Origin of the sequence: Erythrobacter donghaensis (genome assembly GCF_001557325.1) — a bacterium.
In the GTDB taxonomy this organism is placed as follows: domain Bacteria; phylum Pseudomonadota; class Alphaproteobacteria; order Sphingomonadales; family Sphingomonadaceae; genus Erythrobacter; species Erythrobacter donghaensis_B.
Genome location: NZ_LSJS01000081.1, coordinates 1 through 43,360, shown reverse-complemented (window position 1 = coordinate 43,360; position 43,360 = coordinate 1). Strand labels below are relative to the sequence as shown.

At 68.3% G+C, this 43,360-nt stretch carries 45 protein-coding genes and 1 tRNA gene; 23 read left to right on the top strand and 23 right to left on the bottom strand.

Going from position 1 to position 43,360, the window contains the following annotated elements; all coding sequences use genetic code 11:
• Positions 1 to 127 precede the first annotated feature (127 nt).
• From AX692_RS04250 to AX692_RS04215, 8 genes are all read right to left on the bottom strand, one after another.
• Complete coding sequence (locus AX692_RS04250; protein ID WP_073975528.1) at positions 128 to 652, bottom strand: hypothetical protein; 525 nt, start codon at positions 650 to 652, stop codon at positions 128 to 130.
• An 85-nt stretch (positions 653 to 737) separates the two neighbouring features.
• Entirely contained in the window at positions 738 to 1,067 is a 330-nt protein-coding gene (locus tag AX692_RS04245; protein ID WP_073977014.1) for a hypothetical protein, read from the bottom strand.
• Between the two features lie 149 nt (positions 1,068 to 1,216).
• Positions 1,217 to 1,483 carry a ribbon-helix-helix domain-containing protein gene (locus AX692_RS04240; protein ID WP_073973233.1) on the bottom strand — a complete coding sequence of 89 codons (267 nt, stop codon included), beginning with the start codon at positions 1,481 to 1,483 and terminating at the stop codon, positions 1,217 to 1,219.
• Positions 1,480 to 2,181 carry a ParA family partition ATPase gene (gene parA / locus AX692_RS04235; RefSeq protein ID WP_073977015.1) on the bottom strand — a complete coding sequence of 234 codons (702 nt, stop codon included), beginning with the start codon at positions 2,179 to 2,181 and terminating at the stop codon, positions 1,480 to 1,482. Before parA ends, AX692_RS04240 begins: the two co-directional genes overlap by 4 nt.
• A gap of 91 nt (positions 2,182 to 2,272) precedes the next feature.
• Positions 2,273 to 3,070 carry a hypothetical protein gene (locus AX692_RS20445; RefSeq protein ID WP_230961033.1) on the bottom strand — a complete coding sequence of 266 codons (798 nt, stop codon included), beginning with the start codon at positions 3,068 to 3,070 and terminating at the stop codon, positions 2,273 to 2,275.
• A complete protein-coding gene (locus tag AX692_RS20440; protein WP_230961032.1) occupies positions 3,025 to 3,933 on the bottom strand; it encodes a relaxase domain-containing protein in 909 nt (302 codons plus the stop codon). The genes AX692_RS20445 and AX692_RS20440 overlap by 46 nt, the downstream gene beginning before the upstream one ends.
• On the bottom strand, positions 3,923 to 4,228 hold the full coding sequence (locus AX692_RS04220) for a hypothetical protein (RefSeq protein WP_073973540.1): 306 nt from the start codon (positions 4,226 to 4,228) through the stop codon (positions 3,923 to 3,925). Before AX692_RS04220 ends, AX692_RS20440 begins: the two co-directional genes overlap by 11 nt.
• A gap of 468 nt (positions 4,229 to 4,696) precedes the next feature.
• Entirely contained in the window at positions 4,697 to 5,449 is a 753-nt protein-coding gene (locus tag AX692_RS04215; protein ID WP_073973541.1) for a MauE/DoxX family redox-associated membrane protein, read from the bottom strand.
• A 76-nt stretch (positions 5,450 to 5,525) separates the two neighbouring features.
• On the opposite strand from AX692_RS04215, the gene AX692_RS04210 reads away from it, so the two are divergent.
• From AX692_RS04210 to AX692_RS04195, 4 genes are read left to right on the top strand one after another with little or no spacing between them, the layout of a single operon-like run.
• The gene (locus AX692_RS04210) at positions 5,526 to 5,948 is read left to right on the top strand and encodes a MerR family transcriptional regulator (RefSeq protein WP_073973542.1); all 423 of its coding nucleotides are present in this window, start codon (positions 5,526 to 5,528) and stop codon (positions 5,946 to 5,948) included.
• 12 nt (positions 5,949 to 5,960) lie between these two features.
• Positions 5,961 to 7,670 carry a copper resistance system multicopper oxidase gene (locus AX692_RS04205; RefSeq protein WP_073973554.1) on the top strand — a complete coding sequence of 570 codons (1,710 nt, stop codon included), beginning with the start codon at positions 5,961 to 5,963 and terminating at the stop codon, positions 7,668 to 7,670.
• Complete coding sequence (locus tag AX692_RS04200) at positions 7,667 to 8,638, top strand: copper resistance protein B (protein ID WP_073973543.1); 972 nt, start codon at positions 7,667 to 7,669, stop codon at positions 8,636 to 8,638. Before AX692_RS04205 ends, AX692_RS04200 begins: the two co-directional genes overlap by 4 nt.
• A 22-nt stretch (positions 8,639 to 8,660) precedes the next feature.
• Positions 8,661 to 9,050, top strand: a complete 390-nt coding sequence (locus tag AX692_RS04195) for a copper resistance protein CopC (protein ID WP_073973544.1) — start codon at positions 8,661 to 8,663, stop codon at positions 9,048 to 9,050.
• Here AX692_RS04195 and AX692_RS04190 read toward each other — a convergent pair.
• Both AX692_RS04190 and ald read right to left on the bottom strand, forming a co-directional pair.
• Positions 9,043 to 10,887, bottom strand: a complete 1,845-nt coding sequence (locus AX692_RS04190; protein WP_073973545.1) for a DUF885 domain-containing protein — start codon at positions 10,885 to 10,887, stop codon at positions 9,043 to 9,045. The two genes, AX692_RS04195 and AX692_RS04190, sit on opposite strands and share 8 nt — an antisense overlap.
• A gap of 96 nt (positions 10,888 to 10,983) precedes the next feature.
• Positions 10,984 to 12,078: an alanine dehydrogenase gene (gene ald / locus AX692_RS04185; RefSeq protein WP_073973546.1), complete on the bottom strand. Its 1,095-nt coding sequence runs from the start codon at positions 12,076 to 12,078 to the stop codon at positions 10,984 to 10,986.
• A gap of 136 nt (positions 12,079 to 12,214) precedes the next feature.
• On the opposite strand from ald, the gene AX692_RS04180 reads away from it, so the two are divergent.
• From AX692_RS04180 to AX692_RS04170, 3 genes are all read left to right on the top strand, one after another.
• Positions 12,215 to 12,655, top strand: coding sequence for an Lrp/AsnC family transcriptional regulator (locus tag AX692_RS04180; protein ID WP_073973547.1), 441 nt, complete (start codon positions 12,215 to 12,217; stop codon positions 12,653 to 12,655).
• A gap of 216 nt (positions 12,656 to 12,871) precedes the next feature.
• Positions 12,872 to 13,906: a diacylglycerol/lipid kinase family protein gene (locus tag AX692_RS04175; RefSeq protein WP_073973548.1), complete on the top strand. Its 1,035-nt coding sequence runs from the start codon at positions 12,872 to 12,874 to the stop codon at positions 13,904 to 13,906.
• Positions 13,903 to 14,808 (top strand): hypothetical protein, encoded by a 906-nt coding sequence (locus tag AX692_RS04170; protein ID WP_073973549.1) that lies wholly within the window; start codon positions 13,903 to 13,905, stop codon positions 14,806 to 14,808. The genes AX692_RS04175 and AX692_RS04170 overlap by 4 nt, the downstream gene beginning before the upstream one ends.
• Before the next feature lie 64 nt (positions 14,809 to 14,872).
• Here AX692_RS04170 and AX692_RS04165 read toward each other — a convergent pair whose 3' ends face one another.
• The gene (locus AX692_RS04165; protein ID WP_073973550.1) at positions 14,873 to 15,400 is read right to left on the bottom strand and encodes a DUF2141 domain-containing protein; all 528 of its coding nucleotides are present in this window, start codon (positions 15,398 to 15,400) and stop codon (positions 14,873 to 14,875) included.
• A gap of 245 nt (positions 15,401 to 15,645) precedes the next feature.
• Between AX692_RS04165 and rpe the strand changes: the two genes are divergently transcribed.
• The 8 genes from rpe (at position 15,646) to AX692_RS04125 (ending at position 24,254) form a co-directional block, all read left to right on the top strand.
• Complete coding sequence (gene rpe, locus AX692_RS04160) at positions 15,646 to 16,308, top strand: ribulose-phosphate 3-epimerase (protein WP_073973551.1); 663 nt, start codon at positions 15,646 to 15,648, stop codon at positions 16,306 to 16,308.
• A complete protein-coding gene (locus tag AX692_RS04155; RefSeq protein WP_073973552.1) occupies positions 16,309 to 18,177 on the top strand; it encodes a heparinase II/III family protein in 1,869 nt (622 codons plus the stop codon).
• Between the two features lie 8 nt (positions 18,178 to 18,185).
• A complete protein-coding gene (purH, locus tag AX692_RS04150; RefSeq protein ID WP_073973553.1) occupies positions 18,186 to 19,787 on the top strand; it encodes a bifunctional phosphoribosylaminoimidazolecarboxamide formyltransferase/IMP cyclohydrolase in 1,602 nt (533 codons plus the stop codon).
• A gap of 386 nt (positions 19,788 to 20,173) precedes the next feature.
• Positions 20,174 to 20,371, top strand: a complete 198-nt coding sequence (locus AX692_RS04145; protein WP_073973565.1) for a hypothetical protein — start codon at positions 20,174 to 20,176, stop codon at positions 20,369 to 20,371.
• A gap of 4 nt (positions 20,372 to 20,375) precedes the next feature.
• On the top strand, positions 20,376 to 21,056 hold the full coding sequence (gene msrA, locus AX692_RS04140; protein WP_073977569.1) for a peptide-methionine (S)-S-oxide reductase MsrA: 681 nt from the start codon (positions 20,376 to 20,378) through the stop codon (positions 21,054 to 21,056).
• A gap of 130 nt (positions 21,057 to 21,186) precedes the next feature.
• A complete protein-coding gene (locus AX692_RS04135; protein ID WP_073975002.1) occupies positions 21,187 to 21,651 on the top strand; it encodes a Fur family transcriptional regulator in 465 nt (154 codons plus the stop codon).
• A gap of 72 nt (positions 21,652 to 21,723) precedes the next feature.
• A complete protein-coding gene (gene dxs / locus AX692_RS04130; RefSeq protein ID WP_073975001.1) occupies positions 21,724 to 23,655 on the top strand; it encodes a 1-deoxy-D-xylulose-5-phosphate synthase in 1,932 nt (643 codons plus the stop codon).
• Entirely contained in the window at positions 23,652 to 24,254 is a 603-nt protein-coding gene (locus tag AX692_RS04125) for a hypothetical protein (RefSeq protein ID WP_073976978.1), read from the top strand. The genes dxs and AX692_RS04125 overlap by 4 nt, the downstream gene beginning before the upstream one ends.
• Here AX692_RS04125 and AX692_RS04120 read toward each other — a convergent pair.
• Complete coding sequence (locus tag AX692_RS04120; RefSeq protein ID WP_073975376.1) at positions 24,251 to 25,267, bottom strand: VacJ family lipoprotein; 1,017 nt, start codon at positions 25,265 to 25,267, stop codon at positions 24,251 to 24,253. The genes AX692_RS04125 and AX692_RS04120 overlap by 4 nt on opposite strands.
• A 123-nt stretch (positions 25,268 to 25,390) precedes the next feature.
• Here AX692_RS04120 and AX692_RS04115 point away from each other — a divergent pair, with 123 nt between their 5' ends.
• Positions 25,391 to 26,188, top strand: coding sequence for a crotonase/enoyl-CoA hydratase family protein (locus tag AX692_RS04115; protein WP_073975377.1), 798 nt, complete (start codon positions 25,391 to 25,393; stop codon positions 26,186 to 26,188).
• Positions 26,189 to 26,192: 4 nt separating this feature from the next.
• Positions 26,193 to 26,987 (top strand): alpha/beta hydrolase, encoded by a 795-nt coding sequence (locus AX692_RS04110; RefSeq protein WP_073975378.1) that lies wholly within the window; start codon positions 26,193 to 26,195, stop codon positions 26,985 to 26,987.
• Here AX692_RS04110 and AX692_RS04105 read toward each other — a convergent pair.
• Positions 26,984 to 27,658 (bottom strand): NnrU family protein, encoded by a 675-nt coding sequence (locus AX692_RS04105; RefSeq protein ID WP_073975379.1) that lies wholly within the window; start codon positions 27,656 to 27,658, stop codon positions 26,984 to 26,986. The two genes, AX692_RS04110 and AX692_RS04105, sit on opposite strands and share 4 nt — an antisense overlap.
• A 44-nt stretch (positions 27,659 to 27,702) precedes the next feature.
• Positions 27,703 to 28,173, bottom strand: a complete 471-nt coding sequence (locus AX692_RS04100) for a PaaI family thioesterase (protein WP_073975380.1) — start codon at positions 28,171 to 28,173, stop codon at positions 27,703 to 27,705.
• A 74-nt stretch (positions 28,174 to 28,247) separates the two neighbouring features.
• Between AX692_RS04100 and AX692_RS04095 the strand changes: the two genes are divergently transcribed.
• Entirely contained in the window at positions 28,248 to 28,604 is a 357-nt protein-coding gene (locus tag AX692_RS04095; protein WP_073975381.1) for a winged helix-turn-helix transcriptional regulator, read from the top strand.
• Here AX692_RS04095 and AX692_RS04090 read toward each other — a convergent pair.
• The 4 genes from AX692_RS04090 to AX692_RS04075 form a co-directional block, all read right to left on the bottom strand.
• Positions 28,601 to 29,110, bottom strand: a complete 510-nt coding sequence (locus AX692_RS04090; protein ID WP_230961031.1) for an FKBP-type peptidyl-prolyl cis-trans isomerase — start codon at positions 29,108 to 29,110, stop codon at positions 28,601 to 28,603. The two genes, AX692_RS04095 and AX692_RS04090, sit on opposite strands and share 4 nt — an antisense overlap.
• On the bottom strand, positions 29,110 to 30,420 hold the full coding sequence (locus tag AX692_RS04085; protein WP_073977568.1) for an amidohydrolase family protein: 1,311 nt from the start codon (positions 30,418 to 30,420) through the stop codon (positions 29,110 to 29,112). Before AX692_RS04085 ends, AX692_RS04090 begins: the two co-directional genes overlap by 1 nt.
• A complete protein-coding gene (locus tag AX692_RS04080) occupies positions 30,417 to 31,853 on the bottom strand; it encodes an amidohydrolase (RefSeq protein WP_073974566.1) in 1,437 nt (478 codons plus the stop codon). Before AX692_RS04080 ends, AX692_RS04085 begins: the two co-directional genes overlap by 4 nt.
• Before the next feature lie 91 nt (positions 31,854 to 31,944).
• Complete coding sequence (locus tag AX692_RS04075) at positions 31,945 to 33,699, bottom strand: peptide MFS transporter (protein WP_073974565.1); 1,755 nt, start codon at positions 33,697 to 33,699, stop codon at positions 31,945 to 31,947.
• 174 nt (positions 33,700 to 33,873) lie between these two features.
• Between AX692_RS04075 and AX692_RS04070 the strand changes: the two genes are divergently transcribed.
• Together AX692_RS04070 and AX692_RS04065 are read left to right on the top strand one after the other, a co-directional pair.
• Complete coding sequence (locus AX692_RS04070; RefSeq protein ID WP_073974564.1) at positions 33,874 to 34,212, top strand: GntR family transcriptional regulator; 339 nt, start codon at positions 33,874 to 33,876, stop codon at positions 34,210 to 34,212.
• Between the two features lie 207 nt (positions 34,213 to 34,419).
• Positions 34,420 to 34,698 (top strand): integration host factor subunit beta, encoded by a 279-nt coding sequence (locus AX692_RS04065; protein WP_073974563.1) that lies wholly within the window; start codon positions 34,420 to 34,422, stop codon positions 34,696 to 34,698.
• Positions 34,699 to 34,945: 247 nt separating this feature from the next.
• Here the strand turns inward: AX692_RS04065 and AX692_RS04060 are convergent, their stop codons facing one another.
• Positions 34,946 to 36,616, bottom strand: coding sequence for a cation:proton antiporter (locus AX692_RS04060; RefSeq protein WP_230959518.1), 1,671 nt, complete (start codon positions 36,614 to 36,616; stop codon positions 34,946 to 34,948).
• Between the two features lie 132 nt (positions 36,617 to 36,748).
• Here AX692_RS04060 and AX692_RS04055 point away from each other — a divergent pair.
• Positions 36,749 to 36,830: transfer RNA gene (locus AX692_RS04055), tRNA-Leu, on the top strand.
• A 195-nt stretch (positions 36,831 to 37,025) separates the two neighbouring features.
• A complete protein-coding gene (locus AX692_RS04050) occupies positions 37,026 to 37,706 on the top strand; it encodes a PilZ domain-containing protein (RefSeq protein WP_073974561.1) in 681 nt (226 codons plus the stop codon).
• Here the strand turns inward: AX692_RS04050 and msrB are convergent.
• The 4 genes from msrB to AX692_RS04030 form a co-directional block, all read right to left on the bottom strand.
• Positions 37,703 to 38,203 (bottom strand): peptide-methionine (R)-S-oxide reductase MsrB, encoded by a 501-nt coding sequence (msrB, locus tag AX692_RS04045; protein ID WP_073974560.1) that lies wholly within the window; start codon positions 38,201 to 38,203, stop codon positions 37,703 to 37,705. The genes AX692_RS04050 and msrB overlap by 4 nt on opposite strands.
• Positions 38,204 to 38,284: 81 nt before the next feature.
• Positions 38,285 to 39,637 (bottom strand): cytochrome P450, encoded by a 1,353-nt coding sequence (locus AX692_RS04040; RefSeq protein WP_073974559.1) that lies wholly within the window; start codon positions 39,635 to 39,637, stop codon positions 38,285 to 38,287.
• A gap of 241 nt (positions 39,638 to 39,878) precedes the next feature.
• Positions 39,879 to 41,135, bottom strand: coding sequence for an ABC transporter permease (locus AX692_RS04035; RefSeq protein WP_073974558.1), 1,257 nt, complete (start codon positions 41,133 to 41,135; stop codon positions 39,879 to 39,881).
• Positions 41,132 to 42,136, bottom strand: coding sequence for an ABC transporter ATP-binding protein (locus AX692_RS04030; RefSeq protein WP_419470482.1), 1,005 nt, complete (start codon positions 42,134 to 42,136; stop codon positions 41,132 to 41,134). The genes AX692_RS04035 and AX692_RS04030 overlap by 4 nt, the downstream gene beginning before the upstream one ends.
• Positions 42,137 to 42,188: 52 nt before the next feature.
• Between AX692_RS04030 and queG the strand changes: the two genes are divergently transcribed.
• Positions 42,189 to 43,238, top strand: a complete 1,050-nt coding sequence (queG, locus tag AX692_RS04025) for a tRNA epoxyqueuosine(34) reductase QueG (protein WP_073974556.1) — start codon at positions 42,189 to 42,191, stop codon at positions 43,236 to 43,238.
• Positions 43,239 to 43,360 lie beyond the last annotated feature (122 nt).

Genomic DNA, 43,360 nt, shown 5'->3' with positions numbered 1-43,360 from the left:
CCCCTCTCCCAACCCTCTCCCGCAAGGGGAGAGGGCTTAGACAGCTAACCACCCATCATCGGTCATAAGCGCAGGCGTGAGGCGATCCTGAAAGCCGCCATTAGCCGACCCCGCCTCCCGCCCGAAATCACAGCGTTTCCGCAAGCTTCGCGAGACACCTCTCCTGCTCGGCGCGTGCTGCTTGTTCCCGCAGCTGCCTGCGATAGGCGCGTTCCCCGTGGACCTGCCTCACCTCGCGGAACATCATGACAAGCTGGAAAACGGTCATTGGCGCGCGCCAATAGCGATTTGAGAGCCGCCCCTCGATCTCGGTAAGCAAATGAGGCCGTTCCCGGTCGGTTGCAGCGACCAAAGCTGCGGCGATATCGCGGCTGCTGGCAATGCTGTGCATGCGAGAAATGGCGGGCAAAATCACCACGCCGACGGCGGTCAGGCTGATGGCAACCAAGCCGGGAATGAACACTCCCCTGCGTTCGGGCGAGAACTCAAGGGCGAATGCGACGAGCGTTGCTGCCCCAAACGCAATGATGAGTGCCAATGGCACTGCGACAGCGACCGGGTGACGGCTCGCGAAGAACCGGACGCGCGAGATGAGGCCGGGGCGCGGCAAGGTATCGAGATGCGGAACGTCGCTGGAGTTGCAGTCAGTCATGGTGATCTCCTGATTCTGATAGTTGGGCCGCCGGTGCGTTCAACCGAGCGGTCAGCGCGATGGAAGCTCGCTGTACAGCGCTGCATCAATCGCTCCGCGTATGATCGAACCCGCCGGCGCCAGTGCCCGACCAGTGATCGAAGCTGCTGCCGGTCGATCCGAAATCATGGTGGTGATGGTCATGACGGTGATGATGGTCGTGGTGGCTGTGGCTGTGGCTGTGGTGAGTGTGGTGGTCGTCCCGGCGGTCCAGATTCACGCCGAAGGGGTTGCCGCCCACATCGACACCGCCGATGCCGGGGGTGATCATGGGAAGACCGGTGGCGGGGTTTATCCTTGGCCCCTCGTCGGTGGAGGAGCTTGGCGGGGTGCTCGAGCTGGTGAACAGGCCGGTCAGCCATTGGAACAGTCGCATGGGTATCTCCTGTCATTGAAGGGCTGTCGGTGCACGGGCCCTTGGGGTGGTGCCCACATGTTCACACGTTCACATGGGCATATTCTCACATTCTCACTTCAGCTCATACCCCTCAAAATCCTGCCTTTTCTCTTGTTCACAGGGGTCGACTAGCGGCCAATCGGGCTCTCGCCATATTTGCGCAGGACGTCGTCGAAGGCTTCGGCCATGAGGTCCTGGAGGCTGAGACCATGACGGCGGGCACAGGTGTGCAGAGCGAGCGACAGCTCGGGCGCGAAGTAGCCGGAGATTGCCTTGCGGCCGACGCGGCTCGGCGGGGTGGGAACCTGAGCGACGACAGGTGCGGATCCGGTTGGCGCAGGTGCCGCTCCGTCATCCTTGGGTTTCCGATCAGCAAGGTTGGCAAAGCGGTTCATGCGGATTTCCTCTTGTGCGCCTGAGACTGTGAGCGTGTGGACATGTGGAGCTGTTCACATGCCCACATGTGCAGCTGTTCAATCTCGCCCGCTGCCTTGCCGCCGGGATCGAGCTCGAACACGGTCTGCCCGGCTGCGACCGCATGACGATAGGCAGCGCGGTCCGGCAGGATGATGGGGCAGGTCTGGCCGCCAAAGCCTGCCACCAGTTCGCGGGCATCGGCATAGATGTGCGGTGCCTGGGGCGGCCCGGCGGTGAACACCACAAAGGCGGGGCGCGCGAGCAGCTCCACCAAACGGATGGTCGTGCGCATGGCGGCGAGGTCGAACGCGCTGGGGCGGCACGGGATCAACACCAGATCGGCGCACTCGGCCGCTTTGCTGGCCGCGAGATCGGCGTGGGGCGGGGTGTCGATCACGATCAGTTCGGCGCCCTGCTTGGCAGCCGCAGCGATCTTGGCCGGAATACGCGGCGGGGCGCTGTCGATCACCTCGGGAGGCGCGCCCTGCCGCCATTCGGCCCATTGCGAGGCGCTGGCCTGCGGGTCGGTGTCGATCAGCAGGCTGACCCGTCCCGCCCGGGCGGCCGCGGCGGCCAGATGGATCGCCAGCGTGGTCTTCCCGGCACCGCCCTTCTGGCTGATGATCGCGACTGTCCGCGCTGATGTATGGGTGTGGGGATGTGAAGGCGTGCTCATGTGCGTTGGTCCTCATGTTCACATGTGGGCATGTGAGGCTGTGCGAGTGTGCGGGACGTGCGGGCGTAGGGATCCGGGGGCATCATCGCGGTCACATCCCGAAGTCGTAACCGCGATCGCGCGACAGATCTGGTCCGCTGGACCCGCGCCCCGGTTCGCTGCGCTCGGGTGTCCGCTCCAAGACCAGTTCACGGTCCTTCTTCTCCGTCGGGGAGGGGAGAGCGTTGCCATTTTCCCGGGCGGTCTCGATCGCGCTGCTTTTCTCGCCAGAGCGCGCCTCGACCTGCCGCTCGACACGTGCCGGGTTGTCGGTCACCAGCGTCGCGTTCTCCGCGATCCGGGTCACGGCGACCAGAAACGCGGCCGAGGTGTTGAGCATCCGCTCGCGCTCGGACATCATGATGATGCCGTCTTTGGCCGTCATTCCTTGCGCGACGTGAACGTTGATGGCGTAGGCAAGGTCGAGCCGCTCGAGCATTGGATCGCCGCGTGGCAGATCGTGGAACTGGCCGTTGCCTGCCTTCACGGTGATGGTGTCGCCGTCGATCCGCGCAACATGGGCGATGTCGCCGTTGAGCAGCCCGCGCTCTGGGTCCTTGGCGGTCCAGCGGATGCGGTCGCCTTCGTGCAGGTCGATTTGCTTGCGCTCGAAGATCGTGACCGCGTCGTGCTTGAGGTTGCGCGGCAGGCGGTCGGGATCGAAGCGGCGGATCTCGCCGTCGGGCATGGCGAGTTCGATCTTGCCATCCTTGATGCCGATGACCGTGCCGCGTTCGCCGCGGGCCAAGCCCTGTCTGGTCAGGTTGGTCTCGAAGGCAACAACGCGCCCCTCCTGATAGCCCTTCAACTGCCGCGCGCCTTCGCGGGTGACGGTGACCCGGTCGAGCACCTCGAGTCTGATCCCCCGCGCGCTGATCTGGCCGCGATCGATGAGCGACGCCTGCGCGGCGGCATTGCCCGCGCTGCGCATGGCGCGCCCTGCGGCCAGAAGGATGGTGTTGTCGCGCTCTTCCTTGGGGAGGTTGGCCCACATGGCAGCGGCAGCATCGGGGATCTTGCCCGGCGCAACTTCGATGGTCGCAGGTTTGAGCGCGGCGAAGGCTTGGGCGACATCACCCTGTTCGAGCGCGCGGTTGATAGCCTGCATCTGCGGGGTCTGCGCCCGTAGGTTCTCGGTGATCTGGCTTTGCCTGAGATCTTGCTGTTGAAGCTGGGCAAAGGGCTTGTACGGATCAGGTCATTGCGGGAGAAGGCTGCCTCGCGCTCGCCAAGCTCCCGTGCGGCTGAGGCAACCGCCTGCGCAGCGGCAAAGGCTTTCGGTTCGAGCCGCCCGAGCCGCTCTGGCACCAGCGGGTCCCCATCCTTCGGCGTCAGCCCCATGGCGCTGGCAATCGCCATGCCGCGCTCGCCGATGCCGCGAAGGCCAACGACGACCCGCGACCAGACCGTCTGCTCACCTGCCGCGCGGGCCATGGCGTTTTGGATCAGCCGGGCTGGATCGAAGCCGATGGCGCGGGCGGTTTCTTTCCAAGCGGCGACCTGCCGCGCCGCATCGGGCTCCAGTTCCTTCCCGCGCCGTGTCGACAGGGCCGCCAACTCGCGCTCGCGCGCACTGCCTCGGTCTTCCTTGGCCAGTTCAGCCAGGATCTCGGCGCGGCGGGTCGAGAAGGCTTCGACCGCCTCGCGCGTCACACCCTTGATCTCGAATGCGCCGTCGATGGCATTGCGGGCAGGCACGGTCTCATAGCCCATGGGTCCGCTCAATGAACCCGCCGCGCTCCAGCTCAGCTTCGGCGTTGTGCAGGACCTTCGTCGAAATCCGCAGCGTCTGAGCCGTGGTCTGCGGTTGCTCCCACACGCCGCAAATCTTGCCAGGCTCGAAGTCGGACGATCGGCAGCCGAGCAGGTAGTGCTTCAGGACGCGGACCGCAGTCGCCGACAGGCGTTCCTCGCGACAAGACCCCGGCGCGATCTTCTCAATCAGATCAGCCAGACTGAAATGGGTGACACCTAGTGGCAGGCCACCATGGGCCAAGGAGGCGCTCATTTTGCACCTCCCGCAAGGTTTGCCCTTGCGCGCGATTCGCCGCTCGCGTAAATGGAAGACATAGCTGACGCGCTATGAAATTTGCCGCTGTGAAGGGTGCCAGCCCTTCCAGCGGTTTTTCGTTTCTGCGTTGGTGGACTTCCCGATCTAACGCGTCTCTGGGGGTCCGGTGCAACTCCGGTGCATTTCCACAGATTTTCGCGCGAATTCTTGTTTTGTACCGCAATCAAAAGGCGGGGAACCGCCTGATTTCCGACGGATTCGTCATTAACCACTTCCCTCCGAAGGCAGAGGTCACAGGTTCGAATCCTGTCGGGTGCGCCAAAGGGGCGGCCTTCCGCGAGGAGGGCCGCCCCTTTGGCGTTTCATGATGGTGCGAACCTCGTTCGGAATCGCAGCGCCGCAGGCGCGGAGATGGCGAAGCGGCGTGAGCCGCGGAGCAATCCTGTCGGGTGCGCCAAGTGCTCCTCACATCGCCATCGGCTTCACCGCCATCCACAGCGCCATCGCGACCATCATCAGGTTCTCGGTCAGCGAGATGAAGCCGAGCGGCACGTTGCTGTTGCCGCCGACACAGGCGCACTTGAGCTCGCGCCGGTCGATATAGACCGCCTTGAACACGCTCGCCGCGCCGATCGTGCCGATGAACAGCGCGAGCGGGATCGACAGCCAGTCGAGCACGCCGGCGACCATCAACACGCCCGCAGCCCCTTCGGCGAAGGGGTAGATGCGGCCATAGGGCACCCAGCGCTTGGCCAGCAGGTCGTAGTTGAGGAACATGGTCGCGAAGCTCTCGACATTCTGGAGCTTGAGCAGCGCCAGTACCACCATCGAGAAGGCGACGAACCACTCGGCGACGCGCAGGGTAAACACGGCACCATCCACCGCATATCCCGCCGCCATCGCCATCAGCGCGGTCATCGCGAACAGCGCGATCACCGGGCGATAGGAGGTGGCCGATGGATCGGCGACCTTGAGGCCGAAGTGGCGCCGCAGATCGTCGTAACCGCCGATCCGCACGCCATCGATGAAGGTCTGCGGGGTGGTCGCAACACCGTGCCGGGCCTTGAACGCGTCGACCTCCTCGCGGGTGACGAGATGGACGTCCTCGACGGCATAGCCCCGGCTCTTGAGCAGGTGGCGCGCCTTGAGTCCGTAAGGGCAGGTGTGGCCGGGCATCACCATGCGGTGGAGGACGGCGGTGCGGGGTTCGTTACTCATCGTGATTCATCCCTTGAAAGTTATCGGATGCCCCGTATATAAGTCCCGTACTGTAGTACGGTTTCAAGAGGTCAAAATGAAAATCGGTGATCTGGCCCGTGCGGGCGGTGTCTCGGTTGAAACGGTGCGCTTCTACCAGCGCCGCGGGCTGCTCACGGAGCCGCCGCGGGCCGAGGGTGCGCGCCGCTACACCGAGGGCGATCTCGAGCGGCTGCGCTCGATCAAGGCGGCGCAGACGGCGGGCTTCACGCTCGAGGAGATCGCGACGCTGCTCGATCTCGACCAGAATGACCGCGCCGCCGCGCGTGCGCTGGCCGAGGCGCGGATCGCCGCGATCGACGAGAAGATCGCGACGCTCAAGACGATGCGCACCGCGCTCAAGACCCTCGCCGCCGATTGCGCGAAGGGCGAGGAAGGCCCCTGCCCGATCCTCGCATCCTTCGCCCCCGCCCCCGATCAGGGCGTCCAGAGAAACTTTCGCCGCGCGCGCAACGTATAGGCCCTAATGACCATGTTCCCGATTTCACGCCGCGGCTTCGTCCGTGCCGCCGGTGCTGCGGCAGGCTTTGCCGCGCTGCCCGCCTGGGCGCAGGGCCATTCGCTGCACAGCAGTAAGGGCGGCGCGCCGATTCGGGTCGGCTTCGACGCCGTGTCGGGCGCGGTGATCGACCTCGCGGTGGGGCACGGCCCGCGCATGGTGCAGGGCCGCAAGGGCCACGGCATCGCGGTCAACGGCTCGGTGCCGGGCCCGCTGATCCGCCTCAAGGAAGGCCAGAACGTCCGCCTCAACGTCACCAACCATCTCGCCGAGGACACCTCGATCCACTGGCACGGGCTGCTGGTGCCGTTCCACATGGACGGGGTGCCGGGGATCAGCTTTCCCGGCATCGCGCCGGGGCAGACCTTCTCCTATGAATTCCCGGTCCGGCAATCGGGCACCTACTGGTATCACTCGCATTCCGGCCTGCAGGAGCAGCAGGGGCACTACGGCCCGCTGATCATCGATCCGGCGGGCGCGGAGCCGGCCGAATATGATCGCGACTACATCCTGCTGCTGAGCGAGTTCACCCCGCTCCATCCGCACAAGATCATGGACCGGCTGCGCAAGGGCGAGGGCTATTTCAACTACCAGCAGACCGCCTGGGCAGACGACTACCCGCTCTCGGCCGAGGACCGGCGGATGTGGGCCGAGATGCGCATGCCCGCGACCGACATCGCCGATGTGACCGGATCGACCTACACCTACCTCGCCAACGGGCGCGGGCCGAAGGAGGGGCTGGAATATCTCTTCACCCCCGGCGAGCGCATCCGCCTGCGGGTCATCAACGGCTCGGCGATGACCTTTTTCAACCTGCGCATCCCCGGCCTGCCGATGACGGTGATCGCCTCGGACGGGCAGAACGTCGCGCCGGTCGAGGTGGACGAGTTCCAGATCGGCACGGCCGAGACCTACGACGTCATCATCCAGCCCCGCGCCGATGCCTATAGCATCGTCGCCGAGAGCATGGACCGTTCCGGCATGGCGCTCGCCACGCTGACGAGCCGCCCCGGTGCGCGCGCGCCGATCCCGCCGCTGCGCCCGCCGCCACTGCTCGACATGGGCGACATGGGGATGAACCACGGCGACGGCGGACACGGAGGGCACAGCATGGAGGGCATGAAAATGCGCGACACGCTGCTGCTGCCGCCCGATGTGAAGGTGGGGCCGGGGATCGACATGGTCTCCATGGCCCCGGTCGACAAGCTCGGCGATCCGGGCCTCGGCCTGCGCGATGTGGAGCACCGGGTGCTCAACTACCGGATGCTCTCGGCCTTGGAGCCGAACACCGACACCCGCGAGCCCTCGCGCCTCATCGAGCTGCACCTCACCGGCAACATGGAACGCTACATGTGGTCCTTCGACGGCGAGATGTATTCCGCCGTCCACGACAAGCCGATCCGCTTCGCGTGGAACGAGCGGGTGCGGGTGAAGCTCGTCAACAACACCATGATGGCGCACCCGATCCACCTGCACGGGATGTTCTTCACGCTGGTCAACGGCGAGACGCCCGCGCAGCAGCCGAGGAAGAGCGTGGTGATCGTCCAGCCGGGCGCGAGTGCGCAGTTCGATCTGACGGCGGATGCGCCCGGCGACTGGGCGTTCCACTGCCACCTGCTCTACCACATGCATGGTGGGATGATGCAGACCGTGACGGTGATGGGGCCGGAGCAGGGCGAATGAGGATCGCCCTGCCCGCCCTTGCTCTGCCCGCGCTCGTCCTGCTCGCCGCCGCGCCGCTCGCGGCGCAAGACCCGCATGCAGGCCACGCCATGCCCGCGCCTGCCCCCGCCCCCGCGCCGGACCCTCACGCCGGGCACGCCATGTCGGCCCCGCAAGAGGACCCTCATGCCGGGCACGCCATGGGCGAGGCCGACCCCGAAACCGACCCATCGCCCGGGCCGATCATGGAAACCCCGCCCCCGCCCGAGGCCGGGGGCGGGCCGCCGCGCGCCGCCGATGCGATCTGGGGGCCGGAGGCAATGGCCGCATCGCGCGCGGACTTGCAGCGCACGCATGGTGACTTCGCGGTATTCTGGTTCCAGGGCGACCGGCTCGAAACCCAGATCCGCGACGGTGCGGACGCCTACCTCTGGGACATCCAGGGCTATTACGGCGGCCCGACCGAGCGGCTGTGGTTCAAGTCCGAAGGCGAAGGCGAATGGGGCAGCGCGCCCGAGGATGCCGAGCTGCAGGCGCTCTATGCCAAGGCGGTCGCGCCGTTCTGGGATCTTCAGGCCGGCATCCGCCACGATATCGCTGGCCCCGACACCACCCACGCGGTCATCGGCATCCAGGGCCTTGCGCCCTACATGTTCGAGGTCGATGCGGCGCTCTTCCTGTCCCACCGCGGCGATCTCACCGCCCGGATCGAGGCCGAGGTCGACCAGCGCATCACCCAGCGTCTGATCCTCCAGCCGCGTATCGAGGCCAATCTCTCCGCGCAGGACGTGCCGGAGCTTGGCATCGGCGCGGGGCTCGACCAGATCGAGGTCGGCGCGAGACTGCGCTACGAGTTCGCCCGCGAATTCGCGCCCTATATCGGCATCGAGCAATCATGGCGCACCGGTGCAGGCGCCGATTTCGCGCGGGCAAGAGGTGAAGGCACTTCCGCCACCAGCTTCCTGGCCGGCATCCGTTTCTGGTTCTGACAACACGAAGGACGTTACCCCCATGCGCTTCCCTGCACTTCTCGCCGCCGCCGGCCTCGCCCTCACAACGCTCGCCCCTGCCGCGCCACTGATCGCGCAGGTCAAGCTCGCCGCCTCGACCCCCAAGCAAGGCACCAAGGCCAAGGGCACGAAGGTGGTCACCCTCACCTTCTCCGAGAAGGTCAATCCCGCCAAGGCCAGCGCGAACATCGTCATGACCGCGATGCCGGGGATGAAGGATCACCCCGAGATGCTGATCCGCAACTTCACCCCCAGCTGGTCGGCCGACGGCAAGACCATGACGCTGACCCTGAAGAAGCCCCTGCCCGCCGGCACCTATGACGTGCGCTGGCAGGCCGCCGGGGCCGACGGCCGCGTGATGACGGGCAAGGTCAGCTTCGACGTCAGCTGACGGCGCGGCCTGAGGCGACTTGGGCGATCCACTCGTCCACCCGCCGCTCGAGGATCGAGAGCGGCTGCGATCCGCTGGCGATCAGCAGGTCGTGGAAGCCCTTGACGTCGAACTTCGCGCCCAATGTCCTCTCCGCCCGCGCGCGCAGTTCCATGATCTTGAGCATCCCGATCTTGTAGCCGGTCGCCTGCCCGGGGAGCGTGATGTAGCGCCGCACCTCGGAACGCGCGCGCTCGATCGGCTGGCGGCCGGTGGTGTTCATGTAGGTGACCGCCTCGTCCTCGGTCCAGCCGAGCGCGTGGATGCCGGTGTCGACCACCAGCCGCGCGGCGCGGAACAGCTCGGCATCGAGGCGCATGAAGTCTGCCGCGATGTCGGGATAGGCGCCCATCTCCTTGCACACCGCCTCGGCATAGAGCGCCCAGCCCTCACCGAAAGAGACATAGCCGGTCACGCTGCGGAACCTGGGCCCGCCCTGCTGGCGCACCTGGATGTCGCCCTGCATGTTGTGGCCCGGAACCGCCTCGTGGCACATCAGCGTGTACATCGCCGCCGGGTCGGGCACGGTGCCGACGAGATGGACATAGGTCCTGGCCGGGCGCTTGCCGTCCGGGCTCGGCGCCGAGGCATGGGCTGCACCGCCCGCGACTTCGGAGAAGGCGGGCTCGCGCACCACCTCGATCCCGTAGGCGGGCAGCTCGCCGAACCAGTCGGGCAGCAGCTTGCGGGTGCGCGCGACGAAGGCGTTGGCGGTGTCGAGATATTCCTTGCGCGCCGCGTCGTCATACTGGCGGGGCGGGTAGAGGCGCTTGCGTTCGGCATAGAAGGCGTGGCGGTCGGCGAACCCGGCCTGGCGGGCGAGCGCATCCTGCTCGGCCTCGATGCGGGCGACTTCGGCAAGGCCCGTCGCGTGGATCTCGGCAGCGGTTATGTCGGTGGTGGTGACGAGCTTCAGCTCGCGCTCGTAATATTCGAGCCCGCCCGGAAGGGTCAGCGCGCCGACCTTGCCGCTGGGTGCGGTCGGCAGGCTTGCTTCGGCCCAGGCGATGATCGCGGCGTAGGCGGGCTGGAGCGCGAGGATTGCGGCTCTGGCCTCGGCAAGCAGCGCATCGGCCTCTGCCTGCGGGAGCGTGCCCGCGCTGACCAGCCCCGCGGTCTTGGCCTTCACGTCGGCCCACAGCGCGGCATCGGGGCCCTCCGCAAAGGGCGCGCCCGAGGTCAGCCTGCGGCTGCCTTCGATGATCGTCTCCAGCTGGAAGCGCGGCGGGTTGATCCCGGCCTGCTGGCTCGCCTGCGTCCGCTCGAGTGCACCCGCCAGCACTGCGGGCATGCCCTTCAACCGCGCGATGTAGTTCTCCAGATCGACCACATCGGCGACCGAGTGGGTGTTGATCAGGAAATCGGGGAGCTGGCTGTGCGCCGAATAGAGCCGCGAATAGAACGGCGGTCGGTAAAGCCGGTTGGCGAGCGCGACCTCGGCCCGCTCGGCCTCGAGCGCCCAGATGTCGTAATGGACCTGCGCCGCGGGCGAAAGCTTCGCGCGGTCGAACTGCGCCTGCATCCGCGCGGCACTTGCCTTGCGCCATTCGACCTCGGCGCGGGCGGCCTCGTCGGAATTGTCGTTCCAGCGGTCGCCGCCCTGCTTGATCCCGAGCCGCGTCGCCAGCTGCGGCTGGGTCTTCACCCAGGTCGCGAACTCGGCGTCGAGGAAAGCGGTGAGCCGCGCGTCCTCGCTCTGCGCGCCAACCGGAGCGGGGGCGGTTTGGGCCGAGGTGGCGACAGGCAGCGTCGCGGCGGCAAGCGCCATGGCGAGGCTGTAAGCGAGCTTGTGCGTCATCGATAGGTCCCCTTGCGCAGCACCGCTGCGTGAACCTCTGGCGTAGCGGCCAAGGGCGAGCCGATGAAGCCCATTTCGTCGAGCGCCGTCGATGGTTCAGCCGAGCGGGAGCCCGAGCGCCTGCGCCACCGCCGCGATGTGGAGCTTGCCGCCCGACACGTTGAGCCCCGCCGCCAGATGCGGGTCGCCCGCCATCGCCGCGTCCGCGCCCTTGTTCGCCAGCTTCAGCACGAAAGGCAGCGTCGCATTGCCGAGCGCGATGGTCGAGGTGCGCGCCACCGCGCCGGGCATGTTGGCGACGCAGTAGTGGATCACGCCGTCGATGGTGAACACCGGGTCCTCGTGGGTGGTGGGCCGGCTGGTCTCGAAGCAACCGCCCTGGTCGATCGCGATGTCGACCACCACCGCGCCCGGGCGCATGCTCGCGATCATCGTGCGCGTCACCAGCTTGGGCGCAGCGGCCCCGGGCACCAGCACCGCCCCGATCACGAGATCGGCTCCGGCGACCGCCTCGGCAATCGCGGCGGAGGAGGAGAAGGCGGTCCGGATGCGGTTGCCGAACTGCGCGTCGAGCTCGGCCAGGCGGCGGTTGGAGATGTCGAAGATCGTCACGTCGGCGCGCAGGCCGACCGCCATCTGCGCGGCATTGACCCCTGCGACCCCGCCGCCGATGATCACCACCCGGCCCGGCTCGACGCCGGGCACACCGCCGAGCAGCACCCCGCGCCCGCCCTGGTGCTTTTCGAGGTAATGCGCCCCGCACTGCACCGACATGCGCCCGGCGACTTCCGACATCGGCTTCAGCAGCGGCAGCGAGCCGTCGGGGGCGGTGACGGTCTCGTAGGCGATGCACGTCGCCCCGCTCGCCATCAGGCCCTCGGTCTGCGGCTTGTCGGCGGCGAGGTGGAGGTAGGTGAACAGCAGGTGATCGGGGCGCAGCATGGCGATCTCGGCCGCCTGCGGCTCCTTGACCTTGACGATCATCTGCGCGGCCGCGAACACTGCGGGGGCATCGGGCAGGATGCGCGCGCCAGCGGCGACATAGGCGGCGTCGGCGAAATCCACACCGCTCCCGGCGCCCGCCTGCACCACCACCTCGTGCCCCGCCCGCACCAACTCGGCAACCGCCGCGGGGGTGAGGCCGACGCGGTATTCGTTATTCTTGATCTCGGTGGGAACGCCGACGCGCATGGGGATCTCCTGCTCTGCTCTCTCGCGCGCCTTGTAGCAGGAGGGGCGAGCGGGTTCTTCGCAATGATCGGCATGACGGGGCGATGCGCCGGGAGAATCTTGCGCAGCGCGTTCGGATGACGCATGAAAATCCCGCATGGACCGCATCGACCGGACAATTCTTGATCTGCTGGCTGCGGACTCGCGCCTCACCGGCGAGGCGCTCGGCGAGCGCGTCGGCCTCTCGCCCTCGGCCGCGCACCGGCGGGTCAAGGCGCTGGAGGAGAGCGGCGCGATCCTCGGCTACCGCGCGCGGCTATCCCGCGCGGCGCGGGGCAACCCCTCGACCGTGTTCGTGCAGGTCACCCTGACCGACCAGCGCCAAGCGACCATGCTTGCCTTCGAGGAGGCGCTTGCCCGCACCCGCCAGGTTGCCGAGGCGCACCTGATGAGCGGCCAGTCCGATTATCTCGTCAAGGTGCTGGTGCCGGGCGACGACAGCTACGAGCGCATCCACCGCGAGATCCTCTCGGCGCTCCCCGGGGTGCAGCGGCTGGTGAGCCAGTTTGCGATCCGCACCCTCGAAGGCGGCGACTGAGTCCCGACCCGGCAGACCGCCCGGACGGGGCGGATTGCGGCAATTTCGGTACATTGATGGCAAATCGATGAAAGACGCTCGTCCCGCGCGGACTAGATTTCGTCGCATCCCCCTTGTTTTCTGCGGGAAAGCGCCAATCTGGCGTATCCCGTTCTGTTACAGTTCAGGGTCAGGATTGCAGTAGAAAGTTAGTTTTCCGACGGGTATAGGACAAATATGGCAACGCCGATCTACGAATTTGCCCAGATCCCGCGGGTCGACCCCGCAGCCAAGGCGCGCGCCCGGGTGCGGCGCGTGCGCGATGCAGGGCAGGCTCCTACCGTCGGCGTGATCTACAATCCGCGCAGCCACCGCAATCTCGGCGCCGATTTCGATTGCGGCATCTGCCCGCATGTCCACATCGCCCAGCCGCGCGAGCGCGGGCAGCTGCCGCAGGCGCTGGCCGAATTCGCCGCCAAGGGCATTGACCTCCTCGTCATCAATGGCGGCGACGGCACGGTGCGCGACGTGCTGACCTGCGGCCAGGCGGTGTTCGGCGACGACTGGCCGACCATCGCGGTGTTGCCCAAGGGCAAGACCAATGCGCTCACCGTCGATCTCGGCGTGCCCGAGGACTGGGGCCTGCAGGACGCGATCGACGCGCTCGATCACGGCAGCCGTGTCCATCGCCGGCCGATGCTTGTGTCGCCGGCGCGCGAGCCGGGCAAGCGCGTGGCGGGCTTCATCCTCGGTGCGGGCGCCTTCACCAAGGCGACGCAGGCCGGGCAGAGCGCGCACAAGCTGGGCGCTTTCGACAGCATGGTGGTGGCGGTGACCGGCATCTGGGCGCTGCTGCAATCGCTGTTCGCCGGGCGCGGCAATGCCTGGCGCCGCGGCGCGAAGATGGCGATCGGGCTCGGCGCGGCGGACGCCCCGATGGAGCATAGCGGCCACGGCGATCCGGCGATGCGCCAGCTGCTGTTCGCCTCGACGCTCGAGCGGCTTCCTGCCGGGATCCGGCCCTTCGGCGCGCTCCGCAGCGGTCTGAAGCTGGTCGCCGTCGACCAGATCCCGCGCCGCACCACCGCGCTGGTGCCGCTGATCATCACCGGCAAGCTCAGGAGCGGTCTGCGCGAACGCGGCATCCACCAGCTCGCCGCGACCCAGTTCAGCCTGTCGATCGGCGACCAGTTCATCCTCGATGGCGAGGCCTTCCCCGCAGGCGACTATCGCATCGAGCAGGGGCCGGAGCTCGCCTTCGTCGCACCATGAGCGGCAGCGCCGAGGCGCTTGCCGAACGGATCGCAGCGCGCCTTGCCACCCCGGTCGACCCCGCCGTCGCCGATTTCGCGCGCGCCCTCGCCAGCTCGGCTGGGGCGGTCGCGGTGCTGTTCTACGGGTCGAACCTGCGCACCGGCTCGCTCGACGGCGTGCTCGATTTCTACCTGCTGCTGCCCGGCGAGCGCGAGAGCGCGATCTGGCCGCGGGTTTCCTATCACGAGCGCGCGATTGCGGGCACGACGCTGCGCGCCAAGGTCGCAAGCATGCGCCTTTCGACCTTCGCCAAGGCGGCCGGCGGCGAGCTGGCCGACACCACCATCTGGGCGCGCTTCGTCCAGCCGAGCTGCCTGATCTGGGCTGCCGACGAAAACGCCCGTGCCGAGGTCATTGCCGCCGTCGCTGCAGCCGCCACCACCGCGGCGCGGCTGGCCGCAGCCCTGGGCCCGGTAAGCGGCACCGCCGAGGACTATTGGCGCGCGCTGTTCCGCGCCACCTACAGCGCCGAGTTCCGGGTCGAGAAGCGCGGGCGCGAGAACGACATCCTCGCGGTCAACGCCGAGCACTTCGAGGGGCTGTTGCCGCTCGCGCTCGAGGCTGCCGGGATCGCGCCGGGCCTCCGTGGCACCATCCTCACCCCGCGCCTGATGCCGGCCGAGCGCGCGCGCATTCTCGGCTGGTGGAAGCGCCGCCGCCGCCTGGGCAAGCCCCTGAACCTGCTGCGCCTCGTCAAGGCGAGCACCACCTTCGAGGGCGCGGCGCGCTATGCCGCGTGGAAGATCGAGCGGCACACCGGCATGCCGGTCAAGCTGACGCCGTTCCGCGAGCGCTTCCCGCTACTGGCCGCGCCGCAGGTGTTGTGGGATCTGAGCCAGCATCGCCGCCGGCAGCGCTAGGGCGTCTCTCGCACAGGCCAGATGCGGCCTGTCGGAGCAGGGCCGCGCGGCCGGGCCGGTTCCCTCAAAGATACTGCATCCGGATCGTCATGCGCGTGACCCCCGGGCCCGCGGTGAAGCGGGCCTTGTCGACCGAGGGCGCCTGCGGGACGATGCCGAGGATCTTTTTGATCCCCGGATTGTTCGACATCCCCGCCCCGTCGGTCGAGATATCGGTCTTGCGGTTGCCGTTGGCGTCATGCTGCACAGCGATCGCGAAGGCACCTTCGGCGGGGAGCGGGACGCAGACCGTCATGCTGCCCGCCTGGGGCCGCGCATCGACGCGCATGACATAGCGCTTGCTCACCAGCCAATCGGCCTTGGTGGCGGGATAGGCGCGCACGAACAGGTTGCCCGACGCCGACTTAAGCCCGGTCACGGTGATGTGAACCGCCGGTCCCTTGCCCGCGGCGCATTGCGACAGGTCGTTGTTCATCGCGCGCCCGTAGGCATAGCCCTGCGCTGCGGCCGGCACGGCGATGACGGCCGCCAGCCCGAGCGCAGCCGCAGCGCGGCGGGCAAGGCGAGGGGAAGAGGGCGAAAGGACGGTCATGGGCAGGCTCGCAAGGTAGGGGCGGCAGAACAGGCGCGCAAGCCAAGGGGGAGAGGGGCAGGCCGCGCGCCATCGGGATAGCCTGCGCGCTATGCCGCGATCTGCCTGAATTGCGGCTTAATTGACCGATTCCGACACATTCGCCTGCCCCGCGCGGTGGAAAAGCAGACAAATCGCCTTGTCGCGCGAATCGCAGGGCCCCTATGTCCGCTCAAGCGTCCCAGAAAGGCTCACGCGCCCGCGCCATGACCACGCCCCTGATCTCCCCTTCGATCCTCTCCGCCGATTTCGCGCGCCTCGGCGAGGAAGTCCGCGCCGTCGATGCGGCCGGCGCCGACTGGATCCATATCGACGTCATGGACGGGCATTTCGTGCCCAACATCACCATCGGCCCCGACGTCGTGAAAGCGCTGCGCCCGCACACCGCCAAGCCCTTCGATGTCCACCTGATGATCGCGCCGGTCGATCCCTACCTTCAGGCCTTTGCCGAGGCAGGCGCGGACATCATCACTGTCCATCCCGAGGCCGGGCCGCACATTCACCGCACGCTTCAGGCGATCAAGGCGCTGGGCAAGCAGGCCGGCGTGGTCATCAACCCCGGCACGCCGGTCGAGGTGCTCGACAACCTCATGGACCTTGCCGACCTCATCCTTGTGATGAGCGTCAACCCCGGCTTCGGCGGGCAGAGCTTCATCCCCTCGCAATTGGACAAGATCGCGCGCATCCGCTCGATGATCACGCGCTCGGGCCGGATGATCCGGCTCGAGGTCGACGGCGGCGTCAATGCCGAAACCGCGCGGATGTGCGTCGAGGCGGGGGCCGACGTGCTGGTGGCGGGCTCGGCGACCTTCAGGGGCGGGGCCGATCACTACGCCGCCAACATCGCCGCGCTGAAGGGCGCGAGGTAAGTGGCGAGCCTGCTGCGCTCCCCTGCCGCGACCCGCGCCGAGGCGCTGGTCGAGCGGGTTGCGGATGCGCCGGTGCTGATGCTCGGAAGCGCGCCCGAGCCGGGCGCCGAGGCCACGCCGCCGCCGGTCGAGGAGCCGTCCCGGGCGCTGGCGCTGAGTGACGTCATCGCCGTGCGCTCGGGCCCGGGCGAGGCGCTGATCCGGCTCGCCTATCGCATCGGCATCCCCGGCCATGCCATCGCCGCCCCCTTCCGCCGCCCCCAGGCGACCCGCGTCACGGCCACTGTCGAGAGCCCGAACCGCGGTGACCGCACCGCAGGCACCGCACTGCGCACCGGGCATTTCCTGATCCACGGCGCGCGCCTGCCGATTGCGAGCTTCGATTTCTCGGTCAGCGCGCATCATGCCCCCGGGGTCGAGCGGGTGGTGCATTCCTTCGGCTGGCTCGCCGATCTCGCCGCCAGCGCGCCGCGCACCGATGGCGCCGCGGTGGCCGAGCGGATCGCCGGGCTATGGCTCCATGCCCACACCACTCCGGGCAAGGGACCGGCGTGGGAGGCGGAGCTGGCGGGCCTGCGCCTCGTCGCATGGCTGGTCCACGCGCCGCTGATGCTCGGCGGCAATGACAAGGGCCTGAAGGCGCGGCTGCTTGCCGCCATCGCCGAGACGGCAGGCTGGCTCGACAAGCATGCGCCGAAAGAGCCTGCGGGCTTCGGGCAGGTCGCCGCCTGGGCGGGCGTCGTGGCGGCAGGGCTGCTGCTCCCCCACGGCAAGCCGCGGCGGCTGTTCGGCGAGGCTGGGCTGGTCACCGCCTTGGGCGACATGGTGGGCGAGGATGGCGGCGTGCTGTCGCGCTGCCCCGCTGCGCAGCTCGAGGCGATCCGACTGCTGACCGATCTCATCGCCTGCTACGCGGCGGCTGCGGTCACCCCGCCCCCCGCGCTGGCGGTGATGCGCGAACTGCTGGTGCCGCCGCTGCTCGCTCTGCGCCACGGCGACGGAGCGTTGGGATGCTGGCAGGGGCAGGGAGCGATTCCCGCCGACCGCGTCAACGCCGTGATCGAGGCGAGCGGCGTGCGCACGCGGCCGCTCGCGCAGGCTCAGGGCTGGGGCTACCAGCGCATCAGGGCAGGCGAGACGCTGCTGCAATTCGACACCGCACCGCCCCCGCGCAGCAAGCACGCCCGGACGGGATGCGCCTCGACCCTCGCCTTCGAGCTCAGCGACGGGCCGCAGCGGATCATCGTCAATTGCGGCGGCGCGGCGCTGGCGGGCGGACAGGTGCCCGCGCGCATCGGCCAGGGCCTGCGCGCGACTGCCGCCTTTTCGACACTGGTGCTCGACAACGCCAATTCGACCGCGGTGCTGCTCCACGGCAAGCTCGGCAAGGGGGTCGAGGCGGTCGAACTCGACCGCCGCCAGATTGCCCGCCCCGGTTTTCGCGAGGCCACCCGGATCGAGGCCGCGCACGATGGCTATGCGGGGCGCTTCGGCCTCACCCACCAGCGCATCCTCACCCTCTCGGGCGACGGCACCGAACTGGCGGGCGAGGACATCCTTGTCCCCACCAGCCGGGGCGGCAAGCGCGGCAAGATCGGCTTTGCGATCCGGTTCCACCTCGGGCGCGGGGTCGAGGTGCAGCTTGCCCCCGACAAGCGCGGGGCGAGCCTGCTGCTGCCCGATGGTCGGCTCTGGCAATTCCGCCTCGGCGGCGATAGGGGCGGCGCCGAGGACATCACCTTGCACGCCGAGGACAGCCTGTGGGTCGACGGCGACGGCCGCCCGCACGCGACCGAGCAGCTGGTGATCGAGGGACTGGCATTGCGCAGCGGGGGACAATTCTCCTGGCGCTTCAAGAAGACGGGATAGCTTTCGACATGACCGATGGTGTGATCCGGCGGGCGCTGCTCTCAGTGTCCGACAAGAGCGGTTTGGCGGACCTGGGCCGCGAACTGGCGGCGCGGGGTGTCGAACTTGTGAGCACCGGCGGCACCGCCAAGGCGCTACGCGAGGCGGGCCTGACGGTGAAGGACGTCTCGGACCTCACCGGTTTCCCCGAGATGATGGACGGGCGGGTGAAGACGCTTCACCCCACGGTCCACGGCGGGCTGCTCGCCCTGCGCGACAACCCCGAACACGTCGCCGCGATGGAGGCCCACGGGATCGGCGCGATCGATCTGGTGGTGGTCAACCTCTACCCCTTCGAGGCAACCGTCGCGAAGGGCGCATCCCGCGAAGAGGTGATCGAGAACATCGACATCGGCGGACCGAGCATGGTGCGTTCGGCGGCGAAGAATCATGGCTTCGTGACGATCCTGACCGATCCTGCCGATTACCCGGCTCTGCTGGAGGAATTGGCGGCGAATGACGGCGCGACGTCGCTTGCCTTCCGCATCCGCATGGCAGGCAAGGCCTATGCCCGCACGGCGGCCTATGACAGCGCGATCGCCAGCTGGTTCGCCTTCTCGCCCGCCGCCAGCGACGAGCCGACCCTGTTCCCCGAGACGCTCCCCATGGCGCTGAAGCGCGCCGACACGCTGCGCTACGGCGAGAACCCGCACCAGAGCGCGGCGATCTACGTACCGCAGGTTTCGGGCACCGCGGGCGTGCCGCAGGCGACGCAGCTTCAGGGCAAGGAGCTCAGCTACAACAACCTCAACGACGCCGACGCGGCCTTGGAACTGGCGGCGGAGTTTGCCGGGCAGGAACCGGCGGTCGTGATCGTCAAGCACGCCAACCCCTGCGGCGTGGCGCAGGGCGGCTCGCTGCTCTCGGCGTGGGAAGCGGCGCTGGCGTGCGATAGCGTCTCGGCCTTCGGCGGGATCGTCGCGGTGAACACCGAGTTTGATGCCGCCACCGCTGAGGCGATCAGTGCGATCTTCACCGAAGTCGTGATCGCCCCCTCGGTTTCGGCCGAGGCCCGCGAGATCTTCGCCAAGAAGAAGAACCTGCGCCTGCTCGAATGCGGCGCCCTGCCGAACCCGCGCCGCGGCGGGCTGGCCTTGAAGACCATCGCCGGGGGCGTGCTGATCCAGTCGCGCGACAATGGCGCGATTGCCGCCGGTGACCTCAAGGTCGTGACCAGGCGCGCGCCGACCGAACAGGAATTGAAGGACTGCCTCTTCGCCTGGACGGTCGCGCGCCACGTCAAGTCCAACGCCATCGTCTACGCCAAGGACGGCGCGACCGCCGGGATCGGCGCAGGCCAGATGAATCGCCGCGATTCGGCGCGCATTGCCGCGATCAAGGCGAAGGAAGCCGCCGAGACCCACGGCTGGGACGTGCCTCGCACGGTCGGCAGCGCGGTCGCCTCGGACGCCTTCTTCCCCTTCGCCGACGGCCTCATCTCCGCCGCCGAAGCGGGCGCGACCGCCGTGATCCAGCCGGGCGGCTCGATCCGCGACGACGAGGTGATCGCCGCCGCCGACGCAGCCGGCCTCGCGATGGTGTTCACCGGGATGCGGCATTTCCGGCACTGATTGGTTTTGCGAAGGGGCCTCCGCCCCTTCGTCCTCGGTGCTGTTCCCTCCGCTGCGCTACGGGGCACCTGCGGCTCGCGCGCGTGCGCTCGCGGCGCGTGCCGCGCCGATGGTGGAGCAATCCTCCCCCTAGGGGGAGGGGGACCACCCGCAGGGTGGGGGAGGGGCACGCGCTGTTGCTCCGGAGGCCGCCCTAAGCAATCCCCCGCATTCGTCGCAGGCCCCGCACGGCTCGGCCCGCATCCCTCTTAACCGCAACTATTTTTCACCGCTTCCGTAACCAGTATAGGGCCGCGACCCTAATACGGCCTGTCGCCAGTTCATCCCGCCGCAATCCGGCCGCGGGCATAGCACCGGCGGAAACTTACGCGATTCACGAGTCCCCAATGCGCCTCTTCTCTTCCGACCTGTTCCGCAATTTCGGCATCGGCTTCGTCCTCGGGGCGGTGCTGATCGTCGGCGCGAACGCGGAAGGCTGGAGCGGCGCGATGGCCTCGCCTGCGCAAGCGGCCGAACTGAACGCCACCTCCAATGGCGTCCCCGCCCCCGCAGCCGAGTTCGTGATCGCGCCTGACAAGGGTTGATCCGATGAAAAAATTCGCCGCATTCCTCGTCGCCGGGTCGCTGGCGCTGAGTGCCTGCGCGGGCCCCGCGCTGGCCGAGGAGCCCGTCGCCGCCCCCGCCGCCACGCGCGTCGCCAAGGAAGCCAAAGGCCTCAAGACCGCGGTCTTCGCCGGCGGCTGCTTCTGGGGCGTCGAGGGCGTGTTCAGCCACGTCAAGGGCGTCAAGAGCGCGGTCTCGGGCTATCACGGCGGCACGCGCAAGAGCGCGACCTACGACCTCGTCTCGAGCGGCGTCACCGATCACGCCGAGGCGGTAAAGATCACATACGATCCAGCGGTGGTGCGCTATGACCAGCTGCTGCGGATCTTCTTCTCGGTGGTCGCCGATCCGACGCTCAAGAACCGGCAGGGCCCGGACGTGGGCACCCAGTACCGCAGCGCGATCGTGCCGATGAGCGCCGAACAGGACGCGGTCGCCAAGGCCTACCTCGCGCAGCTCGGCAAGTCGGGGCTGTGGGCGAAGCCGATCGTCACCCGGATCGAACCCTACAAGGCCTTCTACGCCGCGGAAGCCTATCATCAGGACTTCATGCTGGCGAACCCGACGCACGGCTACATCCGGCGCTGGGACGCTCCCAAGGTGGCCGCCCTTAAGCGCATGTACCCGGGCATCTACCGCGCGACCTTCCTCAAGGATGCGGGGTAAGCCCCCAGGCCCTCAAGCCGCGAAGCGGCAGGCCGACAAGAACGACCTCTCCCGCCGCCGAGCGAACCGTCGGCGGGAGCGACACCAACCCTACTGGCGCTTGCCCGCATAGCCCATTATATTCGCAGGCATGCCGCAGCACGCACACAGCCACCGGGAACTGGCCGGCGAGGATCTCGTCTCCGAGGCCGCGCGGGCGCTGATCGCGTCGGGCGAGCAGTGGACATCGATGCGCGAGGCTGTCTTCGCCGAACTCGCCCGGCACGATCGTCCGGTCTCGGCCTATGACATCGCCGACAACCTTTCGCGCTTGCGCGGCAAGCGGGTCGCGCCCAACTCGGTCTACCGCATTCTCGACCTGTTCGTGGCGGGCAACCTCGCGATGCGGGTCGAAAGCGCCAATGCCTATCTCGCCAACACCCACCCGGGCTGCGCGCATGACTGCATCTTCCTCGTCTGCGACGAATGCGGCGAGGCCGCGCATGTCGATGACGAGGACGTGAGCCGCGCGGTGCGCGCGATCGCCGCCGCACGCCAGTTCCAGGCGACTCGGCCGGTGCTGGAGATCCGCGGTCTTTGCAAACAATGCGCGTGATGTTGCCTTCTGCGTTGATCTGCCTCAACCCTTGATCGACACGGCCGAAAGGCGGGTGTAAGGCTAGAGGTTATGACACAGCCGCCTTACACTCCCCTGCTCGATCAGGTTGACACGCCCGACGATCTGCGCCGCCTCAAGCCCGAACAGCTCCGCCAGCTCGCCGACGAACTGCGCGCCGAGATGATCGACGCGGTGAGCGTTTCCGGCGGGCATCTCGGCTCGGGGCTCGGCGTGGTCGAGCTGACCGTCGCGATCCACTATGTCTTCAATACCCCCGAGGACAAGCTGGTGTGGGACGTCGGCCATCAGTGCTACCCGCACAAGATCATCACCGGGCGGCGTGACCGCATCCGCACGCTGCGGCAAGGCGGCGGCCTATCCGGCTTCACCAAGCGTTCCGAGAGCGAATATGACCCCTTCGGCGCGGCGCATTCCTCGACCTCGATCAGCGCGGCGCTCGGCTTTGCCATCGCCAACAAGCTCAAGGGCCGGCCGGGGCGCGGGATCGCGGTGATCGGTGACGGCTCGATGAGCGCCGGCATGGCCTACGAGGCGATGAACAACGCCGCGCAGGCGGGCAACCGGCTGATCGTGATCCTCAACGACAACGACATGTCGATCGCGCCGCCGGTGGGAGGGCTTTCGGCCTACCTCGCCCGGATGGTATCCTCGAGCGAATATCTCGGGATCCGCAGCCTTGCCAGCCGGACGATCCAGAAGATGAGCCGCCGTCTGCACGGTGCAATCGGCAAGGCCGAGGAATTCACCCGCGGCATGGTGACCGGCGGCACCTTGTTCGAGGAACTGGGCTTCTACTACGTCGGGCCGATCGACGGGCACAATCTCGACCACCTGCTCCCCGTGCTGGAAAACGTGCGCGACACCTCCGAAGGCCCGGTGCTGATCCATGTCGTGACCGAGAAGGGCAAGGGCTACGCGCCTGCCGAGAACTCCGCCGACAAGTATCACGGCGTGCCCAAGTTCAACGTCATCACCGGCGAGAAGGCCAAGAGCGCGCCCTCCGCGCCCGCCTATCAGGACGTGTTCGGCCTGACCCTCGCCAAGCTCGCCGAGACCGACGAGCGCATCTGCGCCATCACCGCAGCCATGCCTTCGGGCACGGGGGTCGACAAGTTCGCCAAGGCGCACCCGGCGCGCACCTTCGACGTCGGCATCGCCGAACAGCACGCGGTGACCTTCGCGGCGGGCTTGGCTGCCGAGGGCATGCGGCCCTTCGCGGCGATCTATTCGACCTTCCTCCAGCGCGCCTATGACCAGGTGGTGCACGACGTGTGCATCCAGAACCTGCCTGTCCGCTTCGCCATCGACCGCGCGGGGCTGGTAGGCGCCGACGGGGCGACCCATGCGGGGAGCTTCGACATCACCTACCTCGCGACGCTGCCCAACATGGTGGTGATGGCCGCCGCCGACGAGGCCGAGCTGGTCCACATGACCTACACCGCCGCCGAGTATGACGAAGGCCCCATCGCCTTCCGCTACCCGCGCGGCAACGGCACCGGGGTCCCGATGCCCGAGGTTCCGGTCAAGCTCGAGATCGGCAAGGGCCGCCTCGTGCGCGAGGGCGCGAAGGTCGCGATCCTTTCGCTGGGCGCGCGCCTGACCGAGGCGCTGAAGGCCGCCGACACGCTCGAGGCCAAGGGCCTCTCGACCACCGTCGCAGACCTGCGCTTTGCCAAGCCCTTGGACGAGGAACTGATCGCCCGCCTGATGCGCACCCACGAGGTGATCGTCACGGTCGAGGAAGGCGCCATCGGCGGTCTGGGCGCGCATGTGCTGACCTTCGCGAGCGACGAGGGCCTTACCGATAACGGGCTGAAAGTGAGGACGCTGCGCCTGCCCGACACCTTCATCGATCACGACGATCCGATGAAGCAATATGATCAGGCCGGGCTCAACGCGCCGCAGATCGTCGATACCGTGCTGAAGGCGCTGAAGCACAACAGCGCCGGGATCGAGGCGGGCGAGGAGGCGCGGGCTTGATCCTCGCAGCGGCGCTGGCTGCGACGCTTCAGGCAGCGCCGCCCGCCGATGCTCCGGCAATCCCGCCTTACAAACACCTTGATCCCAAGCCGATGCGCGCCGTGATCGAGGCCTGCGGCTTCAAGCAGGTGTGGGTCGGGCGGAACAAGGCCAAGTATTCGGTGGTGCGGGTGAGCGACACCGCCGCCACCGACGAGCAGCTGACCTGCGCGGCAAAGGCGCTAGACACCACTTTCTACAACTACGAATTCTCCCCCGAGCTGACCCCGCGGTTCGCGCCGATCCGGGCAAGCTTTGCGCGCCCGCGCCAATTGGCCGAGGCGCGCGCGCGTTTTGCCAGGGAGCCCGAGCGCGGCCCTCCGCCCGAACGCCTGCCCGACGAAAGCAATGCCGCGCTCGCCGAGCGGGTCGAGACCTTCTGCGGCGCCGATGCCGAGGGCGCGCTGGTGCAGAAGGAAGGCTACACCCTGCTCTCGGACGACTGGATGGCACAGCGCTCCGCGTCCCCAGATGCGATGGTGGCGATGGCCGAGACGATGGGGTGCCTGATGCAGGCCTCTGTTATCGCCGATCTCACGCTGGGACGACCAGCGCCCTAGCGCGGCTTCGTGATCAACAAACCTTCCGGATTGGCGGGCGGCTCCACCGGCGTGATTCTTTCGGCCGGCGGCGAACTGTCGGGAGCCGCGCGCGCCGCCGCCTTCAGCGCCTCCAGCTCCTCCAGCCACATCCGGTCGCGTTCCGAGATCGGTTCGCCCTTCAGCGCGGCGATATCACGTCGCCGCTGGGCGAGGTAGGTCTCGCGGCGCAGACGGTAGGGATCGTCCGAGGCGCGGATGCCCGCGATTTCCTCGTCGAAGGCGAGGCGCTGGTCGAGGCCGTTGATCACGAAATAGCCGACCGCGTACTCGGTCCGGTTGAACGGCTCGCCCACCACCGTCGGCAGCAGCAGCTGATCGAGGATCCGTCCGCCCAGATCGCGCACCGTCGTCGCGCCGGTCACCGGTATGTAGAGATAGGGGCCCGGCCCAACCCCGTAGAAGCCGAGCGTGTTGCCGAAGCCGTTGCGGCGATAGGGCAGATCGGCCTTCTTGCCCGCCACGTCGAACAGCCCGCCCACGCCCACGGTGGTGTTGATCGCCAGCCGCCCGAGGGTCTCGAACGCCTTGCCGACCTTGCCCTGCAGCAGGAAGTTGAGCGCATTGCTCGGCTCGCCGAGGTTGCGCACCACGTTGCCCAGTCCGTCCCGGATCGGCTCGGGCAGCCCGTCGCGATAGCCCCGCGCAAGCGGTTCGACCAGCGCGCCGTCGACCGCCTGGACGGCGCGAAAGCTCTCTTCGTTGATCGCTTCCATCGGATCGCTCTTGGGCGGGCCGACTTCGCCCTGGACCACGATCTCGCCGACCGGCGGCGCGCTGTCCGGCTGCGGCTTTGGCGGGCCTTCGGGGGTATCCTGGACTGCGGCCAGGCTGAAGGAGAGCGGCAGCACCGCGCGGCGCTCGAGAAGGGGTGGCGGCGACGGCAGCGCCACCTGGTCGGCGGCAGGCTGGGCCGCGCCGAGTACGGCGCTCAGCAGCGCGGGCGAGGTCGAAAGCAGCGCAAGTCCGGCCATCGCATTCCTTTCACCTGCGCCATTGCCCCCACGATAGGCGCGCGTCTTCCACGATTCTTGCCCTTTACCCGCGCGATCTTTACGCAAGCCTGACCAGCCCCCGAAGCCCCGCGAAAGGCCCCCATGTCCCTCATCCAGATAAGCCGTGAAGGCCCCGTCACGATCCTCACGCTCGACCGCGCGGAAAGCATGAACCCGCTCGGCGCACCGGGCGACGGGGACGCGTTCGTCAGTGCCCTCACTGCGATCAACCGAGACATGGAATGCCGGGTGGTGATCCTGACCGGTGCGGGGCGGGCGTTCAGCGCGGGCGGCGATGTCAAGGCGATGCGGGACAGGACCGGCACCTTCGGCGGCACCACCCCGGCGATCTCGGACGGCTACCGCGACAACATCCACCTGATGCTGCGCGCCCTGTATGGCCTGCGCGTTCCGCTGATCGCGGCGGTCAATGGCCCGGCGATCGGGCTGGGGTGTGATGTCGCCTGCCTCGCCGACATCCGCATCGCGTCCGAGACCGCGAAGTTCGGGGTGACCTTCCTCAAGCTCGGGATCATCCCCGGCGACGGCGGCACCTGGATCCTGCCGCGCGTGATCGGGATGAGCCGCGCGGCCGAGCTGTTCTACACCGGCGACGTGATCGACGCCGCCACCGCGAAGGACTGGGGCCTCGTCAGCCGTGTGGTTCCGCCCGAGGCATTGATGGACGAGGCGCGCGCGCTCGCGGGCCGGATCGCGCTCCTCCCCCCGCACGCGCTGCGCCACACCAAGAACCTGCTGCGCCAGGGCCAGCAGGTGAGCTACGACACCGCGCTCGAACTCGCCGCCAACACCCAGGCGATGATGCACACCACCGCCGACCATGCGGAAGGCGTCGCGGCGCTCATCGAGAAGCGGCCTGCGGTGTTCACGGGCGAATAGGAGGATGCGCCGCTGGGCTCTGCGCATCGCGGCGGCGCTGACGCTCGCCTATCTGGCGCTGCTCGCCGGGCTGTGGTGGGCGCAGGCGAGCCTCATCTACCCCGCGCCGCAGGATCGCCACGCCCCCGCGCCGGGCTTTGCTGCGGTGACCCTGACGAGCGAGGACGGTCTCGCGCTCGAGGCCCATTGGCGTGCGCCCGACCCGGGCCGCCCGGCGGTGGTCTATTTCCACGGCAACGGCGGCTCGCTCGCCGGGGCGACGCGCGAGACGGCATTGCTGGCGGAGCGGGGCTACGGCGTGCTGCTGGTCGAGTATCGCGGCTATGGCGGCAATCCGGGCGCGCCGTCGGAAGCGGGGCTCTATGCCGACGGGCGCGCGGCGATGGCGTTCCTCGCCGCGCAGGGGATCGCGCCCGCGCGAACGGTGGTGATCGGCCATTCGCTGGGCTCGGGCACGGCGACCGAGATGGCGCGGCAATTCGCCCCGGCAGCGCTGATCCTGCTCGCCCCGTTCACGACCCTTCCCGATGCTGCGGCCTTTGCCATGCCGTGGGTGCCCGCCGAGTTGCTGGTGCGCGATCGCTACGACAACCGCGGCAAGCTTGCGGGCCTCGCGATGCCGGTGCTGGTGCTGCACGGAACGGCCGACGCGGTGGTGCCCTTCACGCTCGGCAAGCGGCTGGCGGCAGCCGGGCCGACCGCGACCTTTCGGGCGGTGGAAGGCGCGGGGCACATGATCTCGCTCGACCCGCAGGTGCAGGCCGCGCAGGCGGATTGGCTAGCGGGGAACAGCCTTTAGAGCCACTTGAACACGCCCGCCGGGATCCCGGCGCGCCATAGGTGAAGCCAGCTCGCCGCCAGCCACAGCCCCGTGCCCACCGCCAACGGCACCGTGCCGACACCGGTGAACTGCCCCAAGCGCGGCCACCAGGAGGTGCGGCTCGACCATTCGGCCCAGGCCTCGCCCATCAGCGCCGCCTTCTTGCCATCCTGCAAGCGCGATCCGACCAGCGACAGCACCCCCATCGCAAGGGCGGTGATCATCGTTCGGGTGCTCCAGAACAGCACCATGTGCGAGAGCGCCCACAGGCCGATCCCCCACATCATCGGGTGGCGCGTGACGCGGAACACGCCCTTGGGCTCGGCGCGTGCCTGCTGCTCTGCGAGCGGGGTCGGGAGCGCGGGGTTGCCGATCAGCGATCCGGCGAGCAGCACCATCGCGGGCCAGGTCAGCAGCGTGGCGATGATCCACCCCGCCTCGCCCGAACCCGGGAGATCGGCGGGCGGCGCGGCGAGGAAGGCGAAATAGACCCAGGCGAGCGCGGCGAAACTCACCACGGTGTAGGCGATCTGGAAGCCCCCCGCCCCGATCGCGCGCACCATCGGCATCCGCAGGGGGTGCGACATGGCGAAGTGCGAGCCGACGAAAGCGGCATTGGCCGCGGCGAGCGTGATCAGATCCCCATCCATGGCCGCCAAGCTAACATGGGTTGGCAAGGCCGCCTAGCCGCGCTTCACGCAAGTTCCACCCTGGCGCTCGGCAGCCCGGTCGGCACGATCGTCGCCTGCGCCGCGGCAACGTGGACCGGAGCCTCGCCCTCGCTCTCGGCCCAGACATCGGCGCGCACCACCACCTGGCGCTTGCCCGCCTTGATCACGGTGCCGCGCGCGCGCAGCCGCTCGCCCTTGGCCGGGCGCAGGAAGTCGATGGTGTAGCCCCCCGTCACCACGTCGCCCGCCACCGAGGCCCCCGCCCAGGCGCAGGCATTGTCCGCCATCAACCCGACGATCGCTCCGTGAGCGAAGCCGTGGTGCTGGGTCATCTCGGGGCGAAGTTCGAGGGTGAGTTCGCTCTCCCCTTGCCACACCCTGACCGGCTCGACATCGAGCCAGCTGGAGAAGCCCGACCGGGCGACCGCGACCTGCTTCATGTAGGCGATTGCGGCTTCGGGGCTGTCGAAGCGGGTGACGGGGGAGGTCGACATGGGAGACTCCTTAAGTCTGATTCACAGACTTTATGCGCCTTGCCATCGGCGCGCGCAAGTCTGATAATCAGACGATGAAAACCTATCGCCTCTCCCGCGCGCCGTGCCCCGTCGCCCGCGCCGCGCGCCTGCTCGGCGATCGCTGGGTGCTGCTGATCCTGCGCGACGCCTTCCTGGGGGCGGAGCGGTTCGAGGAATTCGTCGCGCGGCTCGGGATCAATCGCGCCGCGCTCACCTCGCGGCTGGCGATGTTGCAGGAGGCAGGCCTGCTCCGCCGCGACCCGCCCGAAGGCAAGCGCGCGCGCTATGTCCTGACGGAGAAGGCGCAGGCGCTGGTGCCGCTGTTCACCGAGTTGGCGGGCTGGAGCGCCGCGCACCTCTACGGCGAGGGCGAGACCGCCCCGCCCTGGCCGCCACTACGGGGTGACTAGCCGCCGATCCCGATCAGTTCGACCTTGAACACCAGCGTTGCATTGCCCGGGATCGGTCCGCGCCCGACCGGGCCATAGGCAAGGTCGGCGGGAATCGCGATCTCGATGATCTCGCCCACGCCCATCTGGGGAATGGCGATCTGCCAGCCGGGAACCAGCCGCGCCAGCGGGAAGGTGGCCGGTTGCCCCCGCGCATAGGAGCTGTCGAACACCGTCCCGTCGAGCAGCTTGCCCTCGTAGTGGACGGTAACCACGTCCGAGACCTTGGGCTTCTTCTCCGAGGCCAGATACTTGAGCCAGCGCCAGCGCAAGCCGCCCTCGGCGGTGTACCACCCGTCCTCCGCCTTGAGGCCGAGAAGGTAAAGCTGCTGCTGCGCGTGCCACGCCGGATTCTGGGCGTTGGCGTCGGGCGCCTTGTCCTGCGCGGCGGCAGGGGCGCCGGAGATCACGGCGGCGAGCAGCAGCGCGCCCGCCAGCGCGGCGAGGGGCTTCGCTTGCATGCCCATCACCAGTCGTAGGCCTCGGGCCGCTGGCTTTCGTCCAGCTCGCGGTAGCGATCGCGCAGCCGCGACTGGTGGCTGGTGAGATCCTGCTTCACCCCGCCGATGAACACCTGGGTGGGCACCGCGCCCGCCTCGAGCGGGTCCTCGCTCCAGATCACCACATCGCCGAGCGCGCCGGGCTTCAGCACCCCCGCCTTGCCGCCCATCCCGCTGATCTCGGCCGGAACCGAGCTGATCGCGGCGAAGGCCTGCCCCCAGCTCATTCCCGCCGCGCCCGGCAGCCGGTTCAGCGCGACGAGATTGCCCGCCACCTGCTGCAGGCGGCGGGGGTTCTGGAGCGAGTCGGCGTTGATCGCGACCTTCACGCCCGCGCGCATCATGCGCCCGGCGTTGGACTGGGTCGCGCCCAGCTGTTCGAAGCTGGCAGGCAGATCGTTGAGGCCGTTGGCGATCACCGGCACCCTGGCGGCGGCGATCTCGCTTGCCACCATCCACCCCTCGGTCGCGCCCACGAGCACCAGATCGAGCGCCGGGAACTCGCTCTTGAGCGCGAGCGCGCCGCGGATGTCGGAGGCGCGTTCGGCGGCGACATAGAGCTTCTGCTTGCCCGTCACCACCGGCACCAGCGCCTCGGCATCGAAGCGGCTGAGCAGGACTTCGTCGTCCTTGACGATCTCGGTGGTCTGCGGCGTGCCGGGCTTGCCCGCGAGCGCCTGCGCCTCGCGCAGGGAGGCGCGCAGCAGCAGGTGCGCCGCCGGACGGCTGCCGCCCGCAAGGCGCGCCCCGTTCTCGCCCAAGTCGACCATCTGGAACGCGCGCGCCTGCATCACCGGGGTCGCATCGCCATCGAGGTCGATGATCGCGCCTTGCCCCGCAAAGATCGAGCCGGTCGGCACGGTGGTGGTCGCCGCGCGGGTGATCCCGGCGGCGCGGTGGACGAGGATGTGCTGCGAGAGCGGGTTGATACCGGTCGCCGCATCGAGCGCCGCACTGAAGGGCGAGGCGGCGGCGCGCGAGTCCTCGGTCTCGCTCACCGCCGAGACATCGGCAAGGCCGAGCGTGGTGACGGTCGCGAAGATGCCGGGGGTAACGTAGGCGCCCCTGGCATCGACCGGCGTGCCGCCCGCAGGGGCGCCAGCGGCGGGGCCGGCATAGACGACCTTGCCGCCCTGAACGACGACTGTGCCGCCCTCGATCGGCTCGCTGCCGTCGCCGACGACGACCCGGGCATTGGTGATGGTCACGTCCTGCGCCATGGCGGGCGCGGCGCAAAGGGCCAGAGTGCTGGCCGCTAGTGTGAGGAGCCGCTTCACTTCACATCTCCTTCACCGGGCTGGCCGAGCTCGAAATCGCTCACCGGACGCGTCTTGGGGTTGAGCGCATCGAACATCAGCGCCCCGTCGATCCACACCTTCTCGGGCCGCGAATAGACCGAGAGCGGATCGCCGTTCCACAGCACCACGTCGGCCATCTTGCCGGTCTCGAGGCTGCCGGTCATGTCGCCGATCCCCATCGCCTTGGCGGCGTTGTAGGTGATCCAGCCGATCACGGTCGCATCGGGGATGTCGATCCCCACCCGCGCGCCGGCGGCCTGCGCCTTGGCGGCCTCCTGATTGAGGCGCTGGATGTCGTTCTCGTCGTCCGAGTGGATCACCACGCAGGCGCCCTCGCGCTGAAGGAAGGCAGCGTTCTCGAGGATGCCGTCGTAGCTTTCCATCTTGAACCCGTACCAGTCGGCCCAGATCGCCGAGCACACGTCATTCGCGCGCAGCAGGTCGCCGATCTTGTAGGCCTCGACCGCGTGGTGGAAGGCGGCGACCTTGTAGCCCATCTCCTTGGCCATATCGAGCACCAGCGCCATCTCGTCGGCGCGGTAGCAGTGGTTCTGGATCAGGATCTCGCCCTTGAGCACGCCGACCAGCGTTTCCTTGCCGAGATCGCGCTTGGCCTTCTTGTCGTTGGCATAGTCGATCGCGGCGAGCCACGTCTCGCGGTTGACCGCAAGGTTGCCCATCCGGGTCGAGGGCATCCGCCCGCGCTCGCCATAGACGCGCTTGGGGTTTTCCCCGCAGGCCATCTTCATCGAGTAGGGCGCGCCCGGGAACTTCATCCCCTGCATCGTGCGCGCCGGGACGTTCTTGAGCGTCACCGAGCGCCCGCCCATCAGGTTCGCCGAGCCGGGGAGGATCTGCAGGCTCGTGATCCCGCCATTCGCCAGCGCGCGGCTGAAGCCGGGGTCCTGCGGCCAGACCGAGTGTTCGGCCCACACCTCGGGCGTGGTCGGACTGGTCGCCTCATTGCCGTCCGAATGCGCGTCGACACTGGGCGAGGGGTAATCGCCGAGGTGCGAGTGAATGTCTATGATGCCGGGGGTGACAAACTTGCCGGTGCCGTCGAACAACGCGATGTCGGCCGGGATCGGCGTGTCGGGGCCGCCGACCGCGACGATCTTGCCGCCGCTCATGAAGACGACGCCATTGTCGATCTTCTTGCCGCGCCCGTCATAGATGGTCGCGCCCCGGATCGCGGTCGCGACATTGGGGAAGGGCTTGTAGGTCGAGGGGTAGACCGGTTCGCCCGGCTTGATGGCTGCGAAGGCGGGTGCCTCGGCGGCCTCCTCGTCCTTGCCCTTCTTCTTGTCCCGCTCTTTCGCGTCGGCGACGGTGGCCCCCGCGATCAGCGCCAGTGCGCTCGCAAGGGTGGCCAGCGCGCCTGAACGGGCGCGCCACTTCGATTCTCGATACATGCAAACCTCGCGTTATTCCGCTCCACTTGCTTTGGAACGGAAAACGCGAGGTTTGTCCATGGTGTCGGACGAAATTCGTGTCCGGTGAACGTTACGCGGCGGGGCCGGTGACGGGGCGGATGCCGGCCTGCTGCGCCTCGGCGTCGCCGAAGACGCGTTCGGCTTCGGAGACCGCACCGTCGTCGCGCAGCGTGTCGAGGTGCATCAGCTTCCTGATCAGCGGGCTGACCAGCAGCACCCCGACGCCGACCGCCACCGCGATCCAACCGATCTGCGAGTAGACCCCGAGCACGACGTCCTTGCCCGCACCCTCGCCCGAGGCGGCTTCCGAACCCGTCGCGGCGGCGATCAACCCGGCGGCGAAGTTGCCGGTGGCCGAGGCGAAGAACCAGGTGCCCATGATCAGCGAGGCCATGTGCGCCGGAGCCAGACGGTTCATTGCCGACAGGCCCACGGGGCTGAGGCACAGCTCGCCGGTGGTGTGGAGCAGGTAGATGAGGAAGATGAACAGCACCGGGGTGAGGTTCCCGGTCGCCGCGCCCGCGACCAGCACGAGGAAGCCCGCACCCAGCTGCATCAGCGCAAGGCCGAACTTGGCCGGGGCCGAGGGCTCGAGCCCCTTGCGCCCGAGCCACGTCCACAGCGCCGCGAATACCGGGGCCAGCAGCACAATGTAGGCCGCGTTGACTGACTGGAACACCGATGCCGGAACCTCGAAGCCGAAGATCGTCCGGTCGACGTGACGATCCGTGTAGAGGTTGAGCGAAGAGCCCGCCTGTTCGAACAGCGCCCAGAACAGGATCGAGCCGAGGATCAGGAACATCGCGGCGAAGATCCGATCGCGATCCTCGTTCCGGCGCGTGAAAGCCTCGTAGACCATCGCCAGCAGCATGCCGATACCACCCGCCGCGGCCACTGGCACCATGGCCGAATTGCCGATACCGACCATCAACATACCGAAGATCGCCACGGCTGAAGAGAACAGGAAGAAGCCCAGCGACGGCTTGGGTGCGCGATCAAGCGAGCCATAGGGAATCTGGAAAGCAGCAATGTAGAGCACGTAGCTGACCAGAGCGATACCGAATGTTCCGAGGAGCGTGCCGACCACGCCCTGATTCTGGACCATCCACCACGCCATCCCGACAGCCGCCAGACCGACGGCATAAAGGCCCCATTCGGTGCCCTTCGTCAGCGCAATCGGCGGCTCGCCGCGGCCCAGCAGCAACGGCTTGAACACGGTGAACACGATCAAGCCGAGCAGCATCCCGAAGCCCGCCGCGCCGAAGCCGTAGGCCCAGCCGTAGGTCTCGCCGAGATAGCCGCACAGCAGCGAACCGAGGAACGCGCCGAGATTGATGCCCATGTAGAAGATCGTGTAGGCCCCATCGCGCCGCACGTCGGTGCGCGGGTAGAGCTGGCCGACGATCACCGAGATGTTCGCCTTCAGGAAGCCCGAGCCGACGATGATGAAGGCCAGCGCCAGCCAGAAGATGCTGAGGCTCGCCGCGTCTTGTCCGCCATTCCCTTCGAAGCCCATCAGGAAGTGGCCGAAGGTCAGCAGCACCGCGCCATAGGTGACGGCCTTCCTCTGCCCGAGATACTTGTCGGCGAGATAGCCGCCCAGCACCGGGGTGATGTAGACGAGCGCGGTATAGGCGCCGTAGATCACGCCCGCCTGCGCGTCGTCGAAAAGCCAGTGCTTGGTGAGGTAGAAGATCAAGAGCGCCCGCATGCCGTAGTAGGAGAAGCGCTCCCACATCTCGGCGAAGAAGAGGACGAACAGACCCTTGGGGTGGCCGAGGATTGTCCCGGCGCTGTCCCCGTGCGGAAGCTCAGTTGTGGCCATGCTTGTTTGAATCCCTGAAGTGCGCCCCTCTCGCGGACGCGGTCCCATGGCCGCGCACCCTAGCGCGTGTTGCGCGAGTGTGAAGCATTTGTTGCGGATGAATCCCCGTGGGCTCTCCTTGACCGCATGGCTGTATTATGGCACTGATGCACCTCGCAAGGGACTCCAGCCGCCATGAACCCCAACCGCCCCGTCTACTTGAAGCTGCGCGACCAGATCGCCGCGGCGATCATCGACGGGGTCTATCCGGAAGGGGCGATGCTCCCCTCGGTGCGCGCGCTCGCGGCGGAACAGAGGGCCAATCCGCTCACGGTCGCCAAGGCCTACCAGCAGTTCCAGAACGACGGGCTTGTCGAGGTGCAGCGCGGCGTGGGCATGTATGTCGTGCGCGGCGCGGCCGAGCGGCTGCGCGCGGCCGAGCGCGAGGCTTTCCTGCGCGAGGAATGGCCCGAGATCCGTAACCGGATGGCGCGGCTGGGCCTCGATCCGGCGGATCTTGCGCCGACCTCCTGACAAGTTCCTAACTTACAGCGCTGTAGGTTGCGCTGTTTCCCGTAATGTGACACTTTGCATGCAATTCCGGGTGGCGGGATTGCATAAGTCGCACGCTTGGGATTAAAGGGGCAGCCTCACGGGTCGGAGGCGCGTAATATAAACGACGGGGTAACCCGCATAGCGGCGTCAGCGTGGTCGGGCCATGCTGGCCGCCGGGAGATCGGTATGATCAGATCCGAACTGTTGCAGGAATTGCACAAGGACAACCCAGACCTCCGCGCCGACGAGATCGAGCAGGTGGTGGACATCTTCTTCGACGAGATCGCGCAGCGGCTGGCCGAGGGCGGACGGGTGGAGCTGCGCGGCTTCGGCGCGTTCTCGACCCGCGAGCGCGAGGCGAGAAGCGGTCGCAACCCGCGCACCGGCGAGACGGTGGACGTGCCCTCGAAGCGCGTGCCCTACTTCAAGGCCGGCAAGGAAATCCGCGAGCGGTTGAACAAGTGAGTTGCGAGGGCGCCTCCGCGCCCTCGTCCTCGGCGCTATTCCCTCCGCTTCGCTCCGGGGCGCCTGCGGCTCGCGCCGTGCGCTCGCGGTCGCTGCGCGACCGAGCCAGCGCTCCCTTCATCGTTAGCGTTTGGCGCTGATCGGCCCCGAAGGGCCGCAAGCGCGAACGCGCGTCCGCAGGTGCTCGATCCGGCAGGGATCGAAACGCACCGAGGACGAGGGCGCCGAGGCGCCCTCGCAAAACAGATCACGCCGCGCGGGGCATGGGATCATCATGCGCTAGGCCGGGCACGGGGAGCGCGCGCTCGATCTCGAGCGCGGCGAACACCAGCTCGATCAGGCGCTCGCCTCCGCCGCTCATGCTCACGTCGACCGGCAGCATGCCGAGCGCGGCCATGTCGCCCGCCTCGTCGTCCCCCGGCACGGCGATGATCCGCGTCATCGTCGGCGCGCGGGTCTCGACCAGCGGAGTGAGCTCGCGCGAGACATCGGTGACGCCGGTCGCGATCACCAGCACGCTGCGGCGGTCCATCCCGATTGCGTCCCAGCTGCGCGGGTCGGCCGGGTTGGCGCGGTGGACGTGGTAGCCATCGGCAAGCGCGGTCTGGAAGCGGTCGTGATCGGGCTCCAGCGCGAGATAATCGACATCGTTGAAAGCGAGCGCATCGGCGACCGCGCGGCCCGCAGTGGTCATGCCGATGATGACGACCGCCGCGTCGTCGCCTGCCATCTTGCTGTCGGGCGGGCCCTGCCGGAGCCGCCCGGCAAGCTTGCGCCCGAGATTGGAGACGAAGGGCGTCGCCGCGAGGCTGATCGCGATCGCGGTGACCATCGTCGAGACCAGCCGCGGCTCGGCCAACCCGGCGACCGCGGGCAGCGCCAGCAGCACCAGCGTGAACTCGCTCCCCTGCCCGAGCAAAAACCCGAGCTGGATCGAGCCCGGCACCGACCAGCGGTTGAGCAGCGCGGCGACCACGTTGAAGGCGCATTTCGCCGCGATCACCCCGAGAGTCATCGCCACCACCAGCTGCCAGTCGCGCACCAGCTGCGCCGGGTCGATCGACAGGCCGACCGAGATGAAGAAGAAGCTCATGAACAGCCCGCGGAAGGCATCGATCTCGGTCTGCACCAGGATGCGGTAGCGCGAATCCGCGACCGCCATCCCGCCGAGGAACGCGCCCAGTGTCAGCGACAACCCGGCCATCCCCGTCGCCCACCCGGCGGCGAGCGCGATGAACAGCGCGGTGGCGGTGTAGACCTCGGTCGTGCCCGCGCGGGCGATCAGGCCGAAGATCGGCTCGGTCAGGAACCGCGCGAAGAGCACCGCGATGGCGAAGGCGGCGAGTGCCTTGGCCCCCGCCATCCCCAGCGCCGGGGCGAGCGCGCCCCCGCTGGCGAGCGCGCCGGCGGTCACCAGCAGCAGGATCGCGGCGATGTCCTGAAAGATCAGGATTGATTGTGCCGCGCGGCCCACCGGGCAGTCCTCCTGGTCGCGTTCGCGGATAAGGCCGATGACGACCGCGGTGGAGGACAGGCCCATCCCGAAGCCCGCGATCACCGCGAAGGTCGGCGGCAGGCCGAAGGCCCAGAACAGCGCGGCAAAGGCCCCGCCCGCAACGATCATCTGCAGGCTGCCGAAGCCGAAGATATTGCCCGCCTCAGCGCGGATGCGGCCCAAAGAGAAGTGCAGGCCGAGGTTGAACAGCAGGAACATCACCCCCGCTTCCGCCATCGCGGCGACCACCGGCCCGCTGAAATCGGCCGCCATTCCGAGGCTCGAGAGGCCCAGCCCCATGCCGAGATAGCCGACGATCGGATTGAGCCGCAGCGCGCGGCTGCCCAGCGCTGCGGCAATGCCGAGCCCCAGCAGCGTGATCGCCGGCTGGATCGTGTGCACCACCGAATGCGCGTCTGTCATTTCGCCCGCCATCACGCGCCTTGCCCAAGTGATTATCCTGAGACGCCCAAATGGGGCTTGCGAGGCGGACTGGCAAGCGCGTGCGGCGGGCTCTGGCCATGGCCTGCCGATCTGTGGCAAGGGCGCAAGTATGCGGGCGTGGCGGAATGGTAGACGCCGGGGACTTAAAATCCCCTGATCCTTGATCTTGCGGGTTCGAGTCCCGCCGCCCGTACACCGGCCCCCGAAGGCCCGACGGCGCCCCTGTCTGCGTCAATTTGACAGTGCCGCATGGGGTCGGCCCGGGGGCGCCATTATCCTGGCCTTAACGCCTTCCTGCGTAATCCCTCATGAGAAGCGCGGGATCAGACCGTCCCGTGCATGTCTCGCCAGTGCCAGGACCAGGGGCTGTCGGGTTGGGACAACAGGCATGGAACCAGCGAGCCAACACGCACGCCTCGAACCCGTTCCGGAGCAGCCCGGCGACGAGCAGCGCACCGCGCCTCGCTTCACGCTGCTGATCCGGGCGGCCAAGCTCGTCTCGGCGCAGGGCGAGTTCGTCTGCGTGATCCGCGACGTGTCCGAGACCGGGGTGAGCGTGCGGCTGTTCCACGGACTGCCCTCGTGCAAGGACTTCGCGCTGCACATGCCGGCCGGCGCCGTTTACGAGGTCGCGCGGGTCTGGCACAAGGGCAACGAGGCGGGCTTCACCTTCGCAGGCCAGGTCGAGGTCGACACGCTCGTCAACGAGGCGAGCGACTATCCCAAGCGCGGGCTGCGCCTCGCGCTGTGCTTCCCGGTCACGGTGAACTTGCTCAGCGGACAGTTCGAGGCGCTGGTCGAGAACTTCTCGCAACAGGGCGCGCGGCTGACCTGCGACCAGCTGCTGGCGATCGACCAGACGCTGCGCATCGCCATGCCTGCGGTCGGCGGGGGCAAGCCGCGCGAGGTGCGCGCCAAGGTGCGCTGGCGGCGCGACCAGCATTACGGGGTGGTGTTCGACGACACCTTCACCCTCGGCGATTTCGCGCGGCTGGCGGCGCTGCTCCAGGCCCCGGCGCTGCTCGAGAACGGCGGCGCGCCCGCGTCCGCCGCCGCGCCTGCCGCCTAGGCGGGGACGAACTTCAGCGCGACGCCGTTGATGCAGTGGCGCTTGCCGGTGGGCCTCGGCCCGTCACCGAAGATGTGCCCAAGGTGCCCGCCGCAATCGGCGCAGTGCACCTCGGTGCGCGGGTAGCCGATCAGGTAGTCGGTCGAAGTGCCCACCGCGCCCTTGTCGATCGCCTGCCAGAAGCTCGGCCAGCCCGTGCCGCTGTCGTACTTGGTCGCCGAGGAATAGAGCTGGTTGCTGCACGCGGCACACACGAAGGTGCCCTTGCGCTTTTCCTTGTTGAGCGGCGAGGTGAACGCGCGTTCGGTCCCCGCCTCGCGCAGCACGTAATACTGGTCGCGGGTCAGCAGCTTCTTCCATTCGGCATCGGGTCGGCCCTTGGGGTAGCTCTTGGCCTCGGCCGGCGAGGCGCCGCAGGCGCTCACGAAGGGCAACAATCCGCCGATCGCGGCACTCGCGGCGAGCAGGCGGCGGCGGTTCAGGAAGGGCAGGCGCATGGGTATCTCCGTAGGGCGGGCGCTGTGCCCGCCCCTCTTTTACGTCGAAAACCGCCGCCGGGTTTCAGCCCGCGAAAAAACTCAGAAAGTCGTGATCTCGACCTCGAGCTTGCGGAAGCCGTGGACGAAGTTCGCCCGCACCCGCTCGACATCGCCCGCGACATGCACCCGCATCCGGCGCTTGTGCATTTCCTCGAGCAGCACACGCAGCTGCAATTCGGCCAGCCGCGCACCGACGCAGCGGTGGATGCCGTAGCCGAAGGCGAGGTGGCGGCGCGCGTTCTCGCGGGTGAGGTCGAGCTTGTCGGGATCGTCGAACACCTCCTCGTCGCGGTTGGCGCTGATGTACCACAGCACCACCTTGTCGCCCGCCTTGATGGTCTGGCCGAACACCTCGGTGTCCTGGGTGCAGGTGCGGCGCATGTGCGCGAGCGGGGTCTGCATCCGCAGGCATTCCTGCACCGCGTTGGGGATGAGGTCGGGGTTCTCCTCGAAGGCTTTGCGCTGGTCGGGGAACATGTCCATGGCATGGATGATCCCGCTCATGGTGTTGCGGGTGGTGTCGTTCCCGCCGACGATCAGCAGCACCAGGTTGCCCATGAATTCCTCGGGCCGCATCTGGTTCATCGCCTCGGAATGGATCATCATCGAGATGAGATCATTGCCCGGCTCCTTGTCCATCGTGCGCTCGATCCAGAGCGTCTGGAAATAGGCTCCCATTTCGTGGAGGATGCCCCAGCGCATCTCGTCGAGCGCGCGGATCGAGCCGAGCTCGGTATCGCCCGACCAGTCCGACCAGAAGGTCAGCAGGCGGCGGTCTTCCCAGGGAAAGCCGAAAAGGATCGCGAGCATGCCGGTGGTGAGCTCGATCGACACGGTATCGACCCAGTCGAACACTTGCCCGCGCGGCAGGCTGTCCAGCAGCTCGCCGGTGCGCTGACGGATTTCCCTCTCCATGTCGGTGACGGCCGAGGGCGTGAACTTGGGCGCGACGGTGCGGCGCTGGCCGGTGTGCTGCGGACGGTCCATCGCGATGAACATCGGCAGCTCGCGCCGCTCGATGGTGGAATCGGCCAGTTCCTCTTCGCTGAGGCGGTTGAGGATGGTGATCCCGCCATGCTCCCAGCTCGACGAGAACAGCTCGGGCAGGGCCTCGATGTGCTGGATCGCCTTGTGTCCGACCACCGCCCAATAGGGGCCGAAGGGGCTTTCGGGGATCCAGTGGAGCTGGCCCGCCTTGCGCATCTCGGCAAAGATCGGCTGCCACTTATCCTCGAAATAGATGTCCGAGCGGCTGACGTCCCACGGATGGCTGTGCCGGAGCCGCTCTTCAGGATGCTGGGCGAAATGGGCCTGAAGCGCGTCGTAGGAGGAAGGCTCGCGCCGCACCTGCGGACGCTGGATTCCGGGCGGGGTGGGGGCAATCGTGGCCATGTCTGTCTCCCGTCGGGCGGCGCTTATCGGGTGGGGCCGCTTCTGAACGAGTCGCAGTCTGACGCAACTTACAGCAATGTCAATATGGGTTGCATTTCGGGACGGATTGGGCGCTTTCCTACAAGCCGCCCGCCTGACCTGTCTCGGGGGACGAGCCGCTTCGCCCCTGCCGCAAGCGAGTGCCTGCAACCGCGCAGGCGGCCCCGCGCCGGGGTGGCCCAGGGTCGCCCCGGAGGTTGGCTCAGGCGGTGAGTTGCGCGCCCTTGCTGGCCTTGTCGCGGCCAGCGCCGCCCGATTTCATCACCCGCTTGCGGAACAGCAGCGATCCGGCCTTGACGATCCCCACCACCGCGATCCCCTGCCAGGCAAGCGCGAGCGCGTGGGTCCACAACTCGCTCTCCATCGCCGCACGCGCGAGCATCGCGAAGGGCGAGGACAGCGGGAAGGCGATCGCGGCCATCTCCACCGGCGAGCCGGGCTGGTTGATGGTGTAGGCGGCAAGGAAGAACACCATCAGCTGGAGCATGGTGACCGGCATCGAGAGCGTCTGCACCTCGCGCACCGAGGTCGCCATCGAACCGATCGTCAGGAACAGCGCGCCCAAGAGGAGGTAGGCCATCGCGAAGTAGAGCACGCCGAGCAGCACGAACAGCGGCCAGCCCACCGCGGGCGCGGGCAGGTTGGCGATGTCGAAGCCGGTGACGCGGGTGATGACCTCGCCAGCCCCGCCGAACAGGGCAAAGCCGGCGAGGCCCCACACGGTGATGCCGACGAAGGAGACCGCCAGCATGGCGAAGAGCTTGCCCATGAAGACGGCATCCATCGGGATCGCGGCGGCGAGGATCTCGATGATCTTGTTGGCCTTCTCCTCGACGAGATTGGACAGCACCATCCCGGCGAGCAGCATGGTGAGCAGGAACAGCAGCATCTGCGCGATCTGCGCGGTCTGGATGCGGGTGGTGCGCTCGTCGGCGGCGCTGGTGGCGACCGGAGTGGCACCGACCTGCGGGAAGGCGGCAGGCTCGGCGGCGAGGGCGTGGCCCGCGATCAGGCTGACCGGCCCCTGCCAGCGCGCGATCTGGCCCTCGGTGCCGACGAGGACCGGGCTCTGCGGGGTGCCGGTGAGGATCGCGGCATAATTGCCCTGGCGCGCCTCCATGAAGGCCCGCGCGTCGAATGCCGGGTCCTCGGCCGCCTCGGGCACGGGCTGGAGCCGGGGGAGCGCGAAGGGCAGCTGCGGGGCGAGGCGCTCGCCCGCGGCCAGCATGGCGGCGGTATCGCCCGGGCTCATCGCGACCCCGACCTCGTAGGAGACCGCGTCGCGCTGGACCTCGCCGCCGATCGAACCGGCGAGCCCGCCGACGATGACGGGGAAGAGCGGGCCGAGCAGAAAGAACAGGAAGGCGCGGGAGAACAGCACCGCGACGAAGTCCCGCCTGGCGATGACCCAGGCAGCCTCGAGCGCGGAGAGGCGGGGGCGGAGCGGCAGGTCGGTCATGCTTGGGCTCCTTCGCTGTCGGCGGCAAGCTGGCGCGCGGCGGCCTCGCCCGCGATGGCGACGAAGGCGTCGTGGAGCCCGGCGCGCTCGATCGAGAGCGAGAGGATCCCCGCCTCGCCCTCGATCAGCCCCTTCAAAAGCGGTTCGATGCCGCTCTCGGGGAGCGGGAAGTGGAAGAAGTCGCCGTTGCGGCGGGTCTCGGGCGGCAGCGCGGCGAGCCACGCCCCTTCACGTGCCCGGGTCTCGAGCCGCACCTGCGCCGGGATGCGATCGCGCGCGGCCTCGACGCTGCCGGCATAGGGCACCTTGCCCCCGGCGATGATCGCGACGCCCTCGCACAGCCGCTCGGCATGGTGGATGACGTGGGTGGAGAAGATCACGGTGACGCCGTCGTCGGCCAGCGCGCGGATCATCAGCTCGAGCTTCCCCTGGTTGATCGCGTCGAGCCCCGAGAAGGGCTCGTCGAGCACCACCAGGCGGGGTTCGTGGACCAGCGTGCCGAGCAGCTGGACGGTCTGCGCCATCCCCTTGGAGAGCTGGCGGATCTGGCGGTCGGCAGCATGGGCGAGGCCGTGCCGCTCGAGCAGCTCCACCGCGCGCTTGCGGCCCTCCTTCAAGGGCAGTCCGCGCAGCGCGCCCATGAAGGCGATCGCCTCGATGCACTTCATCGCGGGGTAGAGCCCGCGCTCTTCGGGGAGGTAGCCGATCAACCGGCCGATGTCGTGCGGGCGGTCGTGCCCGAACACGCGGCGCACGCCTTCGTCGGGGTCGATGATGCCGAGCAGCATCCGCAGCGTCGTGGTCTTGCCTGCACCGTTGGGGCCGAGGATGCCGTAGATCGCGCCCTCGGGCACCGAGATGTCGACGCCGTCGACCGCGCGGGTGCCGTCGAAGCTCTTGACCAGCCCGCGCGCCTCGATCGCGAGGGGCCGCGCATCGTCGGGAACGGCCGTCGATCCGTGGGAATGATTGCCCGAGAGGGTCTGATCGCTTACCGCCATGTCCATGGCTTACGCGGTTAGCGGTCAGGATTAAACGGAGCCCTTGCCGAAAATGGTTAACTCGCCCGCAAGCCTTGCCGAAGAGGTGCGCCAACAGGCGCTCGCCTCCGGCTTCGCGGTGTGCGGGTTCGCTCCGGCCGCCGAGAACCCGCTGCGCTCCGCCCGGCTGGAGGAGTGGCTGGGCGAGGGGCACCACGGGTCGATGGAATGGATGGCGGCGCGTCTCGATCACCGCCGCGCGCCGCAGGGGCTGTGGCCCGAGGCGCGGAGCGTCATCGCGCTCGGCATGAGCTACGCCCCCGGGCATGACCCGCTGGCGCTGGAAGGATGGGGCGAGCACGCGCGCATTTCGGTCTATGCCCAAGGCAAGGACTATCACGATGTCGTGAAGAAGCGGCTGAAGGCGCTCGCCCGGTGGCTGGTGGAGACGGTGCCGGGCGCCGGGGTCAAGGTGTTCGTCGATACCGCCCCTGTCATGGAAAAGCCCTTGGGCGAGGCTGCGGGGATCGGGTGGCAAGGCAAGCACACCAATCTCGTCAGCCCCACCCATGGCAGCTGGCTGTTCCTCGGCGCGATCTACACGACGCTGGACCTAGCCCCCGCCGAGCCGCACCGCGACCAGTGCGGTTCTTGCCGCGCCTGTCTCGACGCCTGCCCTACGCAAGCCTTTCCTGCGCCCTACCGCCTGGATGCGCGGCGCTGCATTTCCTACCTCACGATCGAGCACAAGGGGCCGGTGGCGGAGGAATTCCGCGAGGCGCTGGGCAACCGCATCTATGGCTGCGACGATTGCCTGGCGGTGTGCCCGTGGAACAAGTTCGCGAGCGCGGCACAGGCGATGAAGGAATTCCTTCCCCGCGCCGAACTGGTCGCCCCGCGCCTCGCCGAGCTGCTGGCGCTGGACGATGCGGGCTTCCGGGCGCTGTTCTCGGGCTCGCCGATCAAGCGCATCGGGCGCGACCGGTTTGTGCGAAACTGCCTCTACGCGGCGGGGAACAGCGGGAATGCGGCGCTGGCGGAGCAGGTGGAGGCGCTGACCCGCGATCCCGATCCGGTGGTGGCCGAGGCCGCGGAATGGGCGCTGGCACGACTTAAGCGCTGAGTTCTGCGCTCCCCCACCCCTCGCGGGAGGGGGTTGGGGGGAGGGGGCTTCACGCCAGCGGTTACGCGGCGAGGCCTGTGGCCTCGTCCCCTCCCCCAGCCCCTCCCACAAGGGGAGGGGAG

Excerpts from the sequence above, each read along its gene's own strand:
- AX692_RS04250 (WP_073975528.1), bottom strand. The coding sequence starts at position 652 with ATGACTGACTGCAACTCCAGCGACGTTCCGCATCTCGATACCTTGCCG.
- AX692_RS04245 (WP_073977014.1), bottom strand. The coding sequence starts at position 1,067 with ATGCGACTGTTCCAATGGCTGACCGGCCTGTTCACCAGCTCGAGCACC.
- AX692_RS04240 (WP_073973233.1), bottom strand. The coding sequence starts at position 1,483 with ATGAACCGCTTTGCCAACCTTGCTGATCGGAAACCCAAGGATGACGGA.
- parA (WP_073977015.1), bottom strand. The coding sequence starts at position 2,181 with ATGAGCACGCCTTCACATCCCCACACCCATACATCAGCGCGGACAGTC.
- AX692_RS20440 (WP_230961032.1), bottom strand. The coding sequence starts at position 3,933 with ATGGGCTATGAGACCGTGCCTGCCCGCAATGCCATCGACGGCGCATTC.
- AX692_RS04220 (WP_073973540.1), bottom strand. The coding sequence starts at position 4,228 with ATGAGCGCCTCCTTGGCCCATGGTGGCCTGCCACTAGGTGTCACCCAT.
- AX692_RS04215 (WP_073973541.1), bottom strand. The coding sequence starts at position 5,449 with ATGAGTAACGAACCCCGCACCGCCGTCCTCCACCGCATGGTGATGCCC.
- AX692_RS04210 (WP_073973542.1), top strand. The coding sequence starts at position 5,526 with ATGAAAATCGGTGATCTGGCCCGTGCGGGCGGTGTCTCGGTTGAAACG.
- AX692_RS04205 (WP_073973554.1), top strand. The coding sequence starts at position 5,961 with ATGTTCCCGATTTCACGCCGCGGCTTCGTCCGTGCCGCCGGTGCTGCG.
- AX692_RS04200 (WP_073973543.1), top strand. The coding sequence starts at position 7,667 with ATGAGGATCGCCCTGCCCGCCCTTGCTCTGCCCGCGCTCGTCCTGCTC.
- AX692_RS04195 (WP_073973544.1), top strand. The coding sequence starts at position 8,661 with ATGCGCTTCCCTGCACTTCTCGCCGCCGCCGGCCTCGCCCTCACAACG.
- AX692_RS04190 (WP_073973545.1), bottom strand. The coding sequence starts at position 10,887 with ATGACGCACAAGCTCGCTTACAGCCTCGCCATGGCGCTTGCCGCCGCG.
- ald (WP_073973546.1), bottom strand. The coding sequence starts at position 12,078 with ATGCGCGTCGGCGTTCCCACCGAGATCAAGAATAACGAATACCGCGTC.
- AX692_RS04180 (WP_073973547.1), top strand. The coding sequence starts at position 12,215 with ATGGACCGCATCGACCGGACAATTCTTGATCTGCTGGCTGCGGACTCG.
- AX692_RS04175 (WP_073973548.1), top strand. The coding sequence starts at position 12,872 with ATGGCAACGCCGATCTACGAATTTGCCCAGATCCCGCGGGTCGACCCC.
- AX692_RS04170 (WP_073973549.1), top strand. The coding sequence starts at position 13,903 with ATGAGCGGCAGCGCCGAGGCGCTTGCCGAACGGATCGCAGCGCGCCTT.
- AX692_RS04165 (WP_073973550.1), bottom strand. The coding sequence starts at position 15,400 with ATGACCGTCCTTTCGCCCTCTTCCCCTCGCCTTGCCCGCCGCGCTGCG.
- rpe (WP_073973551.1), top strand. The coding sequence starts at position 15,646 with ATGACCACGCCCCTGATCTCCCCTTCGATCCTCTCCGCCGATTTCGCG.
- purH (WP_073973553.1), top strand. The coding sequence starts at position 18,186 with ATGACCGATGGTGTGATCCGGCGGGCGCTGCTCTCAGTGTCCGACAAG.
- AX692_RS04145 (WP_073973565.1), top strand. The coding sequence starts at position 20,174 with ATGCGCCTCTTCTCTTCCGACCTGTTCCGCAATTTCGGCATCGGCTTC.
- msrA (WP_073977569.1), top strand. The coding sequence starts at position 20,376 with ATGAAAAAATTCGCCGCATTCCTCGTCGCCGGGTCGCTGGCGCTGAGT.
- AX692_RS04135 (WP_073975002.1), top strand. The coding sequence starts at position 21,187 with ATGCCGCAGCACGCACACAGCCACCGGGAACTGGCCGGCGAGGATCTC.
- dxs (WP_073975001.1), top strand. The coding sequence starts at position 21,724 with ATGACACAGCCGCCTTACACTCCCCTGCTCGATCAGGTTGACACGCCC.
- AX692_RS04120 (WP_073975376.1), bottom strand. The coding sequence starts at position 25,267 with ATGGCCGGACTTGCGCTGCTTTCGACCTCGCCCGCGCTGCTGAGCGCC.
- AX692_RS04115 (WP_073975377.1), top strand. The coding sequence starts at position 25,391 with ATGTCCCTCATCCAGATAAGCCGTGAAGGCCCCGTCACGATCCTCACG.
- AX692_RS04110 (WP_073975378.1), top strand. The coding sequence starts at position 26,193 with ATGCGCCGCTGGGCTCTGCGCATCGCGGCGGCGCTGACGCTCGCCTAT.
- AX692_RS04105 (WP_073975379.1), bottom strand. The coding sequence starts at position 27,658 with ATGGATGGGGATCTGATCACGCTCGCCGCGGCCAATGCCGCTTTCGTC.
- AX692_RS04100 (WP_073975380.1), bottom strand. The coding sequence starts at position 28,173 with ATGTCGACCTCCCCCGTCACCCGCTTCGACAGCCCCGAAGCCGCAATC.
- AX692_RS04095 (WP_073975381.1), top strand. The coding sequence starts at position 28,248 with ATGAAAACCTATCGCCTCTCCCGCGCGCCGTGCCCCGTCGCCCGCGCC.
- AX692_RS04090 (WP_230961031.1), bottom strand. The coding sequence starts at position 29,110 with ATGGGCATGCAAGCGAAGCCCCTCGCCGCGCTGGCGGGCGCGCTGCTG.
- AX692_RS04080 (WP_073974566.1), bottom strand. The coding sequence starts at position 31,853 with ATGTATCGAGAATCGAAGTGGCGCGCCCGTTCAGGCGCGCTGGCCACC.
- AX692_RS04075 (WP_073974565.1), bottom strand. The coding sequence starts at position 33,699 with ATGGCCACAACTGAGCTTCCGCACGGGGACAGCGCCGGGACAATCCTC.
- AX692_RS04070 (WP_073974564.1), top strand. The coding sequence starts at position 33,874 with ATGAACCCCAACCGCCCCGTCTACTTGAAGCTGCGCGACCAGATCGCC.
- AX692_RS04065 (WP_073974563.1), top strand. The coding sequence starts at position 34,420 with ATGATCAGATCCGAACTGTTGCAGGAATTGCACAAGGACAACCCAGAC.
- AX692_RS04060 (WP_230959518.1), bottom strand. The coding sequence starts at position 36,616 with ATGACAGACGCGCATTCGGTGGTGCACACGATCCAGCCGGCGATCACG.
- AX692_RS04050 (WP_073974561.1), top strand. The coding sequence starts at position 37,026 with ATGGAACCAGCGAGCCAACACGCACGCCTCGAACCCGTTCCGGAGCAG.
- msrB (WP_073974560.1), bottom strand. The coding sequence starts at position 38,203 with ATGCGCCTGCCCTTCCTGAACCGCCGCCGCCTGCTCGCCGCGAGTGCC.
- AX692_RS04040 (WP_073974559.1), bottom strand. The coding sequence starts at position 39,637 with ATGGCCACGATTGCCCCCACCCCGCCCGGAATCCAGCGTCCGCAGGTG.
- AX692_RS04035 (WP_073974558.1), bottom strand. The coding sequence starts at position 41,135 with ATGACCGACCTGCCGCTCCGCCCCCGCCTCTCCGCGCTCGAGGCTGCC.
- AX692_RS04030 (WP_419470482.1), bottom strand. The coding sequence starts at position 42,136 with ATGGCGGTAAGCGATCAGACCCTCTCGGGCAATCATTCCCACGGATCG.
- queG (WP_073974556.1), top strand. The coding sequence starts at position 42,189 with ATGGTTAACTCGCCCGCAAGCCTTGCCGAAGAGGTGCGCCAACAGGCG.